The 57,671-nt window shown below is 40.2% G+C and carries 59 protein-coding genes, 3 pseudogenes and 2 riboswitches (1 of these 64 only partly in view); of the genes and pseudogenes, 52 read left to right on the top strand and 10 right to left on the bottom strand.

Annotated elements, in window-relative coordinates; all coding sequences use genetic code 11:
- The 28 genes from fabK to Ga0466249_RS11420 all read left to right on the top strand — a co-directional run.
- Window positions 1-154: the final stretch of an enoyl-[acyl-carrier-protein] reductase FabK gene (gene fabK / locus Ga0466249_RS11285; protein ID WP_215829567.1), read on the top strand. 788 nt of this gene lie to the left of the window's left edge; only the last 154 of its 942 coding nucleotides appear in the window; the start codon falls outside the window, past its left edge; it ends in the stop codon at window positions 152-154.
- Window positions 155-170: 16 nt separating this feature from the next.
- Window positions 171-1,115 (top strand): ACP S-malonyltransferase, encoded by a 945-nt coding sequence (gene fabD, locus Ga0466249_RS11290; protein WP_215829568.1) that lies wholly within the window; start codon window positions 171-173, stop codon window positions 1,113-1,115.
- Between the two features lies 1 nt (window position 1,116).
- The gene (gene fabG, locus Ga0466249_RS11295) at window positions 1,117-1,860 is read left to right on the top strand and encodes a 3-oxoacyl-[acyl-carrier-protein] reductase (protein WP_215829569.1); all 744 of its coding nucleotides are present in this window, start codon (window positions 1,117-1,119) and stop codon (window positions 1,858-1,860) included.
- A 36-nt stretch (window positions 1,861-1,896) separates the two neighbouring features.
- Window positions 1,897-2,133: an acyl carrier protein gene (locus tag Ga0466249_RS11300; protein ID WP_215829570.1), complete on the top strand. Its 237-nt coding sequence runs from the start codon at window positions 1,897-1,899 to the stop codon at window positions 2,131-2,133.
- Window positions 2,134-2,247: 114 nt separating this feature from the next.
- Window positions 2,248-3,195 (top strand): NAD(P)H-dependent flavin oxidoreductase, encoded by a 948-nt coding sequence (locus tag Ga0466249_RS11305; protein WP_215829571.1) that lies wholly within the window; start codon window positions 2,248-2,250, stop codon window positions 3,193-3,195.
- A gap of 22 nt (window positions 3,196-3,217) precedes the next feature.
- Window positions 3,218-4,459 (top strand): beta-ketoacyl-ACP synthase II, encoded by a 1,242-nt coding sequence (fabF, locus tag Ga0466249_RS11310; RefSeq protein ID WP_215829572.1) that lies wholly within the window; start codon window positions 3,218-3,220, stop codon window positions 4,457-4,459.
- A gap of 6 nt (window positions 4,460-4,465) precedes the next feature.
- Window positions 4,466-5,191, top strand: a complete 726-nt coding sequence (gene rnc, locus Ga0466249_RS11315) for a ribonuclease III (RefSeq protein WP_376769298.1) — start codon at window positions 4,466-4,468, stop codon at window positions 5,189-5,191.
- Between the two features lie 75 nt (window positions 5,192-5,266).
- Window positions 5,267-6,322, top strand: a complete 1,056-nt coding sequence (locus Ga0466249_RS11320) for an elongator complex protein 3 (protein ID WP_215829574.1) — start codon at window positions 5,267-5,269, stop codon at window positions 6,320-6,322.
- Window positions 6,323-6,414: 92 nt separating this feature from the next.
- The gene (locus Ga0466249_RS11325) at window positions 6,415-6,675 is read left to right on the top strand and encodes a stage V sporulation protein S (protein ID WP_215829575.1); all 261 of its coding nucleotides are present in this window, start codon (window positions 6,415-6,417) and stop codon (window positions 6,673-6,675) included.
- A gap of 71 nt (window positions 6,676-6,746) precedes the next feature.
- Window positions 6,747-10,340, top strand: a complete 3,594-nt coding sequence (smc, locus tag Ga0466249_RS11330) for a chromosome segregation protein SMC (RefSeq protein ID WP_246588666.1) — start codon at window positions 6,747-6,749, stop codon at window positions 10,338-10,340.
- Window positions 10,341-10,353: 13 nt separating this feature from the next.
- Window positions 10,354-11,271 (top strand): signal recognition particle-docking protein FtsY, encoded by a 918-nt coding sequence (gene ftsY, locus Ga0466249_RS11335; protein WP_215829577.1) that lies wholly within the window; start codon window positions 10,354-10,356, stop codon window positions 11,269-11,271.
- 87 nt (window positions 11,272-11,358) lie between these two features.
- Window positions 11,359-11,697 carry a YlxM family DNA-binding protein gene (gene ylxM / locus Ga0466249_RS11340; protein WP_215829578.1) on the top strand — a complete coding sequence of 113 codons (339 nt, stop codon included), beginning with the start codon at window positions 11,359-11,361 and terminating at the stop codon, window positions 11,695-11,697.
- Between the two features lie 18 nt (window positions 11,698-11,715).
- Window positions 11,716-13,062: a signal recognition particle protein gene (gene ffh / locus Ga0466249_RS11345; RefSeq protein ID WP_215829579.1), complete on the top strand. Its 1,347-nt coding sequence runs from the start codon at window positions 11,716-11,718 to the stop codon at window positions 13,060-13,062.
- Window positions 13,063-13,115: 53 nt separating this feature from the next.
- Complete coding sequence (rpsP, locus tag Ga0466249_RS11350) at window positions 13,116-13,397, top strand: 30S ribosomal protein S16 (protein WP_215829580.1); 282 nt, start codon at window positions 13,116-13,118, stop codon at window positions 13,395-13,397.
- A 4-nt stretch (window positions 13,398-13,401) separates the two neighbouring features.
- Window positions 13,402-13,632 carry a KH domain-containing protein gene (locus tag Ga0466249_RS11355; protein WP_215829581.1) on the top strand — a complete coding sequence of 77 codons (231 nt, stop codon included), beginning with the start codon at window positions 13,402-13,404 and terminating at the stop codon, window positions 13,630-13,632.
- Between the two features lie 13 nt (window positions 13,633-13,645).
- On the top strand, window positions 13,646-14,062 hold the full coding sequence (locus tag Ga0466249_RS11360; protein WP_215829582.1) for a YlqD family protein: 417 nt from the start codon (window positions 13,646-13,648) through the stop codon (window positions 14,060-14,062).
- Window position 14,063: 1 nt separating this feature from the next.
- Window positions 14,064-14,582 (top strand): ribosome maturation factor RimM, encoded by a 519-nt coding sequence (gene rimM / locus Ga0466249_RS11365; RefSeq protein ID WP_215829583.1) that lies wholly within the window; start codon window positions 14,064-14,066, stop codon window positions 14,580-14,582.
- Window positions 14,572-15,321: a tRNA (guanosine(37)-N1)-methyltransferase TrmD gene (trmD, locus tag Ga0466249_RS11370; RefSeq protein WP_215829722.1), complete on the top strand. Its 750-nt coding sequence runs from the start codon at window positions 14,572-14,574 to the stop codon at window positions 15,319-15,321. Before rimM ends, trmD begins: the two co-directional genes overlap by 11 nt.
- Entirely contained in the window at window positions 15,318-15,902 is a 585-nt protein-coding gene (locus tag Ga0466249_RS11375) for an RNA methyltransferase (protein WP_215829584.1), read from the top strand. The genes trmD and Ga0466249_RS11375 overlap by 4 nt, the downstream gene beginning before the upstream one ends.
- A gap of 96 nt (window positions 15,903-15,998) precedes the next feature.
- On the top strand, window positions 15,999-16,340 hold the full coding sequence (rplS, locus tag Ga0466249_RS11380; protein ID WP_215829585.1) for a 50S ribosomal protein L19: 342 nt from the start codon (window positions 15,999-16,001) through the stop codon (window positions 16,338-16,340).
- A gap of 71 nt (window positions 16,341-16,411) precedes the next feature.
- Window positions 16,412-16,939 carry a signal peptidase I gene (lepB, locus tag Ga0466249_RS11385; RefSeq protein ID WP_215829586.1) on the top strand — a complete coding sequence of 176 codons (528 nt, stop codon included), beginning with the start codon at window positions 16,412-16,414 and terminating at the stop codon, window positions 16,937-16,939.
- A 17-nt stretch (window positions 16,940-16,956) separates the two neighbouring features.
- Window positions 16,957-17,808 (top strand): ribosome biogenesis GTPase YlqF, encoded by an 852-nt coding sequence (gene ylqF, locus Ga0466249_RS11390; protein WP_215829587.1) that lies wholly within the window; start codon window positions 16,957-16,959, stop codon window positions 17,806-17,808.
- A 157-nt stretch (window positions 17,809-17,965) separates the two neighbouring features.
- Entirely contained in the window at window positions 17,966-18,541 is a 576-nt protein-coding gene (gene rnhB / locus Ga0466249_RS11395; protein ID WP_215829588.1) for a ribonuclease HII, read from the top strand.
- 110 nt (window positions 18,542-18,651) lie between these two features.
- Complete coding sequence (locus Ga0466249_RS11400; RefSeq protein ID WP_215829589.1) at window positions 18,652-19,833, top strand: pyridoxal phosphate-dependent aminotransferase; 1,182 nt, start codon at window positions 18,652-18,654, stop codon at window positions 19,831-19,833.
- A gap of 265 nt (window positions 19,834-20,098) precedes the next feature.
- On the top strand, window positions 20,099-21,883 hold the full coding sequence (locus Ga0466249_RS11405) for a hypothetical protein (protein ID WP_215829590.1): 1,785 nt from the start codon (window positions 20,099-20,101) through the stop codon (window positions 21,881-21,883).
- 21 nt (window positions 21,884-21,904) lie between these two features.
- Window positions 21,905-22,213 carry an EscU/YscU/HrcU family type III secretion system export apparatus switch protein gene (locus Ga0466249_RS11410; RefSeq protein ID WP_215829591.1) on the top strand — a complete coding sequence of 103 codons (309 nt, stop codon included), beginning with the start codon at window positions 21,905-21,907 and terminating at the stop codon, window positions 22,211-22,213.
- Between the two features lie 15 nt (window positions 22,214-22,228).
- A complete protein-coding gene (locus tag Ga0466249_RS11415; protein ID WP_215829592.1) occupies window positions 22,229-22,591 on the top strand; it encodes a YraN family protein in 363 nt (120 codons plus the stop codon).
- Window positions 22,592-24,121, top strand: a complete 1,530-nt coding sequence (locus Ga0466249_RS11420; RefSeq protein ID WP_215829593.1) for a YifB family Mg chelatase-like AAA ATPase — start codon at window positions 22,592-22,594, stop codon at window positions 24,119-24,121. It abuts the gene before it with no gap.
- Between the two features lie 542 nt (window positions 24,122-24,663).
- Here the strand turns inward: Ga0466249_RS11420 and Ga0466249_RS11425 are convergent.
- On the bottom strand, window positions 24,664-25,272 hold the full coding sequence (locus tag Ga0466249_RS11425; protein WP_215829594.1) for a ferritin family protein: 609 nt from the start codon (window positions 25,270-25,272) through the stop codon (window positions 24,664-24,666).
- A gap of 345 nt (window positions 25,273-25,617) precedes the next feature.
- Here Ga0466249_RS11425 and Ga0466249_RS11430 point away from each other — a divergent pair, with 345 nt between their 5' ends.
- Entirely contained in the window at window positions 25,618-26,508 is an 891-nt protein-coding gene (locus Ga0466249_RS11430; RefSeq protein ID WP_246588646.1) for a cation diffusion facilitator family transporter, read from the top strand.
- Between the two features lie 114 nt (window positions 26,509-26,622).
- Window positions 26,623-27,207 carry a YqaA family protein gene (locus tag Ga0466249_RS11435; protein ID WP_215829595.1) on the top strand — a complete coding sequence of 195 codons (585 nt, stop codon included), beginning with the start codon at window positions 26,623-26,625 and terminating at the stop codon, window positions 27,205-27,207.
- 97 nt (window positions 27,208-27,304) lie between these two features.
- Here Ga0466249_RS11435 and Ga0466249_RS11440 read toward each other — a convergent pair whose 3' ends face one another.
- On the bottom strand, window positions 27,305-28,663 hold the full coding sequence (locus Ga0466249_RS11440; protein WP_215829596.1) for a nickel-dependent hydrogenase large subunit: 1,359 nt from the start codon (window positions 28,661-28,663) through the stop codon (window positions 27,305-27,307).
- A complete protein-coding gene (locus tag Ga0466249_RS11445) occupies window positions 28,638-29,621 on the bottom strand; it encodes a hydrogenase small subunit (protein ID WP_215829597.1) in 984 nt (327 codons plus the stop codon). The genes Ga0466249_RS11440 and Ga0466249_RS11445 overlap by 26 nt, the downstream gene beginning before the upstream one ends.
- 169 nt (window positions 29,622-29,790) lie before the next feature.
- Between Ga0466249_RS11445 and Ga0466249_RS11450 the strand changes: the two genes are divergently transcribed.
- The 8 genes and pseudogenes from Ga0466249_RS11450 (at window position 29,791) to Ga0466249_RS26595 (ending at window position 35,893) form a co-directional block, all read left to right on the top strand.
- On the top strand, window positions 29,791-30,132 hold the full coding sequence (locus Ga0466249_RS11450) for a hydrogenase maturation nickel metallochaperone HypA/HybF (RefSeq protein WP_215829598.1): 342 nt from the start codon (window positions 29,791-29,793) through the stop codon (window positions 30,130-30,132).
- A 19-nt stretch (window positions 30,133-30,151) separates the two neighbouring features.
- Window positions 30,152-30,811, top strand: coding sequence for a hydrogenase nickel incorporation protein HypB (hypB, locus tag Ga0466249_RS11455; RefSeq protein WP_215829599.1), 660 nt, complete (start codon window positions 30,152-30,154; stop codon window positions 30,809-30,811).
- Window positions 30,808-33,108 carry a carbamoyltransferase HypF gene (gene hypF / locus Ga0466249_RS11460; RefSeq protein WP_215829600.1) on the top strand — a complete coding sequence of 767 codons (2,301 nt, stop codon included), beginning with the start codon at window positions 30,808-30,810 and terminating at the stop codon, window positions 33,106-33,108. Before hypB ends, hypF begins: the two co-directional genes overlap by 4 nt.
- Window positions 33,065-33,295: a HypC/HybG/HupF family hydrogenase formation chaperone gene (locus Ga0466249_RS11465; protein ID WP_215829601.1), complete on the top strand. Its 231-nt coding sequence runs from the start codon at window positions 33,065-33,067 to the stop codon at window positions 33,293-33,295. Before hypF ends, Ga0466249_RS11465 begins: the two co-directional genes overlap by 44 nt.
- Window positions 33,285-34,367, top strand: a complete 1,083-nt coding sequence (hypD, locus tag Ga0466249_RS11470; protein ID WP_215829602.1) for a hydrogenase formation protein HypD — start codon at window positions 33,285-33,287, stop codon at window positions 34,365-34,367. The genes Ga0466249_RS11465 and hypD overlap by 11 nt, the downstream gene beginning before the upstream one ends.
- Window positions 34,368-34,370: 3 nt before the next feature.
- Window positions 34,371-35,387, top strand: coding sequence for a hydrogenase expression/formation protein HypE (gene hypE, locus Ga0466249_RS11475; protein ID WP_215829603.1), 1,017 nt, complete (start codon window positions 34,371-34,373; stop codon window positions 35,385-35,387).
- A 23-nt stretch (window positions 35,388-35,410) separates the two neighbouring features.
- Window positions 35,411-35,672: pseudogene (locus tag Ga0466249_RS26590) on the top strand (ribonuclease J); the annotation flags it as partial.
- Window positions 35,673-35,731: 59 nt separating this feature from the next.
- On the top strand, window positions 35,732-35,893 hold the full coding sequence (locus tag Ga0466249_RS26595) for a hypothetical protein (protein ID WP_312889762.1): 162 nt from the start codon (window positions 35,732-35,734) through the stop codon (window positions 35,891-35,893).
- 1,130 nt (window positions 35,894-37,023) lie between these two features.
- Here the strand turns inward: Ga0466249_RS26595 and Ga0466249_RS11485 are convergent.
- Window positions 37,024-37,254, bottom strand: a complete 231-nt coding sequence (locus Ga0466249_RS11485) for a DUF2642 domain-containing protein (RefSeq protein ID WP_215829604.1) — start codon at window positions 37,252-37,254, stop codon at window positions 37,024-37,026.
- A 556-nt stretch (window positions 37,255-37,810) separates the two neighbouring features.
- Between Ga0466249_RS11485 and Ga0466249_RS11490 the strand changes: the two genes are divergently transcribed.
- Window positions 37,811-38,452 carry an ATP-binding protein gene (locus Ga0466249_RS11490; RefSeq protein WP_312889759.1) on the top strand — a complete coding sequence of 214 codons (642 nt, stop codon included), beginning with the start codon at window positions 37,811-37,813 and terminating at the stop codon, window positions 38,450-38,452.
- Window positions 38,394-38,666, top strand: coding sequence for a magnesium chelatase subunit ChlI family protein (locus tag Ga0466249_RS26600; protein ID WP_312889760.1), 273 nt, complete (start codon window positions 38,394-38,396; stop codon window positions 38,664-38,666). Before Ga0466249_RS11490 ends, Ga0466249_RS26600 begins: the two co-directional genes overlap by 59 nt.
- Before the next feature lie 492 nt (window positions 38,667-39,158).
- Here Ga0466249_RS26600 and Ga0466249_RS11495 read toward each other — a convergent pair whose 3' ends face one another.
- A complete protein-coding gene (locus tag Ga0466249_RS11495) occupies window positions 39,159-39,416 on the bottom strand; it encodes a PhzF family phenazine biosynthesis isomerase (RefSeq protein WP_215829605.1) in 258 nt (85 codons plus the stop codon).
- Window positions 39,417-39,607: 191 nt separating this feature from the next.
- Here Ga0466249_RS11495 and Ga0466249_RS27780 point away from each other — a divergent pair.
- From Ga0466249_RS27780 to Ga0466249_RS11530, 7 genes and pseudogenes are all read left to right on the top strand, one after another.
- Window positions 39,608-39,766: pseudogene (locus Ga0466249_RS27780) on the top strand (IS3 family transposase); the annotation flags it as partial.
- Window positions 39,767-39,968: 202 nt separating this feature from the next.
- The gene (locus tag Ga0466249_RS11505; RefSeq protein WP_215829606.1) at window positions 39,969-41,519 is read left to right on the top strand and encodes a BglG family transcription antiterminator; all 1,551 of its coding nucleotides are present in this window, start codon (window positions 39,969-39,971) and stop codon (window positions 41,517-41,519) included.
- On the top strand, window positions 41,509-41,967 hold the full coding sequence (locus Ga0466249_RS11510) for a PTS sugar transporter subunit IIA (RefSeq protein ID WP_215829607.1): 459 nt from the start codon (window positions 41,509-41,511) through the stop codon (window positions 41,965-41,967). Before Ga0466249_RS11505 ends, Ga0466249_RS11510 begins: the two co-directional genes overlap by 11 nt.
- Window positions 41,968-42,048: 81 nt before the next feature.
- The gene (locus Ga0466249_RS11515) at window positions 42,049-42,918 is read left to right on the top strand and encodes a ketose-bisphosphate aldolase (protein ID WP_215829608.1); all 870 of its coding nucleotides are present in this window, start codon (window positions 42,049-42,051) and stop codon (window positions 42,916-42,918) included.
- Between the two features lie 42 nt (window positions 42,919-42,960).
- Window positions 42,961-43,272 carry a PTS fructose transporter subunit IIB gene (locus Ga0466249_RS11520; protein WP_215829609.1) on the top strand — a complete coding sequence of 104 codons (312 nt, stop codon included), beginning with the start codon at window positions 42,961-42,963 and terminating at the stop codon, window positions 43,270-43,272.
- 20 nt (window positions 43,273-43,292) lie between these two features.
- Complete coding sequence (locus Ga0466249_RS11525) at window positions 43,293-44,378, top strand: PTS fructose transporter subunit IIC (RefSeq protein WP_215829610.1); 1,086 nt, start codon at window positions 43,293-43,295, stop codon at window positions 44,376-44,378.
- A 334-nt stretch (window positions 44,379-44,712) separates the two neighbouring features.
- A complete protein-coding gene (locus tag Ga0466249_RS11530) occupies window positions 44,713-45,402 on the top strand; it encodes a D-lyxose/D-mannose family sugar isomerase (protein WP_215829611.1) in 690 nt (229 codons plus the stop codon).
- Between the two features lie 87 nt (window positions 45,403-45,489).
- Here Ga0466249_RS11530 and Ga0466249_RS26605 read toward each other — a convergent pair.
- The 4 genes and pseudogenes from Ga0466249_RS26605 to Ga0466249_RS11545 all read right to left on the bottom strand — a co-directional run.
- A pseudogene (locus Ga0466249_RS26605) lies at window positions 45,490-45,831 on the bottom strand (hypothetical protein); the annotation flags it as partial.
- 252 nt (window positions 45,832-46,083) lie between these two features.
- A complete protein-coding gene (locus Ga0466249_RS11535; RefSeq protein WP_215829612.1) occupies window positions 46,084-46,908 on the bottom strand; it encodes a hypothetical protein in 825 nt (274 codons plus the stop codon).
- A 580-nt stretch (window positions 46,909-47,488) separates the two neighbouring features.
- Entirely contained in the window at window positions 47,489-47,962 is a 474-nt protein-coding gene (locus Ga0466249_RS11540; protein ID WP_215829613.1) for an HAD family hydrolase, read from the bottom strand.
- 104 nt (window positions 47,963-48,066) lie between these two features.
- Entirely contained in the window at window positions 48,067-48,420 is a 354-nt protein-coding gene (locus tag Ga0466249_RS11545; RefSeq protein WP_215829614.1) for a universal stress protein, read from the bottom strand.
- Between the two features lie 39 nt (window positions 48,421-48,459).
- Window positions 48,460-48,521: riboswitch (Fluoride riboswitch) on the bottom strand.
- A gap of 62 nt (window positions 48,522-48,583) precedes the next feature.
- A riboswitch (Fluoride riboswitch) is annotated at window positions 48,584-48,646 on the bottom strand.
- 205 nt (window positions 48,647-48,851) lie between these two features.
- On the opposite strand from Ga0466249_RS11545, the gene Ga0466249_RS11550 reads away from it, so the two are divergent.
- Both Ga0466249_RS11550 and Ga0466249_RS11555 read left to right on the top strand, forming a co-directional pair.
- A complete protein-coding gene (locus Ga0466249_RS11550; RefSeq protein ID WP_215829615.1) occupies window positions 48,852-49,217 on the top strand; it encodes an OmpH/Skp family outer membrane protein in 366 nt (121 codons plus the stop codon).
- Window positions 49,218-49,773: 556 nt separating this feature from the next.
- Window positions 49,774-51,558 carry an ArnT family glycosyltransferase gene (locus Ga0466249_RS11555; protein WP_215829616.1) on the top strand — a complete coding sequence of 595 codons (1,785 nt, stop codon included), beginning with the start codon at window positions 49,774-49,776 and terminating at the stop codon, window positions 51,556-51,558.
- Between the two features lie 227 nt (window positions 51,559-51,785).
- Here the strand turns inward: Ga0466249_RS11555 and Ga0466249_RS11560 are convergent, their stop codons facing one another.
- Window positions 51,786-53,765, bottom strand: coding sequence for a methyl-accepting chemotaxis protein (locus Ga0466249_RS11560; RefSeq protein ID WP_246588647.1), 1,980 nt, complete (start codon window positions 53,763-53,765; stop codon window positions 51,786-51,788).
- A 922-nt stretch (window positions 53,766-54,687) separates the two neighbouring features.
- Between Ga0466249_RS11560 and Ga0466249_RS11565 the strand changes: the two genes are divergently transcribed.
- From Ga0466249_RS11565 to Ga0466249_RS11575, 3 genes are all read left to right on the top strand, one after another.
- Window positions 54,688-55,326, top strand: coding sequence for an MBL fold metallo-hydrolase (locus tag Ga0466249_RS11565; RefSeq protein ID WP_215829617.1), 639 nt, complete (start codon window positions 54,688-54,690; stop codon window positions 55,324-55,326).
- A gap of 289 nt (window positions 55,327-55,615) precedes the next feature.
- Complete coding sequence (locus Ga0466249_RS11570; RefSeq protein ID WP_215829618.1) at window positions 55,616-57,073, top strand: sensor histidine kinase; 1,458 nt, start codon at window positions 55,616-55,618, stop codon at window positions 57,071-57,073.
- Window positions 57,070-57,636: an ANTAR domain-containing response regulator gene (locus Ga0466249_RS11575; RefSeq protein WP_215829619.1), complete on the top strand. Its 567-nt coding sequence runs from the start codon at window positions 57,070-57,072 to the stop codon at window positions 57,634-57,636. Before Ga0466249_RS11570 ends, Ga0466249_RS11575 begins: the two co-directional genes overlap by 4 nt.
- Window positions 57,637-57,671 lie beyond the last annotated feature (35 nt).

Consider the following 57,671-nt stretch of genomic DNA (forward strand, 5'->3'; position numbering starts at 1 on the left):
AGCGGCGGCTCGTGAAGGCGATGTAACTTATGGTTCCGTCATGATTGGGCAAATTGCCGGCATGGTTAATGAAATTAAGCCTGTTGCCCAAATTATTCAAGATATTGTAGGCGGCATTCCTCAAGTGATGTCGCGATTAAATACAATGTTTTAAATAGGGAGAGGATATAATGGGTAAAATTGCTTTCGTTTTTCCAGGACAAGGTTCTCAGACTGTGGGAATGGGAAAAGAATTTTATGACAATTTTTCAGCCGCAAAACAGATTTTTGAGCAAGCCGACGATGCACTGGGATTTTCAATTACCAACCTGTGTTTCAATGGACCGGAAGAAGAATTACGGAAAACCTATAATACCCAACCAGCTATTTTAACGATGAGTCTGGCTTGTTTTGCGGTGCTCAAAGAAAAGGGCATTGAGCCGGTCATTACAGCAGGACATAGCTTAGGTGAATATTGTGCATTAGTGGCTGCAGGAGCCTTAACGTTCGCTGATGCCGTGCGTCTTGTTCGTAAACGCGGACAGTATATGCAAGAAGCTGTTCCCTTGGGTCAAGGCGGTATGGCAGCTATTATAGGCTTGAACCGTGAGGGTGTGGAGGAAGTTTGTAAGACAATTGAACTAACGGGTGACGTTGTGCAGCCTGTAAATTATAATTGTCCTGGACAAATTGTTATTGCAGGTTCTAGTAGGGGTGTGGAAAAAGCGGCTGAAGCACTCAAGGCTGCTGGTGCGAAACGGGCTATTATCTTGCCTGTTAGTGCACCTTTTCATAGCACGTTAATGAAACCAGCTGCCGAAAAATTAGCAAAAGAGCTGGACAATGTGAAAATTTCTGATACAATCATACCTGTTGTAGCCAATGTGACTGGCAAAATTTTGAGCTCAAGCGAGGAAATTAAATCTTCCTTAGTCAAACAGGCCGCTAGCCCAGTTCTCTGGGAAGACTGCATCGCGACGATAGAGGAATATGGTGTAACAGAAATGATCGAAGTAGGTCCAGGAAAAGTTCTTACAGGATTAACGAAGAAAATTGCTAAAGAGGTTCATACGCTTAATGTGGAAGATTTGGCATCACTCGAAAAAAGCCTTGATTATTTCAAGGAGGTTCGCTAAAATGCATTTAGGCGGTAAAGTGGCAATTGTTACTGGAGCTTCACGGGGTATTGGCCGGGCTGTAGCATTAAAACTGGCTCAGGCAGGCGCAAAAGTCGTAATTAATTATGCAGGAAATGTAAAAGCCGCCGAAGAAGTGCTTGAGAGCATTCAGCATTTAAATGGTGAAGCCATACTTATTCAAGGCGATGTTTCGAAAGCAAGCGATATGGGCGAGCTCATCAAACAAACGCTGGAACAGTTTGGTCGTATTGATATTCTTGTGAATAATGCTGGCATCACGCGTGATAATTTGTTAATGCGTATGAAGGAAGACGATTGGGATGCTGTTCTAAATACGAACCTTAAAGGCGTATACTATTGCACGAAAGCTGTTGCAAAAATCATGATGAAACAGCGTTATGGCAAAATTGTCAATATGACATCTGTTGTAGGTGTCACAGGCAATGCCGGTCAATCCAATTATGCAGCTGCCAAAGCGGGTGTTATCGGATTTACTAAGTCTATGGCCAAGGAATTAGCTTCCCGAAATATTACTGTCAATGCTGTGGCACCTGGGTTTATTGCTACAGACATGACAAAAGATTTGCCTGATGCAGTAAAGGAAACTATGGCAGGCGAAATACCACTTGCAAGACTCGGTCAACCAGATGATATTGGAAATGCCGTGCTGTTTCTTGCTTCAGATTTTTCAAGTTATATTACTGGTCAGACACTTCATGTAGATGGCGGTATGGTAATGTAATTTATATAGTGTTATTTTTGGAAGGAGGTGACGTACATGACAACTTTTGACAAGGTAAAAGAAATCGTAGTTGAACAACTCGGCGTTGAAGAAGCAGACGTAGCAATTGACTCTACTTTCATTGACGACTTGGGTGCTGACTCGCTTGATATTGTTGAATTGATTATGGCTTTTGAAGAGGAATTCAATATTGAAATTCCAGATGAAATCGCTGAAAAAATCAAGACTGTAAAAGATGCTGTTGACTACATAGAGAAAGAAAAACAAGCTTAATTTGTTGAAAAGTTTTTTAAGAAAAGTCCCGTGGAAAAAGATTTTCGCGGGACTTTCTTAAAAAATGCTTGATTTTTTAATGAGAATGTTTCACGGAAACGGAGGAGTTGTTAGTTGAGACTTCCAGAACTTAGAATTGGTCAACTTGTAGCAAAGGTCCCGATTATGCAGGGAGGGATGGCTATTCGTCTTTCTACTGCTCGATTAGCCGCAGCTGTCGCTGAAGAAGGCGGTATTGGCTTGATTGCAGCTTCTGGTATGACTTTTGATGAATTGAGACATGAAATACGTCTCGCACGATCATTAACAAAAGGGATTATCGGTATAAATATCATGGTGGCTGCTCGGCAGTTTGCAGGTATTGTACACACAGCAATAGATGAAGGCATTGATCTGGTTGTTGCAGGTGCCGGCTTTTCACGTGATGTTTTTGGTATGGGGAGAGAATCAGGTACGCCAATCGTACCTATGGTTTCATCGGTAAAAGCAGCGAAAATTTCTGAAAAACTGGGTGCTTCAGCCGTTGTTGTTGAAGGTAGGGAAGCGGGCGGTCATTTAGGAACCAATCAATCTGTTCGTACGATTCTTCCGGATATTGTAAAAGCCGTAAAGATTCCTGCTCTCGGTGCCGGTGGAGTTATTTCGGGACAGGATATTTGTGAAATATTGAAATTAGGCGGAGCCGGTGTACAAATGGGAAGCCGCTTTGCAGCCAGTGAAGAATCAAATGCGGCACCAGCATTAAAAGAGTTTTACTTAAAAGCTAAAGCGGAAGATGTGGTTGTGATTAAAAGCCCTGTGGGTCTTCCCGGTCAGGCGATTCGCAATCCTTTTGTTGAGAAAATACTTGAAGGTACCCAGCCTGCGCCAGATTTTTGCGGAGCCTGCCTGAAACACTGCTCGCAAAGTTTCTGTATTATTAGTGCTTTGATTCGAGCTCAGCAAGGTGATGTAGAGACCGGTCTGGTGTTTACCGGCCAGGACATTCATAAGATAGATGAAATTCTTTCGGTCAAAGAAATATTTACTCGATTAATCAACGAAGCTGAAAAAATTCAGTAAAAGTTTACGTGAGGTGATTAGTTTGAAGAAGAGAGTTGTCGTAACAGGGTTAGGTGTTATTTCTCCGGTTGGTATTGGAAAGGATGCGTTTTGGCAATCTTTGATTGCTGGAAAATCGGGCATTACGCGGATTACCCGATTTGACCCTACTGATTTTGCTACACAAATTGCTGGGGAAGTAAAAGATTTTGATGCGACTCACTATATTGAGAAAAAAGAAGCCAAACGGATGGATCGTTGTACGCAGTTTGCTATTGCTGCAACGAAAATGGCTTTGGAAGATTCGAAACTAGATCTGGATAAAGAAGATCGGGAGCGGATTGGTACTATAATTGGGACAGGCATTGGTGGTATTGAAACGCTTCATGATCAATATAAAACATTGTTTGACAGAGGTCCGAATCGTATTAGTCCATTTTTTGTGCCGATGATGATTGCTAACATGCCTTCAGGGCAAACGTCCATTACCTTTGGTCTCCAGGGACCCTGTGAATGTGTTGTGACGGCTTGTGCAACAGGGACAAATTCCATTGGAGATGCTTATCGTATTATTGAACGCGGTGATGCTGATGTGATGGTTGCTGGTGGTAGCGAAGCGGCTGTTTCTCCAGCAGCTGTAGCTGGTTTCTGTTCGATGAAAGCTTTGTCCACACGCAATGATGAACCAGAAACCGCATCAAGGCCTTTTACGCTTGGACGGGATGGTTTTGTTATGGGTGAAGGCAGTGGCGTAGTGATATTAGAATCACTGGAACATGCTCAGGCACGTAATGCCCACATTTATGCCGAGATAGCTGGTTATGGCTCTAATGCGGATGCTTTTCATATTACCTCGCCAGCTCCTGAAGGGGCCCAGGCAAAAAAATGCATGGAACTCGCCATTAGAGACGCCGGTCTTGATGTAACAGCAGTAGATTATATTAATGCGCATGGTACATCGACATCGCTCAACGATAAAAATGAAACAGTCGCCATAAAGGCGCTCTTTGGTGATCATGCCAAGAAGCTTGCTGTTAGCTCAACGAAATCTATGACAGGCCATCTGCTTGGAGCAGCAGGTGGAATTGAATTTATTGCTTCTGTTTTAGCTATTCAAGAAAGTATTCTTCCGCCAACGATCAATTACGATGAACCAGATCCTGAATTGGATCTGGACTATGTACCAAATAAGGCCCGTAAGCAAGAAGTGAACGTGGCAATCTCCAATTCCTTTGGGTTTGGTGGACACAATGCTACGGTTTTGGCCAAAAAATTTAAAGCTTAATTGATGATGAAACGGATGTTGGATGATCATAGGCGGGCCGAGCTTACAAGGCTTGTTCGCTTTCTTGGAGTTGAAATGAAGGAGTTACTGCTGCTTCATCAGGCTCTGACACATACTTCTTATGCCAATGAAGCTCGGCACAGTGGATCTATTCACAATGAACGGTTAGAGTTTTTGGGTGATGCTGTTTTAGATCTGATTATTAGTGAGAACCTATTTAAACGCTTTCCGCAATTGACGGAGGGAGAGCTAACAAAGGCCAGAGCGAATCTTGTCTGTGAACATACGCTTGCGAAGAAAGCCGCAGAAGCTGATCTTGGTCGTTATTTACTGCTTGGTAAAGGCGAAGCCCTGTCAGGCGGCAGAGAACGTGTATCCATTTTGGCTGATACATTAGAATCGGTTATTGCAGCGGTTTATTTGGATCAAGGGTTTGCAGTCACAACGGACATGGTGTTGCGTTTACTTTCGAAAGAACTGGCCCTTGTCCAAACAGGTGAGTATGTAAAGGATTTTAAAACGTGGTTGCAGGAAGTTGCACAACGAACACCAGATAATAAAATTAGTTATGAAGTTGTTAGTCAGACAGGACCAGATCATGATAAGGTGTTTAAAATTAGTGTTCATTTGAATGATCAGGAGCTTGGCATTGGTATTGGCAAAAGTAAAAAAGAGGCCGAACAGCAGGCAGCTAAACTTGCATTAATGACGCTGAACGTAATTTGTGAATAAACTGGATAGCTACGTACACGAAAGGCGGCCATGGGGTCGTCTTTCTTAATGCACACGAAAGGTTGGGAGTGTTGTTTGAAAAAAAATACTATTATTCCTATCTTTATCCCTCATTATGGTTGTCCTCATCAATGCATATTTTGCAATCAGCATGAGATTACCGGTCAAGAACAGGTGGTAACCCCCGAGTATGTTCGAAGCGTGATAGATGAGTGGTTATCACGTTTCGATTTCGTATCACGGCATATTGAGGTAGCTTTCTATGGCGGCAGTTTTACGGCTTTGTCTTTAACAGAGCAAGCACGTTTATTAGAACCAGCAAAACAGGCGCTTGCCGCCGGAAAAATTGCAACGATTCGTGTTTCAACACGACCCGATTGTATTACACCAGCTATTTTAGCGTTGCTTCAATCAAACGGCGTAGCCACTGTGGAACTAGGTGTACAGTCCCTTGATAATGATGTGTTAAAATTGGCTGGGCGCGGACATACGGCTGAGCAGGTTCGCTTGGCTGTCAGGCAGCTTAAAGAACAAGGCTTTCAGGTAGGAATTCAGCTCATGCCTGGCTTACCTTGTGAAACCTTATTGTCTCTTGTACAAACGGCTATTGGCACGATTGATTTGGCGCCTGATTTTGTTCGAATTTATCCTGTCATTGTATTAGAAGATACGCCGCTTGCTGATCTCTATCGGAGTCAACACTATCAGCCGCTTACATTGGAGCAAGCGGTGGAGCAAACGGCTTTGCTGCGAACTCTTTTCGAGAATCATCATATTACTGTCATTCGTACGGGGTTGCAAGCGACGACGGAGCTTGATAAAACCTCTGTCGTGCTTGCAGGTCCTTATCATCCGGCCTTTGGTGAACTTGTTGAGGCTTATTTGTATCGGCAAGGTGTGGATGCGTGGCTGGAGCAAGTCAATCCCTGTGGAACCGTCACAATTCATTGTGCAGCAAGACAATTGTCAAAAGTGCGGGGACAAAAAAATGGCAATATTTGCTTATGGGCTAAGAATTATCCAGATGCCTGTGTTACGGTGATGTCTGATTTAGTCAAGCAAGATGAGTTGCTTGTAGAGTATAAAAGTACGAAATATGTCATAAAAAAAATAAATAAATTTTCCAGTTAAAAATATGCAAAAGAAGGAATTTTTAGGAAAAGTGCTGAATAACTTTAGTGTAGAAGCCTTTGCAAAGCCCTGAATTCAAAGGAGGTTAAGTAATGGATATACTGAAAGTATCGGCACAATCAAATCCCAAATCTGTTGCAGGCGCACTCGCTGCTGTTTTACGTGAAAAAGGTACAGCTGAAGTTCAAGCAGTAGGTGCAGGGGCGGTTAACCAAGCAATCAAGGCCATTGCTATTGCTCGCGGTTTTGTCGCACCGAATGGAATCGATTTAGTGGCGATTCCCGCTTTTGCCGAAATTATGATTGATGGTGAGGAACGCACAGCGATTCGTTTTATTGTTGAACCGCGGTAAAACAATCTCTGGAAACCTGTTTGCGTGAGCAAGCAGGTTTTTCTTTTATTATAGGGAATAAATAATTGAACATGAAAATTTATACTAGAAAGGTGTTAGTGATTCTTTTGCAGTTACACAAATTAGAGGCTTATGGTTTTAAGTCTTTTGCTGAGAAAACGGTCCTTGAACTTGGGGCAGGTGTGACTGCTATTGTCGGACCGAATGGTAGTGGTAAAAGCAATGTGGCTGATGCTATCCGCTGGGCTTTGGGTGAACAAAGCATGAAGAGCCTCCGTGGGGCAAAAAGCGAAGACATTATTTTTTCCGGTAGTTCGGCAAGACGGGCTCTGGGGCTGGCGGAAGTTTCGCTGTATTTTGATAACAGTGATGGACTTCTACCTGTTGATTTTGCTGAAGTAGTTATTACACGACGCATTTTTCGGTCGGGTGACAGCGAGTTTTTTATTAATAAAAGTCCTTGCCGTTTGAAAGATATTCATGAACTTTTTGCTGATACAGGTGTGGGGCGTGATTCCATGATGGTTATCGGCCAAAATAAAATTGACGAAATTTTAAATGCAAAGCCGGAAGAACGTCGCCTGATTTTTGAAGAAGCAGCAGGTATTATGAAATACAAACAACGTAAGCGGGACTCTGTACGCAAAATTGAGGAGACAGATAGTAATGTGACGCGTCTTGAAGATATTACTAGTGAAATTGAAGGCCAATTGGGTCCGCTCAAAGACAGTGCTGTCAAGACAAAGCAGTACAATGAGCTTCATGATGAATGGCTCGCTTGTCAGGTCAGTCAACTCTTACAGCGACTCACCAAAGCAGAACAAATCCTTGTCGGGGCGCGCAGCGATTACCAGCAATTTGCGGAGCAGGAGGTTATATTTAGTTCCAAATTGGCTGTTGCTGATACAGAGCGGGACAAGCAAACGAGTGAGTTGGCTAAGGCGGATGAAGCTTGTCGTAATGTATCTTTGCAGCTTAAGCAGATTGAAGAAGAGCTTACAAAACACGAGGCGACAGTCGGTATTCTTGATGAACGTCAGAGCCAAAACCGTCGGGAACTAGAAAGGTTAGTTGCTGATCGGACGTCTCTAGTTGATAAGACGGCTGAAAATCGGGATAAAAGTAAGCGATCCTATGCAGAATATGAGATCAAGCTGCAGGAGCAACAATCTTTACAGGACAAACTGGTTTTGCTTGAAGGGCAGCAAAAGAATGCTGAGGACGCTCAAGCTCAGTTGACGAAGCAAATTGAAACAGGGAAAGAACAAATTTTTGATTGTATGCAAGAACTTGTTTCACAGCGTAATCGATGTCGTGAGCTTGAAAAAGAGCTGCATGGTCTGGACGGACAGAAAGAAAGTCAGTCAGTTGAGGTGGCAAAAGAACAGCAACAGCTGGAAAAATTAGAAATTTTCTATCAAGAGAAAACAGCAGACCTTGCTCAGTTAAAAGCTCAGCAGCTTGCTGAAAAGGAACAGCACGTTTTATTATTAACGAGTAAAAAAGAATTGGAACAAGAATTAGGACGCTTAAAACAGCAGGAGACACAGCTTCAACTTCGTTTAAATGACAGGTTGACACGCAAGAAGTTACTTGTTCATATGCAGCAGGATTATGATGGTTTTGGCAAGGGGATTAAGAGCATTTTAAAAAGTGATGCGCCTTGGCGCTCTCAGGTTTTTGGGGCGGTAGCGGAGCTTATTCAAGTTCCGCCTCACCTTGTTACAGCCATTGAAATTGCCCTGGGTGGTGCGGCTCAGCACTTAATTACGGATCATGCCCAGACGGCTCAGGCGGCTATTCACTATTTAAAGAAAAATCATTTTGGGCGAGTCACTTTTTTGCCGCTCGATACGGTACAGTCCTATTCCAGGCGCGATGCGGAACGATCGTCAGCACAGGAGCAAGGGGTGCTTGGTTTTGCCAGTGAGCTTGTTACTTATGATAAGGCTTATGCTTTAGCTATGGCGCATGTATTGGGGCGAACCCTCATTGTTGATACACTTGATCATGCCTTGGTTATTGCCAAAAAGTATCGTTATTCTTTGCGTATGGTGACTTTGGAGGGGGAACTGGTGAGTCCCGGCGGTTCTTTAACAGGCGGGAGTTCACAGCGACGGGAAAATAGCTTCATCGGACGCCAAAGTGAAATTAATCGACTGGATAGCGAAATTGAATCACAACGCCAAGTTGTTTTGGATCAGCAGCAGCAGAGTCAGGCTGCTTGTGAGCAGCTTAAGCAGTTTGACGAGAAACTGGTTCTTTGCCAAGCAGTTCTTCAGGAAAACGAAGTCAGTCAGGCACAACGACTTGTACAAAATCAACAGACTTTACAAGACATTCAGCGCATTCGTCAGTCTGTCAAAAATTTAATGACAGAAAAACAGCTTCGTGAAGAGCAAGTGAAACAGTTAGGTGCTGATCTCGTTCTTGTGCAGCAAACAGTTAGCCGCCTGGAACAAGAGGATGATGAGCGCAAGCAGACTGTTACGGCTTGGCAGGAAAAAAATAAAATTCAGCAAGCAAGTTTGGCATCCATTACGGAACAAGTGACAGGACTAAGAATAGCAATGTCTGCCTTGACACAACAGCTTCAATCTGTGGGACAGAATCGTAGGCTATATGAAGCGAACTTACGTGAAACAGAAAATCAACTCGATTTATTAATGAAGCAGCAGGATAAGGCGCAAGTCTGTCTTGATGAAACAGCCACTGAATTACTTAGAATTTCAGAACTGAAAAAACGTCTTGCAGCAGAAAAGCAGGAACAAGAATTAAAACTGCGGCAATTTGAGCAGCAAAAATTAGTTGCTTTAAGTGCTGTTGCGGCGTGTGATAAGGATGCCAAGGCCATCCACAAGCAATTACAAGAAGTACAAGGACGTAGTCACGAACGAGAACTGCTTATAACGAAATATGATGCCGAAGTTGCTGCCTGCAATACACAGCTAGAATCGCAGTTCCAACTGACGCGTGAGACAGCACAGTCCTATTATCAGGAGCGTCCGATTGACGAACTTCTTGCAGTAGGTAAACGTCTAGAGCGTCAAATAGCCGAACTCGGGCCTATTAATGCCGGGGCCATTGAAGAATTTACGCGCCTCAAAGAACGGTATGATTTTTTGATGCAGCAAGTTGACGATTTAATTGAAGCCAAGAAGTACTTAGTGTCCATTGTTCAGGAAATGGATCAGACTATGAGTAAGCAATTTAAACAAGCGTTTGATAAAATTAATGATTATTTTCATCAAATATTTACCAAGCTATTTGGGGGTGGACAAGCTAAGCTTGTTTTAACTTCACCTCATGAACTGCTTGATACAGGCATTGATATTATTGTTCAGCCGCCAGGCAAAAAACAGCAGTATTTATCACTGTTTTCGGGTGGGGAGCGATCATTAACAGTCATTGCATTACTATTTAGTTTCTTAAGTTATCGACCCGCGCCATTTTGCATGGTTGATGAAATTGATGCGGCTCTCGATGAAGCGAATGTCACGAGGTTTAGTGAATTTTTAAAAGAATATGCGGAAAATACGCAATTTATTGTTGTTACGCATCGAAAGGGAACGATGGAAATTGCCGATGTCCTTCATGGTATTACCATGGAAGAATCAGGTGTTTCCAAACTTCTATCCGTTAAATTTGCTAAGCAAGTAGGCTAAAGGGGAGTTACAGATGGGCTTTTTTGATAAATTGAAAACAGGTCTAGACAAGACACGCAAGAATTTTACAAATAAAATTGATCAACTGATTACAGGTTATGCACAAATTGATGAAGAATTTCTGGAAGAGTTAGAAGCTGTGCTCATTTCGGCTGATGTAGGTATAAAAACAACGATGATTCTGATGGATAAGGTCCGTCAAGGCATTAAAAACAAGGAAATTAATAGCCCCGATGATTTAAAACCTTTTTTGCGGCAGGAACTTACCCAGTTTCTTATTGAGGGGGTGGAACCACTTCAATTGGCTGAAAATCCACCTACAGTTATTCTTGTTGTGGGTGTCAATGGTGTAGGGAAAACAACGACAATCGGTAAATTGGCGCACTATTACAAAGAGCAGGGAAAAAAGGTGCTGCTTGCAGCTGCTGATACCTTTCGGGCGGCAGCTGTAGAGCAACTGGAAATCTGGAGCGATCGCAGCCACGTCGATATTGTCAAACATGAAGAAGGAGCTGATCCTGCGGCTGTAGTGTATGATGCCGTTCAAGCTGCCAAGGCACGTAAAACAGATATTGTGATTATCGATACAGCTGGCCGACTTCATACGAAATCCAATCTTATGGAAGAACTAAAAAAGATGTGTCGTGTCGTCAATCGTGAAATTCCGGGAGCGCCTCATGAAACATTGTTAGTTCTTGATGCGACAACTGGTCAAAATGCGATTAACCAGGCCAAAATATTTGGTGAAGCAGCAGGAGTGACAGGTGTCGTTTTAACAAAGCTTGATGGAACAGCAAAAGGCGGCGTTGTCATTGCTATCAAAACAGAGCTCCAAATTCCAGTGAAATGGATTGGCGTGGGCGAGGGTGTTAGTGACCTCAGGCCCTTTAATCCCGAAGAATTTGCGTCAGCATTATTTCCTGACAAGTAAAAAACTTGACAGCTGCTTGGATTGTGATATAATAGCCAAGGTAAAGGTATTCTACTTGTCAGCATTTCTGACAGAAGGTGATGTTTTTTGTTAGACAAGGTGCTGAAAATTAGCGCGCTTTACGATTTTTATGGTGCTCTATTGACTGAAAAACAGCAAACTTCTTTGGAACTGCATTATTTCCAAGATCTTTCGTTGTCGGAAATTGCTGAGCAACTCGAAGTTTCACGTCAGGCTGTTTATGATTTGTTAAAACGAGCTGAACAAATTTTAGATGAGCACGAAGAAAAATTACAGCTTGTTGCACGACATCACGAAGAGAGACAGTTGCTTAGAGAAGTCTTTCAGCTTTTAGATCAGTCGCAGCTGGCTGATGTTGAAGTGGTCCAAGTAGCAAAAAATAAATTAAAACGTCTAATTGAGTAAAATGTAAGGAGACGTCTCATGATATTTGAAGGATTAGCAGATAAACTTCAGGCAACTTTTCAAAAATTACGCGGTCACGGTAAGTTATCTGAGGCTGATGTCAATGAAGCGATGCGTGAAGTACGCATGGCACTTCTTGAGGCCGATGTGAATTTTAAAGTAGTAAAAGATTTTGTTGCCAAAGTCAAGGAACGTTCCGTCGGTCAAGAAGTGATGGAAAGCTTAACACCGGCACAATTTGTTATAAAAATTGTTCATGATGAACTGACTCAGCTAATGGGTGGAACACAAAGTCGGATTGCCATTTCTTCCCGTCCGCCGACAGTTATTATGCTTGTTGGTTTACAAGGTGCAGGTAAAACAACAACAGCAGGTAAATTGGCCTTGACATTGAAAAAGCAAGGTAAGCGGCCACTGCTTGTTGCAGGTGACGTTTATCGTCCGGCAGCAATTAAACAGCTTGAGGTTGTTGGTAAACAAGTGGATACGCCTGTTTTCACACTTGGTGATAAGGTAAGCCCTGTTGAGATTGCCAAACAAGCCATTGATCATGCACTTGCTTATTTAAATGATGTAGTCATTGTGGATACGGCAGGGCGGCTGCACATTAACGAAGAATTAATGAATGAACTGAAGCAAATTAAGCAACAGGTGAAGCCTCATGAAATTTTGCTTGTTGTGGATGCCATGACAGGGCAGGATGCGGTCAATGTAGCACAGAATTTTGATCAAGACCTAGGTCTTGACGGGGTCATTTTAACGAAGCTTGATGGCGATGCGCGTGGTGGTGCAGCCCTTTCAATTAAAGCCGTTACAGGCAAACCTATTAAATTTACTGGTATGGGCGAAAAATTGGATGCTTTGGAACCTTTTTATCCTGAACGCATGTCGTCGCGTATTCTGGGCATGGGTGATGTGCTGAGTTTGATTGAAAAGGCGCAAGAAAACATTGATATAGATAAAGCCAAGGCGCTGGAAAAAAAGTTGCGTAAAGAAGACTTTACGCTAGATGATTTTCTTGAACAGATGCAGCAAGTTAGGAAACTTGGCTCGATGGAACAAATTTTAGGTATGATTCCTGGGATGGGAAGCCTAAAAAACAAGCTCAAAGGTGCCGAGTTTGATGAGAAAGAACTGAAGCATATTGAAGCCATTATTTATTCAATGACACCAAAGGAACGGAAAACACCCGCCGTTATTAATGGCAGTCGTCGTAAACGCATTGCTACAGGCAGTGGAACCCGTGTACAAGAAGTCAATCGATTGCTAAAGCAATTCGCCGATGCGAAAAAGATGATGAAGGGTTTTGCAAAAATGAAATCAGGCAATAAGAAGATGCCTTTTAAAATGCCATTCCTGCAATAGCAGTGGAATAGAATAAAGTTTTTGTGATATTTTATAAAGGAGGTGATTTTGTTATGGCAGTTAAAATTCGTTTAAAACGTCTGGGTGCAAAGAAAAGCCCTTTTTATCGTGTAGTTGTTGCTGATTCTCATTTTCCACGTGATGGCCGTCAAATTGAAACAATTGGTCAGTACGATTCCACCATGCAACCTGCTATCATTAAAATTGATGAAGAAAAAGCGATTGAATGGTTAAGCAAAGGTGCTCAACCGACTGATACAGTAAAATCTTTGTTCAGCAAATTGGGTATTATGAAGAAGTGGGATGAACTGAAGCGTTCTAAGAAAGAGGCGTAAGTCAATGACTGATTTAATAGAAGTTATCGCCAAAGCCTTAGTAAGAAATCCCGACAAAGTCAGTGTGACCGAATCGGTCGATAATGAAATCCTTATTTATAAGCTCCATGTGGCAGCGGAAGATATGGGAAAAATTATCGGAAAACAGGGACGGATTGCGAAAGCACTTCGTACTGTCGTGAAAGCGGCTGCCTCGCGGGAAAATAAAAAAGTGATGGTTGAAATCATTGAGTGAGGTGGCGTTTGTCATGGATCAAGCACAACAAGTGACGCTGAAGTGCCCAGTAACCATAAAAGCCAAAGTAACAGAAAACTTAAAAAAGCAATTGACAAGTGATATCGAGGAAGCCATTAAACGGGCGGATACGGAATTGCAGCAAATTGATTTCCAGGGGAAACGGGCGCTTGCTGAGCAAGCCAAGCAGGATGCACAGGGATTAGTTGGCCTGCGTCAGCAAATCAATGCAGAAATGCAAAAACGCATCGATTTCAAAGCACAAATGGAAGCGAAGTTAAAAGAAACAACCGAGCTCGAAATTGGTGTAGAAATCGTTCAAGGAACATTGGAACAATTTGTAACACTTGGAATGGGCGATGATTTAAATCAAGCCATGTCAACTGAGATATTGCTTGAAGACGGCAAAATTATTGCCTTGCGAAGTTAAGATGATGAAAAATTTGATAGCTGTAGGAAAAGTTATTGCCCCGCACGGTGTGCGGGGTGAACTTCGTATCATGCCTCTAACGGATTTCCCTGACCGATTTGAGCAGTTAAGTTCCCTGTTACTTGAGGATGAGAAGTCACTCACGATTGCTCAAGTAAGATATCATAAGCAGTATGTTTTGTTAAAATTTAAAGGCCTTGATTCGCGTAATGATATTGAGTGGCTCAGCGGAAAAATTCTTTATATTCCACGCGATCAAGTTATGCCTTTGTCTGAAGGCCAGTATTATCAGTTCGATTTACTTGGTCTTGAGGTTTTTACTGAAGACGAACAGTATTTAGGTAAACTGACAGATATTCTGGAGACAGGCAGTAATGATGTTTATGTCATTGAACAGGAACAGTCAGGTAGTAAGCCGTTACTTATTCCCGCCTTGAAAAAAGTTGTGAAGAAGATTGATCTTGAGAATAAAAAAATGATCGTAGTCTTGCAGGAAGAATGGGATGACCATGCGCATTGATATTGTTTCACTCTTTCCAGAGATGTTTGATGGGCCTTTGGGCCATAGTATAATCAAGCGTGCTCGTGATGCGGCATTATTAGACATTGTCATTACGAATCCTCGCATCTTTACAGAAGATAAACATCATATTGTCGATGATATGCCTTTTGGCGGCGGTGCCGGCATGGTCATGAAGCCTGACCCGATCTTTCGGGCTGTCCAAAGTCTGTGCGGGGAGACACTCCCTTCTAAGCGGCGGATAATTCTTATGTGTCCAAGTGGTCAGCCCTTTACTCAGGAGAAAGCCAAGGAACTTGCCACATTCGATCAATTGATCTTCGTTTGTGGTCACTACGAAGGTGTGGACGAGCGGGTTCGCAAATACCTTGTTGATGAATGTATTTCTATTGGCGATTATGTACTCACTGGCGGTGAGCTTCCGGCCATGGTTATTACGGATACTGTATCGCGGATGATTCCCGGCGTTCTTGGCGCACCCGAGGGGGCAGAAGAGGATTCTTTTTATCATGGTCTCTTGGAATATCCACAATATACGCGTCCCCGTGAATTTGAAGGAATGACAGTGCCTGACATCCTTCTTTCTGGTGATCATGCGAAAATTGCGCGTTGGCGTCGGAAAGAATCCCTTCGCCTGACGCTACAAAAACGGCCTGATTTATTAAAATCTGCTGAACTTTTGGACACGGATCGACGCTTGCTGCGAGAAATAGAACAGGAAGGCGGCGACGAAGAGTGAGTAAGACCTATATTGGACTGGTGCATTATCCCATTTATAACCGCAATAACGAAGTCGTAACAACCGCCATTGCTAATTTTGATATTCATGATTTAGCCCGTACATCACGGACCTATAATATTAAAAATTATTTTATTATCCATCCGCTGGAAAGTCAGATTCGCTTGGCTCAAGATGTCATGGATTACTGGAAAACGGGTGTTGGCAGTAAGTATAATTTGGATCGTAAAGAAGCTTTTACAACGGTTGAAACAGTGCCTGACATAGAGGCGGCTGTGGATCAGATTACTGCCAAGGAACAGGCTCGTCCCATTGTTGTTACAACAGATGCTAGGATTTATCCCAATACGATTTCTTATGGTCATTTGCGCGAAAAAATTGCTCAGAATGATCATCCTTGCTTATTGTTGTTTGGGACAGGTTTTGGTTTAGAAAAGACCATGATGAATCAATTTGATTATATTTTGGAACCCATTTATGGTGGTGGTGAATATAATCATCTTCCGGTACGGGCGGCTGTTGCTATCATACTGGATCGATTACTTGGAGAAGCTTGGTGGCAGGCGGGAAATACAGATTGATTTTTTTTTGTAAATAGGATATAATAAGTTTTGTGTAAAATGGATGGTCCTCTGCTTGACGAAGGCACGAACATCTAATTAAGGAGGAAATTACAAATGAATATTATTCAAGCTTTAGAACAAGAACAACTTCGCCAAGACATTCCGGTTTTTCGTCCGGGAGATACGGTTCGTGTCCATGTAAAAGTAGTCGAGGGTACACGGGAACGTATTCAGTTATTTGAAGGTGTTGTGATTAATCGTAAAAGTGGTGGCGTTCGTGAAACATTCACAGTAAGACGTATTTCTTACGGCGTGGGTGTAGAACGTACTTTCCCAGTGCATTCCCCTCGGATTGATAAAATTGAAGTGGTTCGTAAAGGTATTGTTCGTCGGGCAAAATTGTATTATTTACGTAGTTTAACTGGTAAAGCAGCTCGCATTAAAGAAAAACGCTAATCTAAAAGGGACTGATATCAGTCCCTTTTGTTTCATTATTTTCATTGGCAAATTGCGTGAGGAGGTTTTTTATGAGTACTCGTTTAGGGGAAGAAATCAAAGATTGGGTTATATCTATTTTAGTCGCTATTGTTATTGCTTTTTTTATCCGCTATTTTATTGTGGAACTTTATATTGTTGAAGGTCCTTCCATGCAGCCGACCCTTGAAAATAGCGAGCGACTTGTTGTAAATAAGTTTATTTATCGTTTTAAACAGCCTGAAAAGGGTGATGTCCTTGTTTTTAAATATCCTCAAGATCAAAGTCGCGATTTTATTAAGCGGGTCATTGCTACAGCTGGCGATTCCATTGAAATAAAAGAGAACCATGTTTATGTTAATGGGAAACTCATTAATGAGCCTTATATTCTGGATGAGCCCATGAAGGGGTCTTATCCTCTCGCCGTTGTTCCTGAAGGGCATGTTTTTGTTATGGGGGATCATCGCAATAATTCAGAAGACAGTCGGTTCCGCGATGTTGGATTTGTTCCGCTGGAGCTAATCAAAGGCAAGGCTGTGCTGGTATTCTGGCCAGTCAGTCAGTTTAAAGCCCTGCCATAACACGGAGGAAAAACTGAATGCATATTCATTGGTTTCCTGGTCATATGACCAAGGCGAAACGTATGATTGAATCACAACTGCGGTTGGTCGATGTGGTGATTGAGCTTTTAGATGCGCGCATTCCCCTCAGTAGTTCCAATCCGCTCATTCCTACCATTACGAAAGATAAACCGCGTGTTATTGCTTTAAATAAAAGCGATATGGCGGATCGTTCTTTTACAGACGATTGGATTCACTATTATAAAGATAAGGGAATCCACGTCGTTGCCATTGATTCCATGACAGGTAAAGGTACAAAACAGCTTGTCAGCCAAGTAGAAATCTCTGTAGCTGATAAGATAGCACGACTCAAAGCCAAGGGGATTCAAAACCGTAGTGTCCGGGCCATGATATTGGGTATTCCCAATGTAGGAAAGTCTTCGCTTATTAATCGTCTGCTTGGCAGTGCTACGGTCAAAACCGGCGATAAGGCCGGTGTGACGCGAGGTCAGCAGTGGATTAAAATTGGTAAGAATCTGGAACTTCTTGATACGCCTGGTGTACTTTGGCCCAAGCAAAATGATCAGGAAGTAGCGTTTAAATTGGCTGTAACAGGTGCCATGAATGACGAAGTCTTTGATATGGAAGAAGTCGCTTTGAAACTTCTAGAAACTTTGAGCTTTGATTATCCCGTCAACTTGATTGAACGGTATAAACTGTCTGAACCTTTGCCTAGCGTGTCACAGGAATTACTTGAACTGATTGGGCGTAAGCGCGGTTGTATTCGTAGTGGCGGTGTCATTGATACAGAAAAGGTGATTCGTATGATTATCACTGAATTTCGGACAGGGAAGCTTGGCTCCATCTCATTGGATCGCGTACCTTGTTAAGTCAAGTGAATGACAAAAAAAGACTGGAAGGAGCTTTCCAGTCTTTTTATAATACATAGAAAGTAAGTTGAAAGGCACAGGAACCATATTGTGGGTGATATATGATTTCAGTGTCTGTTGGGTGTATTTGTTGAGATAAAAAGAGGAGGAACATCCCTTGATTATTTGTGGTTGTGATGAGGTGGGACGTGGTGCTGGTGCTGCTGAAATCTATGTTTGTGCAGTTATTTTAGATCCCAATCGATCCATTTCCGGTCTGGCTGATTCGAAAAAACTATCAGCTGCGAAACGGGAATTTCTTGCTGCTGAGATTAAAGAAAAAGCCCTGAGTTTTTGTATTGCTACAGCGAGTTTAGCTGAAATCGAAAAATTGAATGTTCTTTATGCTACAATGCTTGCCATGAAAAGAGCTGTAGAAGGATTGTCCATTCAACCGGACAAGGCCATGATTGACGGAAATCGTGCTCCTAGTCTTGCTATACCAACGGAAACAATCATTAAGGGCGATTCACTTATTCCTGCCATTAGTGCAGCTTCTATTGTAGCGAAAGTGGCACGTGACCAGAAGCTAGTCGATTATGCTGCGCTTTATCCTCAGTATGGTTTTGAGAATCACAAGGGTTACTTTACGAAAGAACACCTTGCTGCCCTAGCAAAGTACGGTCCCTGCCCTATTCATCGTATAACCTATGGACCGGTAAAAGCTTTGTTTGATCAAATGAACGAAGCGTAGTGAGAAATCAGTACAAGATTATCAAATCTAGTAAAATTTTATTGTACCTTGTAAAATGAAAGGGGTATTAGCGAAAAGAGCGAATCAATCATGATGAGGGGAGAGAGTTTATGAATCAAGTAAAAAATTATGCATCAATAAAGGCTAGTCATTTTACTGAGTCTGTTATTCGTGAGATGTCACGCGTAGCTGCTGCTCATGGAGCGATAAATCTTGCGCAAGGATTCCCTGATTTTCCAGCCCCGGATGCCATTAAAGAGGCCGCTTCACAAGCCATTTTTCAGGATCACAACCAATATGCCATTACATGGGGTACAAAAGATTTACGGGAATCCATTGCCTGGCGACTTAATCAGGACTACGCGGTTGATATTGAGCCGGAACAGCAGATTACGGTATGTTGCGGGTCGACAGAAGGGATGGTTGCGACGCTTCTCGCAACAGTCAATCCAGGCGATGAAGTCATTGTTTTTGAGCCCTTTTATGAAAACTATGGGGCTGATGTCATTCTTTGTGGTGCCACTCCCAAATATGTGACATTACACACGCCTGATTTTCATCTCGATTTAGACGAACTTACGGCGGCTTTCTCTGATCGTACACGGGCCATTATTATTAATACACCTCATAATCCGACAGGAAAAGTTTTTTCTCGTAAAGAGCTGCAAGTTATTGCTGACTTATGTATAAAATATGATGTACTCGCCATTACAGATGAAATTTATGAATATATCATTTATGATGGAGCTCAGCATATTCCTTTATGGAAAATTCCCGGTATGGCTGATCGGACCATTATGATCAACAGTATTTCCAAGACGTACAGTGTAACAGGCTGGCGCATTGGTTATGTCGTTGCTTCAGCCCAGATTTCGCAGTCCATTCGCAAGGTACATGATTTTTTGACTGTCGGTGCTGCGGCACCGCTGCAAGTGGCTGCGGCAGCTGCTATGCGGTTTAAACCGGAGTATTATAAGAATTTAGCATCTTTTTATGCTAAACGTCGGGATCTGTTATTGAATGCGCTGACTTCAGCAGGTTTTACCTGTGTGAAACCTGCTGGTGCCTATTATATTATGACAGATATTCGGCCCTTTGGTTGGGACGATGATGTGGAATTTGCAGAGTATCTGACCAAGAAAATCGGTGTAGCGCCTGTGCCTGGTTCGAGTTTTTATCGTTCTACAAGTGCTGATGCGCATCTCTTTATTCGGTTCTGTTTCTGTAAAAAAATTGAAACGCTTCAAGCAGCAGTAGAACGTTTAAAAAAATTGAACTCTCTAAAAAAGTAGATTTCTTATAAACGGGAAGAAGCTGAGCATTCATTTTGAAGCTCAGCTTTTTGCTATCATGGCTGGTGGTCTCAGAGCAAAGACTAGGATGAATATCCTATATTCTTTGCTTTTCCTATAAAATTGAACAAAATAAGTGATATTAGTTCACGTTCCGGTAGGAAATTAGTTTTGTCATGCAGAAATAAAATATAAATATATACTTTTTGTTTATAGTCTATTTGAAAGATTTTTGGGCAATTATCATAAAAAAGAGGGATGATGAATGGACGCAGCCAATATACCATCCAATCTAGGAAATGTAACTCCGGGTGCAGCAGGAGCGGGTGCTACAACCAATACTACATCCATTATCTCTCCTGAAATTCCGCAAATTGAACAAACAGCAACTGTAGCGGTACCACAAGGACAGGTACAAGCGGACTTAGCACAAACAGACCAGGGTGCGGCAGGTCCTACTGTTCAATTGAAGATTGCCATTGAACAAACAATTGTTCAGCTTTTAAGTCAGCTTGAGACATTACTGGATCGGCCACAAACGCTGGCTGACTTTTTGCCGGAAACTGTTCGGCAGGATATGGAGCAAATTTTATCTGATAAACTTTTTGCTGCCACACCTGATGTTCTAGAGCAGGGACTGACAGCCATGGTGAAGACAAATAAGGATACGGCAGATGCTTTCTCGCAGTTAACCAAGGGGCTTAATTTAGCTATTTCTTTGCAACAAAATTTGCCGGAAAGTGTGCAGAAAATTTTGTTAACAGCTCAACCGCTGATGACGGAGCTTTTGCAGCAGACCCAGTCGGAACTTGAACAAGCTTCCGGTCAGACAACTGTTTTGAACTCGGTAACCTCTGGTGAGTCGTCGGGAGTTGTACAAGGACAACCTTCTTCAGTATTGTCAGCGGCAGAGACTGAGGTCAATACTTCGGTTAATGGCAATTTTGCGGCTAGTGGTGCCAAAAATGCTACGCCCCAAGTCGGTCAAACTACACAAAATATGCCTTTAGCTGCTTCAGTAGCATCACAGCAAGGTGTAGAGCAAACTGCTTTGGGGAATCAATCGTCTACGTCTGCAACCGGTAACCTGGTAGGACAAGAGGCAAAATCTATTGCTTCATTACCTGCGAATTCATCAGCTTCAGCTATGTTGTCGGAGGAGGGGATGTCGGGGGTTGCAAACGATCGGTCAATGAATAATGGTAACGGTGTTTCGACAAGCGAGCAGGCTTCTCCAACAGCGCAATCAGCTAGTTTGGATAAGACAGAGCAAGCAGTTATTCCAACATCACTTGGTGTTGTTTTGTCGATGATTAATCATCCGCAAGTACCGGATAATTTTGTTGGAGTAGATGAATTTTTTAATTGGATAGCGCAGCAATTTATGCAGAATCAGGATAATCCTAATCTGCAAGATTCTTTGAAGCAAAAGTTGGATCAGTGGAAGCAGCCGCTACAACAGCTTTCAGATCAGGATAGTCAGGCTTTTAATGAGATTAAGAATCAACTAGAACAACAGTTGCCTTCACAAGTCAAACAATTGGCAGAACAATTTCCAGGAATTAAAGATATGTATATTTATAAAAGATTAAGTGATGTGGCAAAATATACCACACAAAATCAGGCCGAGTTAAATTCAGCTAAGAATAGTATGAATAATTTGGCTGAGTCTTTTCAAAAATTGTTAGTTACTTCACAGTCTTTTCACAGTGAAACAGGCAACACGGGAAAAGTATTTACCATGTTTATGCCAATTGCTTTCGATGGGACAACTGTATTTCCAGCTCATATTCATATTTATCATCAAAAACAACCGGAAAAGCGTGGGGGACCCAATATTGAGGAAACATGGCTGCGAATTTTTCTTAAAACCGATTATAGTGGGACAGTAACGGTGTTTTTTCATGTGCGTCAACAGGCAGTGGAAGTGAAAGTAGGTTTTTCTGATAAACAAGCTGCAGGCGATTTTTATGAGTGGTTGCCAAGTATTCGTCAATCCATTGCAAGTAGCCCCTTTACATTACAAAATCTTCAGATTCTATCAGCGTGAGAAATCAGCCAAGGAGGATTTATGGAAGCAGAGCAAGAAGCAGCAAGTGAAATAAAAAAGGCTGTTGCCTTACGCTACAATACTGAAGAAAACGATGCTCCTGTTGTTATTGCCAAGGGGGCAGGAATTGTTGCAGAAAATATTGTGCAGGCAGCGACAAAAAATTCGGTACCTATCTATCAAAGTCAGGCTCTAACAAGTGTATTAATGGCTGTCGAACTTGATCGTGAAATTCCACCGGAACTATATAAAGTTGTGGCGGAAATTTTGGCTTTTGTCTACAGAATGGATCAAAAACGCAAGCCTCTTCCAACGCCTAAGACCTTTTGATTATCGGAGGCGAAAATGAATCATATTACATTTGGAATGTGGGGCGAGGCTCGGGCTCGCTCTTTTTTATTTCAGAAGGGTTATAAAATTTTAACGAGTCATTATCGTCTGAAAATCGGTGAAATTGATATTATAGCACAAGACGGTGATATCATTGTTTTTGTAGAAGTGAAGACAAGACGAAATGATGACTATGGAACACCAGCTGAAGCAGTAAATTTTCGTAAGCAACGTAAAATTAAAATGACAGCCTTGAGTTATTTACAACGTTTTTCTTTGCAAGAACAGCCTGTTCGCTTTGATGTCATTGAGGTTTATGGAACAGGTGGGAAGCAAAGTAACATCCATCATATCATCAATGCGTTTGGAGGAACTTAAGTGTATGCGCAAAGTTTTGGAGCGACAACAGTAGGACTTAACGGAATTATTGTGACGGTGGAAGTGGATATTGCTAATGGCATTCCCTGTTTAGAAATTGTTGGATTACCCGATGCTTCTGTTCGGGAATCAAAGGAAAGAGTCAGGGCGGCTATAAAAAACGCTGGTTTTGAATATCCGCAAAAAAGGATTACTATTAACTTAGCTCCCGCTGATTTGAAAAAGGACAGTTCCGGTCTTGATTTGCCCATTGCCATTGGCATTCTTTGTGCCAGCGGTCAACTGGCTCAATCAGCTGTTGAACAGAAACTCTTTGCAGCAGAATTGTCGTTAGAGGGACGCCTCCGTCCTGTTGCGGGAATTTTGCCGATGGTTATTGAAGGAAAAGATCAGGCCTTTCAGGAGGTTTTTGTGGCTCCGGAAAATTGTCAGGAAGCTGAATTAACAGGCAGTATCGCTATAGGTGCGGCTGATAACCTGGAGCAATTAGTGGGCTATTTAACTGGCAGGGATGAGCTGCCAGCTCGGGAGAAATCTGTAGAAACAGAGTCTTGTCATTCCTACGAAGTGGATTTTGCCGATATACAGGGACAACTTGTTGCAAAACGGGCTTTGGAGATTGCGGCGGCTGGCGGACACAATGTGATTATGGTGGGTCCGCCTGGGGCTGGGAAAACAATGCTGGCCAAGGCTCTGCCGTCCATTATGCCGAAGATGACAAATGAAGAGGCTTTGGAAGTAACCAAAATTTATAGTGTTAGTGGTATGATGGATCATGTGCGGGGACTTGTGCGGACACGGCCATTTCGTAGTCCTCATCACACGACCTCAGCGATTGGCATGATTGGTGGTGGGCGCATTCCCCGCCCCGGTGAAGTCAGTTTAAGTCATTATGGCGTATTGTTTTTGGATGAATTGCCGGAATTTCCCCGTACGGTATTGGAAGTCCTTCGTCAGCCCCTAGAAGATGGACAAGTGACCATTGCTCGCGTCAATGCCACTGTGACTTATCCTGCGCAAATATTATTGATCAGTTCTGCTAATCCCTGTCCGTGCGGATTTTTTGGCGATCCTAGTGGCAAGTGTTGCTGTTCAGCTGCTGATATTCGGCGTTATACAAAAAAAATATCCGGCCCGTTACTGGATCGGATTGATATTCATTTGCCTGTGGCGCGCCTTGATTATCAAGACTTAGTAGACAAAAAACAGTCAGAAAGTTCTGCCACTATTCGTCAGCGTGTAGAGCAAGTTCGTCAAGTAGAACGCCAGCGCTTGTCAAAATGGGGCGTTTTTTGCAATGGTGCGATGAGTCATAAACAGGTAGTAAAAACCTGTCAGCTTTCAGTCGAAGCGGAAAAGCTAGTGAAACAGGCTTTTCAAAAACTTAACTTAAGTGCCAGAGGATATGATCGGATTCTTAAAGTGTCTCGCACCATTGCTGATTTGGCACAAAGTGAATTGATTGAAGGCGTACATGTAGCGGAGGCCATTCATTATCGCAGTAAATTGTTTGATGGACCAACTTTTTAAAAAATCAGTTGGGAGTAATGGTTTTGGAAAACTTAAGATATGCTGGAATCAAGCAGGCGAATAGTCTGCTTATTTTTTTGCCTGATTTTGTTTTATCTCTTGCTCTGCTGTTTTGAATACTATAATACGTGATTGTCGCTCTGTGGCAATAAAATCCTTTATTTCAGGTAGTCAGAAGTGACTTTTCTGCCATGAGTTGGCGAAAAAGGCGAAGAAACTTTGTTTTGGTATGCGCATAGTATATTGCAAAAAATAAATCGCATAATGGTAAAAAATAGATGGGGTGATGCAATTGAGAAACTTTGACGATGTTTTCGTTTGGGGATTGGTGTTGGTACTAATCGGCGACATTTTTATTCTGTGGGCGGAACTAGTTAGACGCAGCGAAGAAGAAAAACGTAAGGATAGTTAACTTTTTTCGGAATTTAATGGGCTCTAACAATATGGAATAAACCCCCATGCGATAAGTAGTATAAACTTTCACTTTCGAATAGGGTTCGCTGTAACCAATTATAGCGGAAATGATGTAGAGCTTCTGTTAATTAATCAGCTTCTTCTGGTAAGGGTTCATGAGTTAGTTTAAACAATGCTGCAGTGAATTCTGCAACATGTTCTTTTTCTTCATTCATGAGATCACAAAAATGTTTCTTCACACGGGGATCGTCAGCTCGTTCCATATATTTTTGATATTTATTGATCGCATGGAGTTCACCTTGAATGGCTTTGGTAAGGCAACGTATTGCTGGTAGGTCTTTTCTGTTAGGAGGGACTACTTTCACATCTTGCTCTTCTTTGGTGGTTTTATAATTTTGCCATTTTGGTTTTCCGTTACCGTTTGGTGCTCTTTTCATGACAAGAAAATCCAATTCTTCTTCCTCAAGCATCTTTGCCTGTATTGGGTCTAATAAGGATATTAATCGCATCGTTTCTACATAATGCTGCATTTCATCTTCGGCCACGTCCCAAAAGACTTCATCCAAACAAGTTTCAAGCGCACATCCCAAATATTCGGCAATTGCTCCACGCTCGTCGGCGGCTGCATCTCTGAGCAGATACAAGTCAGGGTCATTTGGGCACTCATCTATATTAGGTGTGCATGAAGGCGAACAGCCATAAAAGCTTTTCGAAGGACCATATTGGGGTCTAGTCATAGGTATTCCTCCTGCATTTTTGGTTAATATATAATATTATATTTAAAATGTAATAGTGCATCATTTTATGTAAAAATATTGAATCAATCTATTGTGCAAGGAAACCGGTCTTCCAATGTGCGAGCAAGTCTTCTATTATGACAGGTAGATATAACCAATAACCCCATTAAACAAAACCTTATTGCATACTACTTAGCTCTTCTGATATACTATGTGATATGAAAAGAAAAACTATATAATATCAGGAGACTGATTTCTGGTGCGGCTGAATTTTTATGCAGCAGGAAGAACCTGGGGGATCATTTTGATTCTGCAGGTTTATTTCATATATAAGGAGAGAGTGGTTTGTCACAACAATTATCTTTGCCAAATGATATTGATTTCCAGAAAACGAAAGCAGCAAAAGTTTCTGTCCTATCCAATAGCTTATTAGTAGTTTCAAAACTAATAATCGGAATATTAACCGGCTCGGTAAGCATTGTTTCTGAGGCTACTCACTCCGCTGTTGACCTATTAGCTGCCTTGATTGCTTATTATGCAGTGAAGACATCAGGAAAGCCGCCTGATTCAAAGCATCCATATGGTCATGGTAAGGTTGAAAATATTTCAGGAGCTGTAGAGGCTGCTTTAATTGTTGTCGCTGCTCTTTGGATTATCTATGAGGCGGTACAAAAGCTTTATGTTGAGACTTTGCCTGAAAAATTAGAATATGGCATTGTCATTATGTTAGTATCTACTATAGTGAATATTTTTGTATCCAAACATTTATTCCGGATAGCTAAAATAACTCAATCTCATGCTTTAGAGGCAGATGCTTTGCATTTGCAGGCTGATGTTTGGACTAGTATGGGTGTTTTAGGAGGCTTGCTGGCAATAAAATTGACTGGATTATATTGGTTAGATCCGGTGATCGCCATTACGATGGCGTTCGTTATATTTAAGGCTGGCTATGGTATGACGAAAAAGAGCATAGCGGAACTGATGGATGCCACCATGACGGAGGAAGATAAAAATTCGATTGCAGTAATTTTGCAAGAGCATTCTATGGTCAGGGGATTTACAAATTTGCGAACGCGTCGTTCCGGGAGTGTATGTTTGATTGATGTCCATCTGGTATTAGATAAAGAGCTTTCGCTTGATAAGGTTCATTGTGTTTGTGATGAAATTGAGCAGCGAATTAAAGCTCGATTTGCGTCCTCTGAAGTTCTTATTCATGTAGAGCCCAGCGTTAATTAAAAAAGAAATAAGAGGTTAAGCGTTTAATCTGTTGGGAGGTGAATATAAGCATATAATTCCTCGTGTGGTAGATATTTTTGGTTTATTTTATAAACAATTTTTGGAGGAAGTTAGATGGACGAGATAATTGCTTTGTTCTTAGGATGGGGTTTAGTCGGCTTAGGTATAGCGGCATTTACGGAGTCTTTTTGTTCGCCAATTTTACCAGATATTATCTTAATACCGTTGGCGATGGCCCAACCGGAACATGCGATTTATTACGGATGCGTGGCGACAATTGTTTCTGTTCTTGGTGGTTTTATTGGTTACGGAATTGGGCATAAAATTGGCTTGCCTGCTGCAAAAAAGATGATACCAGCAAAATATGAAGAAAAAATGCGAATAGTTGTCGAAAACAATGCAAAGTGGGCTATCTTTTTAGCCTCGATGGCTCCAATTCCTTATAAGTTTGTTAGCATTACAGCGGGGGCACTAAAAATTAATTTTCCTGTGTTTTTGGGAGTATCGCTTCTCGGTAGAGGTAAACGTTTTTTGTTGGAAGGCATTCTAATTTATTATTATGGACCTAAGGCTGAACATATTTTTACGCAGCACTCTAATGAACTCCTGTTTATCTCCATTGGTATAGTCGGGGTAATTGCCGTGGTAGGATACTTCGTCAAACGATTTAAACGAAATACTTTGCCAGAGCAAGGATAGCAATAAACTAATATGTGAATAGAAAAAGCTAAGCCAACTTTAATCAATTTGTTGATTAAAGTTGGCTTTTTATCTATGTGTTCATAACTGGCTACATTTAATGAGTGGCACAAGCTATACAGGGATCAAAAGAGCGAATGATTCGACCCGGTATAATATACTGAAGATCAGGCGAGGGAAGATGTGTACCAACTAGCGCCATTTCTACGGGACCACGATTACCGTAATCGTCTTTAGGAGAAAAATTCCATCCTGTAGGTGTTATAATATCATACCTTGCTACTTGTTCATTCTCTATTAGTGCACTATGAAGTAAAGGACCACGCATGGCATCTGTTACTGCTATAGCCTGGTTTGAAACTATCTGCTTCTTCTGCCTGATGGGTGGGGGGCCAGGACGCAATTTTTTTAGCCAATTTTCCATTAGTTTTGTTATCAGAAGAGTTTCAATAGATCGAGCAACGATTCGATCCATAGTCGAGGTACCGCCATGATAATGACCACTTATTATCATGCGAGCAAGCGGGCCGCCTTCAAAGTGTTTATCTTGATATAACACCGCCTTTGTCCAGGTATACGCGCCAAGTTTATGGGGAGCTGGTTCTGCTTCATCAGCCCATTTGGCACGATGAAACCAGGAATGCGAGATGTCTTCTTGTATCAAGTCGACCCTGGGCTTTGTCAATTGATTATCTTCCAAGACCCCGCTTTTTAATAAGGGTGCGTCGTTTTTTTCTCCAAAACGGAATAATCCAAAAGACAGGAAGCGGCCTGTTGTTTTACCAATATGGAAATAATCGTCATAACGGTTTGCTAATAGTTCAGTGTCTGACATCATACATCGTTGTATAAAATCACGAATATTTTGCAAGAGGGCTAAAGCTTGCGTGATTTTATCAACGGTGGGAGCAACAGCTGCGCCTCCGTGAACAAAACTGTGCTGGTGTGGAGCTTTACCACCAAACAAAGCCAAAATTTGGTGGCTCTGTTCGGATGCTTTTACGGCTTTGCTATAATTTCCAGCTAAGCGCTGGTTTTCTTCTTCATTCAAGCGACAATCAATACAGTTTTGTCGCAGAAATGGAGGTCGTTCAGGCATAATAACGTAGTCAGGTAGTTCAAAGAAATAGAAATGTCTGATGTGGTTCTGGAGGAAATCAGCTGCAAGCATAATGTTTCGCAAGTACTGAGCATTTTCCTCAATTTCATTATCATAGATTTTATCGAGCAAGTAGCTGGCATTTGCTCCGTGTACGGTTGAGCATATGCCGCAAATGCGCTGAGTCAGATATACGGCGTCTGTTATGTGGTGATTGCGCATGATATATTCGTAACCCCTAAACATAGTACAACAGACATCTGCTTCACTGATATAGGTATTATCCACTGTGAGTTCTACGGAAAGCAGACCGCTCAAACGGGTTACTGGACTAAATAGTACTTTGTGTTGGCTCATGTTTTTCTCCCTTCTCTTTATCAGAGATATTAGGGGATTTGCTATTAGTTTTCGCAGGTAATGGCTTAAAAAAAGGTGTTGAACCATCGGGAAAGTCTGGATTGGTACAACCGATGCAAGGAGTACTTACCTTTACAGGCCAACTGACATGATTAATCCATTGACGATAAGGGCAATCCGACCCAGTTCGGGGCCCAACACACCCTTGGGAAAACATACATGAAACATCACCTAGATTTTTAGCTAGGTCCTTTTTGTCAAAATAAGAACGTCGTTGGCAATGTTGATGAACCGTAGTACCGTAAAAAAGTTTAGGTCTGCCCAGAGTATCAAGTTCTGGTTTTCCATACATGATCAGGTGGGCGAGAGTTCCGACGAACCAATCTGGATTAACAGGACAACCGCTTACATTAATGACTTCACGTTTAAGTACGCTGTTTACACCTACTGATTCTGTCGTATTGGGAGCGGCTGATGAAGCACCTCCAAAACTGGCGCAAGTTCCAATTGCAATTACATACTTGGCCATTCCGCCAAGGTGCTTAACAGCCTCTAGTGCGGTAATATCTCCGTTATTAGTTCGCGCGATAACATTATATATTCCATTGTCTTTGGTTGGAATAGCGCCTTCCACAACAAGTACAAATTCTTCTTTGAATTTTTCAGCTGATAAAAACAGCAGTTCTAAGGCATCTGTCCCCTGTGCTGCCATAAAAGTATTACTGTACAAAAGATCAATCATATCGGTGAATACTTGGTGCAAATAGGGATATGTCGTGTTCATAAATGCGATGTTGTTATCACCGCTATCGCTGGTTTCCAGCCATATTACAGGAAGCTTTTTTTTATTCCGTTCGTTGATAAAAGTACGGATCGCAGGCAATATTTTTGCAGAAAGACCATAATTGCTTTCAAGTCGATATTGGTCGCACAATCGGAGAAAGTCAGCGTGTTCCATAGAGCCCCCCTGAATTTTTGCTTTTTATCATAATATGCCAATTAGCTGCATTCGAGTACGTTTCGAGTCCCTTAAAATTGTGATGCTTATCCTAAAAAGTTCAGGAGATTCGTTCTAACTATGTTTTTCCATAATACAATATAGTGAACTAACTAAAGGGGCGTTTGAATTGCACGAGCTGTATCTTATTCAAAGCATGATAGACCAAATTAGTTCAAATGCTGCCGAGCAAGGCGTTGAGCGTGTTAATCGAATACAGCTTGTAAATGGTCAACTGAGTGGTGCAAATACGGAAGCACTACGCTTTGCTTTCACATTGTTTAGCAATATACCCTTGTTTCAGTATGCGTTACTGGAAGTAGAAGAACCAGGGCTTATTGGCCGCTGCAATTCTTGTTATCGAACATTTAAAATTGAGGAATATCGGTTTATATGCTGTTACTGTTCTAACGGAGATATTGAAATAATAAATGGACAAGAATTGTATATTGATTACTATGAAGGCGATTAGACACAAAGGAGGCGTATCGATGGTTAAATTTGATTTAGTGGCAGGTTTGCTCGATGCAAACGAAGTTTTGGCCCAAAATAACAGAGGGCTTTTTGAAAAAAATAAGGTGTATGTTATTAATTTAATGGGTGTTCCAGGAAGTGGAAAAACCACTGTTTTAGAAAAAGTCATTGAGGAATTAAAAGAAAAGATAACCATTGGCGTCGTCGAAGGTGATTTGTATACGACAAAGGATGTTGAACGTATTGAAAGACTGGGTATCCCTGCGGTGCAGATCAATACAGAAGGCGCATGCCATCTTGATGCAGCTACAGTAAAAAAGGCTTGCTCAGATTTACCGTTAAAAGATATTGAACTATTAGTCATAGAAAACATTGGCAACCTAGTCTGTCCGGCTGAATTTGACCTTGGCGAAAATGCCAAAGTAATGGTGATAAGCGTTACAGAGGGAAATGATAAACCCTGGAAATATCCCTTAATGTTCAGACAAGCGAAGGCGATTATCGTAAATAAGTTGGATTTAATAAATTATACTGATTTTGATTTAGAAAAATTTAGAGAAGATATGGGCTGTATTAACCCCGGTACTCAGATTATTCCCGTGTCTGCGACGTCTGGATTAGGACTATGCGAGCTGGCTCATTGGTTATATAGTGAAGTAAAAGGACGAGATGAATGAACAGTGAGGCTTGGGAATTTAAGCTTTTTGGTCTTGTACAGGGAGTCGGTTTTCGGCCTTTTGTGCATCGTCTGTCGCAACAATATCATTTGAATGGCTGGGTGCTTAATTCTTCATCTGGCTTAATTGTTTTGGCTGAGGGAATAACGGAAAATTTAAAAATGTTTGCCGAGAATCTGATGACCCAGGCACCTCCAATGGCCGAAATCGAAAAATGTAAAATAAGTAAAAAAAAAGTTGTCGGATATAAAAGCTTCTCTATCCGGTCAAGCGAAAATGATAGAGATAGCGGCACTATATTGTCTCCAGACACAGGTATCTGCGAAAAGTGCTTAAAAGAATTTTATGATATAAAGAATCGCAGACATAATTATTTAATGATTAGTTGCGCTGAATGCGGACCGCGATTTTCGATGGCTCATATGATTCCCTATGATAGAGAAAATACGTCAATGAATACCTTTACTATGTGTCCTGAGTGTAGACATGAATATCACGATATATATAGCCGGAGATATCATACGGAAGCTATTGCCTGCTCAGCCTGTGGACCACATGTATGGCTAGCTGATGGTAATGGAAAAAAGTTTTGCGGATTGGCGAATGAATTGTTAAAGCGAGGAAAAATAATCGCAGTCAAAGGCATTGGTGGCTTTCATTTGGCCTGCAATGCCTTAAACGAAGCGGCAATAGCCAGTCTGCGCAATAGAAAAAAGCGGGATAGTAAACCCTTTGCCGTAATGTGCCGTGACTTAAAAGTAGTAAAGGAGTATTGCCAGGTCGGTGAGCATGAGGTGGAAATTTTAAAAAGCAAAGAAAAGCCGATTGTTTTGTTAGGCAGAAAATCAGAAAAATACTTATCTGCTAATATTTCACCTGGAATTAATACTTTGGGGGTAATGCTGCCTTACACTCCAGTTCACTACTCATTGTTTGATGATGAATTGGAAATAGTGGTGTTAACCAGTGCAAATCTGTCTGATGAACCACTAATAGATAATAATGAAGAAGCTTTAGAAAAACTAAATGGCATTGCTGACTTTTTTTTACTCCATGATAGGCCAATTATAAATAGCTGTGATGATTCGGTTGTAGCAGTTGTCAATTCAGCAACTATGGTTCACAGAAGAGCACGGGGGTACGTCCCCTTGCCTATAAGAATTGAAAAAAAATGCAGCAATGTATTTGCTTGCGGCGGCGATCTCAAAAACACATTTTGTATATTAAAAGGACAGCATGCTTTTATAAGTCAACATTTCGGGGACTTGTCTCATTATGGGAACTACAGGCGTTATTTAGAAGCCATTGAGCGTTTTAAACAAATGACTGGAAGCAACCCTAAAATAATTGCTCACGACTTGCATCCAGGATACATATCGACTCAATACGCCAAAAGTCTGGAAGGTATGTTTTCTATTACGGTACAGCATCATCACGCCCATTTTGCAAGCTGTATGGCGGAGAATAATCTTTCTGATGCTGTGCTTGGTGTGATTTGTGACGGTACGGGATATGGAACTGATGGATGTATATGGGGATTTGAATTTTTCTACGGAGACTACGGGGGGATTGAACGGCTTGCGCATTTAGACTATTTGCCGTTATCAGGCGGTGATGACGCTGTCTATGACCCATCACGTACAGTTTTTAGTTATTTGTATAGTATGTTTGGCAATTACGGAGCAACTGTAGCCCAAAAAGTTCTACCTCATATTATGAATACGGATTTGAAAGCAATGCAGACACAGCTGGACAACAAAATTGGTATTTGGAATACTTCGAGCTGTGGGAGATTATTTGACGCAATTTCTGCACTGTTAGGTGTATGTACTAAGGTGAATTATGAAGGTCAGGCAGCTATGCTTTTAGAAGCTATTAGTTGTTTGAATGACAGTCGAAAGTACCGGTTTGAACTTGATGGTAATTGCTATCCTTACCATTTGAATGTTAGGAATATGTTTGAAGAAATATTATTTGATATGCAAAAGGGGATTTCCAAAGAGATTATAGGTGGGAGATTTCACGCCACCATCATTGACATGGTTGTTTCTACTACCATGCGTTTAAGTCGTGAAAAGCAATGTCAACAAGTTGTATTAAGCGGTGGGGTGTTTCAGAATAGATTGTTGCTAAAAAACATAATGCATGTACTTGAAAACAATGATTTACGTGTATATATACAACGTAAAGTTCCTACAAATGATGGCGGATTGTCTCTGGGGCAAGCTGTAGTTGGCGAGGAGGTTTTCAAACGTGTGTCTAGCTGTAATAGGCAAAGTAGTGCAAGTGGGGGATGATAAGGCTTTGTCTGATGTAGAGGGGAATCTTGTAAATATAAATATTCAATTGACGCCGGATGTTTGTGAAGGCGGATATTTGCTAATTCATGCTGGATTCGCTATTGCAACCATGGAGGAGGAAGAGTTTTTCGAAACACAAGCATTACTAAACCAAATCTCAAGAGTGTTAGATAATGTTCAATAATATAGGAAGAGAAAGTCCTAATTATATACAATATTTGTTAAAGGCTATCTGGGCAATTAAAATTCCGATCCGAATCATGGAGGTTTGCGGTACTCATACTATGGCAATTGCGCGAAGCGGAATGAAGCAGGTACTTCCAGATTGGATAACCTTATTATCAGGACCAGGATGTCCAGTATGTGTTACAGATGAAACCGATATTGATTTGGCCTGTGCTTTAGCAGATTTGCCCAATGTAATTTTAGCATCATACGGGGATATGATGCGGGTGCCAGGCACTGATGGTAGTTTAATGTCTTCTCGTCTGAATGGAGCCGATATCCGAGTGATATATTCCAGCAATGATGCTTTACGATTGGCAGTAGAGAAACCTTCTTGTGAAATTGTGCTTTTAAGTGTAGGTTTTGAAACCACGGCTCCTACAACTGCAATTACAATCGAAACTGTAGTAAAGGAAGAAATTAAAAACTTTTCTGTATTGTCACTTCATAAGGCTGTACCACCCATACTGCGATTCTTATTATTAGATCCTGAGTTGTCAATAGATGCGTTTTTACTTCCTGGACATGTCTGTACTATCACAGGTGCCGATGCATTTAATTTTATCGCGAAAGACTATTCGCGGCCGTGCGTGGTAGCTGGATTTGAACCGGTTGACATTTTAGAGGCAATATTCATGGTTCTATTACAACAGCAATTGCAACAGCCAACAATTGAAATACAGTATCAGGCAGTACGGAAGAAGGGGAATGTAATAGCACGCAAATATGTAGAAAAGTACTTTCATTTAGTGGATTGTACATGGAGGGGAATAGGAATAGTACCTTTGAGTGGCTACGCAATGAGAGATGCCTTTGGCGGGTTAGATGCACGAAAAAAATATGATCTACCAGTGCCACTTGTAAAAAATACTCATTGTGTATGCGGAGATATACTAAAGGGTCGAAAAGAGCCGATTGAGTGCGCGCTTTTTGCAACTCGTTGTAATCCCGCTTCGCCTGTTGGACCGTGTATGATATCTGAGGAGGGAAGTTGTGCAGCTTCTTTTTTGCAGATCCAGAAAGGAAAATAGAAAATGCAGGATAAAACAGATAAAATTGAGTTATCTCATGGAAGCGGTGGTAGAAAAACGCAGGAGTTGATCAGAACAGTTTTTCAAAAAAACTATTCTAATATCATACTTGACCAGATGCTGGATGCTGCCTTATTTGAAATAAAAGGAACAAAACTGGCTTTTTCGACAGATTCATTTGTGATCAATCCGATTTTTTTCCCTGGTGGCGATATCGGTAAATTGGCCGTTTATGGAACGGTTAATGATTTAGCAGTCAGTGGTGCCAAACCGTATTATATGAGTGTGGGTATGATATTGGAAGAAGGCTTTTCGATAGATGATTTACGGAGAATAGCGGATTCGATGGCTTTAGCAGCGAATCATGCGAAAGTTCAGATTGTAACTGGCGATACGAAGGTAGTCGAAAAAGGTTCAGTTGATAAAATATTTATTAATACTTCTGCCATCGGAATTATTCCCAGTCATATTCATTTACATCCTGCAAATATTTGTCCAGGAGATGTGATTATTGTTAGCGGCCAATTTGGGGAGCATGGATTAGTTATAAAAACTAGAAGGCAGGAGTTTGCTTTTGATACTCCTATTGAAAGTGATTGTGCAAGTCTTTTACCGCTAACACAATCTTTGCTTGCATATGGAAATAAATTGCGTTGTATGCGGGATATAACCCGGGGTGGGGTAGCTACAACGCTTAATGAACTTGCAGAACAGAGTAGTTTGACCTTTAAAATTGAAGAAAATCTACTGCCTGTTTCCCCTGTTGTTAAAGGGGCTTGTAAAATGTTAGGCATGGATCCGCTTTATCTTGCAAATGAAGGCAAACTAGTGGCGATTGTAGCACCTGATTCTGCTGAAGATATACTACATAGATTACACTGTTTAGAAAAAGGAAAGAATGCTAGCATTATTGGCAGAGTGGAGCGAGAATTACCTGGAATGGTTATAATAAAAACTTCCTTGGGCGGTCAACGCATTTTGCCAATGCTTGAGGGAGATCCGTTACCAAGATTATGTTAAGGGGTGAAATGTGGCAAGAAGGTTCGTTTGTTGATGGCTTGGGGGTAGGGGATGTCGGTAACATCGTTCTTCGTGATCGCAGCAAATTATCCCAAGACGGTGTTTTCATTGTGGTCGTAACAATCGATAAGGAGAGCGGCTGTGTTGTAGCCGGACCGGATTTAGTGTCTCGTGGTTTTGTCTATGTGCGGGAGTCGGGTCAATTGATGGCTGAAGTCAAACAAAAGATTAAGCAGATTCTAGCGAATCTACGAGCCTAGTCAAATCACCGAGTGGGCCATGATTAATACGCGACAACAGATAATCCCTTTGCAGGCAGAGTCATATGCGGATCTTGCGGTCAGATTTTTGGACGGAAGGTATGGAACTCTAACGATGAAAGGCTCAGAAGGATTATCTGGCGGTGCAATGGTAAATATGTTATGAAAGGCAAAAATGGTTGTAACAGCAAGTATATCGACGATAGGGTTTTGTATCATGCATTTATAAATGTGTTTATGCACTGATTGAAAACAAGGGTTACTTTTTTGACAAATGCCAAGAACTGTGGGAAAACGGTAATCTGTTTCGACGCTATAAAGCAAAACAGTATACTAGAATCATAACTGAAGCTGAGCCAATAAATGAATTTGATATTGACCTATATTTTGCATTGGTAGAAAAAGTGATAGTTTATGATGACGGCAGAATAAAAGGTTAGTTGACCTACCTGCATTTTTCCGAGAGTTCTTGCCAGTATTAGCATACTTAAAAAGACCAGTGTCGTTTGCCAAGTATCTCGGAGAAATTAATTAACATCTAACGGGCTTTCAACCTTTCATTGATTATGCTGAAAAGGAGGATCAGCAACTAATAATGTTGGCTGATCCTTCAGACTTCTATTGGGTAAGCTGGTTGGACATATTTGAGCCTAGCTGCATGGTTTGACCGGAATTTTGATTTTGTTGTTGGATGACTGGTTTACTCTGCTGTATTAATTGCCCTTCTTTTGGGTTAAGCAGAGTAATTAACTCTTCTAACTATCCAACATGTTTCAGTTCCTCATCGGCTATTTAATATAGTGCTTGTTTAACGCGCTGGTCTTGGGTGGCCATTGCGTGTGCTTCGTAATCAATGATCGCTTCATATTCGCCCACGACATCGGCGCGGAGTGCCTGGACAAGTTCGTCTGAAGAAAGTTGTGCTGACGTTTGCAATAAACGGATTGCTTATCATAGCCCAAAATCCCTCCTCGTACATATGATGGGATGAATTGCAATATTATTCATTTTATATTCTGCAATTAGAAGCGAGATTGAGAAGTGAGCTACTTCCATCAGGGGAGGCGAAGAAACAGACCGATGTCATCCTGGTAAATCATACGGAACATCTTAAAATGTTTAATCTCATCATCTCTGATCGATTTTATGATCACATAATGTTCCTAATCAGGGACAATACTTAGTAAATACTGGTAGAACATTCGGTCGTGATTTTCGTCACCTAATGCTTTCAGTATTAAAGAGAACATTCCCATTTTGCTAGGTCACAGCATTTTGGGCTATATGAGTAGTGCAGAATACCTGCCTCCTAAAATTTATCAAATTTGACTCAAGAGTCGACTATATCGACTAAGCGAAATATAGGGATCTTTTATTTAACACCGCGGAATTGGCATAACACTAATAATCTGTTGGCAACGTATAAAAGTTACCCTATGTCCAATTTGCAATTCTATGTGGTCGTGTTCCACTTCCAATAACTTTCCATACAATGAATTGCGGGTTGTCTCAACTACTACTTCCATTCCCATAACTGATATTAATCTTTTCAGCCAAGAAGGTTCAACCGGGGTTATCATTTCAGGTAGCTCATATCTGTATTTCATTAAAGAAAAAGCCTCCCTTCTTATGCAATAATGTATACTACATAATATGCTAAAGATGCATTATTGGTTCAGTGTAGTAGGTAAAGGATTGCAGGTACAATAAAGACGAAGGGGGTGTCGCACTAAGAAATCGCAAGATGGTTTGTTTACTTTTTTTGCTGATGAGTTTAAGGATAAGCAGGCAATAATAATTGATAATAAACAACCACCCAAGAGTTTGTCTGGGGAATAAAGGACGTAGTACGGGCTTTTTTTAAAGTTAAGGCCGGTTAATTTTGAGGTAGATAAATGTATTCTGATAAAACAATAAGGTGCACACATGAAACAAGGGAGACAGACAACGCGTTTAATATATGTAGAGGAGTTTTTGATGGATAGGCCGACTGGCGGCTTTAGAATTGGGTAGGTCGTGATAACACTTGGAATTTTATGTTGGAAGATTAATTGTAAATTCTTTGTAGTTGATAACTTTGCATGTGGTTTAAGGAGAAGTCTTTGTACAGTGAACATTTTTCATCTTACTTACATATCTTGACCACCAGGGGCAGGTAAGACGATGCTGGCCAAGGCTCTGCCGTCTATCATGCCGAAAATGACAAATGAAGAGGCTTTGGAAGTAACTAAAATTTATAGTGTTAGTGGTATGATGGATCATGTACGGGGACTTGTGAGAACGCGGCCCTTTCGTAGTCCGCATCACACGACATCAGCAATTGGTATGATTGGCGGTGGGCGTATTCCCCGCCCCGGTGAAGTCAGTTTAAGTCATTATGGGGTATTATTTTTGGATGAATTGCCGGAATTTCCCCGTACGGTATTGGAAGTCCTTCGTCAGCCCCTAGAAGACGGACAAGTCACCATTGCCCGCGTGAATGCCACGGTGACCTATCCCGCGCAAATATTACTGATCAGTTCAGCCAATCCATGTCCGTGCGGATTTTTTGGTGACCCCAGCGGGACCTGCTGCTGCTCAGCCGCGGATATTCGACGTTATACAAAAAAAATATCCGGCCCGTTATTGGATCGGATTGATATTCATTTGCCTGTAGCGCGTCTTGATTATCAGGACTTGCTAGACAAAAAAAAAGTAGGCAGAAAATTCAGATACTATTCGTCAGCGTGTAGAGGAAGTCCGTCAAGTGGAACGGCAGCGTTTAGCGAAGTGGGGCGTTTTTTGCAATGGTGCGATGAGTCATAAACAGGTAGTAAAAACCTGTCAACTTTCTGTTGAAGCAGAGAAGCTAGTGAAACAGGCTTTTCAAAAACTTAACTTAAGTGCCAGAGTCTATGAGCGGATTCTTAAAGTGTCTCGCACGATTGCCGATTTGGCACAAAGTGAATTAATTGAAGGCGTTCATGTGGCCGAAGCCATTTATTATCGGAGTAATTTATTTGATGGACCCAATTTATAGTACAATTTGTGGAATTGAAATAATGCATATGATCAAGAAGAACTGTCGGATTAGCGATATAAATTATCGCTGGTGAGACAGTTTTTTTGTTCCTTTTGCAATTTCTCCAATTACATATAATGTAATTGGAGAAAAAAGGGCGCACAAAAACAGAGGAACATTTTCCGCCACTGAGACCCCATCTGCCACCTTGTATTTTGTTATGCAGCTTATTCACATTGTGCAGAACTGCTGTTTAAGATCAATCGGAGAGAAACGTATCACCTTTAACGGCGAAAAATGGTATCAATTCTTGTAAAATCAGGGGTTGATGCTTTTCTTCTGTTAGGTCATAAACTATCGGATTATAATCAGGTGTTCTGTGCATTTTACGGTAGGATCGCCTCCAACAATCAAATTCAAATGATTTACAGATATAGGGAGCGGCTATCTTAGATAATTATATTAACAGTTGCAGACTGATAGGAATTGCGCCATCCGCAAATCAAAGTCTTATTTTAGATTAATTTCAGTCTCAAAAACAATCACTGCTTGTCCACCCATTTTTACTTTAAATGGGCAACCATTGACAATATCTACTTGAACTTCTACGATACCACTGCGACCAATTACTGATCCTTGTTCTCCTTTAAATTTGAAAATTGAGCTATTATGTTGAACTAATTGGTGTTTAACAAGATAAGCACCCAGAGGACCATTTGCGTTACCTGTAACCGGATCTTCAGCAATGCCAATGGCCGGAGCAAACATTCTTCCATGAGTTAGTATTCCGGGAGTACTTGAATCACAGCGCCTGAAACGTTTTGTCTCGGTACATTCAAAATTCCATCCTCCTTCACTTTACAAAGATTTCAGGTTGTACTTAAACGGTATGGCCACTAGCAAAGTATGAGCCGTAAAGGTAACACTTATGACAATGCCGTTATGGAGCTTTTTACCGCACATTAAAGCGAGAGCTTGTTCAGGATGCAGATTACAACGATTTCGAACAAGCCCGCATGGAAATATTTAAATATATTGGAACCTATTATAATACTAAATGCATACACTCTGCATTAGGATGGCCAAGCTCAGAAGAATTTGAATCACAAAATCTTTAACTTTATGTCTATTTTTTGACCTGTCCATTTAAAAGTGTCTGCTAATTATGGACATTATTTAGTATTTTCAAACAATAATGCTATTGCTACAATAAAAATATGTTAAGAATAAAACGTATATAAAGTAAAGTGCGAAAAACATAAAATTTATATTTTACAAGATTAAACTACTATTAATTTCACAAATAAAGAGGTGATGATATTGGAAAGCTTAACAACACGAGAAACAAAAAGCCTTACTTTTTTAGCAAAATCCGATGGTTATGTTTCTGCTGACAGACTAGCTGATTTTTTGAATGTGTCTAAAAAAACAATTTATCGCGACATAGTATCAATAAAAAAGAAAATGGGTAACGATGTTATCAAACAAAGTAAAGGTAAAGGTTTTCGAATCGAGTTATCTTCTTTGAATATAATAAATCATAATAATATGGATGATTATCGGCAAAATCACTTTTTAGGAATGACTGCTGCTGAACGCAGAAAAAATTTATTAATATTACTGTTGCTGCAATCACCACAAGAAACATCAATAAAGAGTTTATCTGAATATTATTATGTTAGTAATGCTTCTATTGTAAATGATTTAAATAGTATTGAAAAACAACTGGGGTTATATAAATTAACTATGATTCGTTCTCATAAGGGAACTTATATAAATGGTAAAGAAAAAGACATACGTAAAATGTTAATGCATATTTTTGAGTATTTGCCAGGCTTTTTTCAAGGAAACCTTAATTTAGACAGAGAGGGCTATCATTATATATTTAAAGAAATTTCCAATGAAGATCTTGATTTTGTTGGGCACTTATTCAACGATACTGAAAATATGTTACATGCCAGTATTAAGGATCCATATTGTATAAATATCTTCACGCATTTGATTATTTTGATTAAGCGATTACGAAATAGTAGTTTTAAAGCTGATTACGAAATTTTACAAGAAAAAGATACTGAAATAAAAAACGAGCAAATATTCCAAGTTGCACAATATATTATTCAACAAATTAATACTTATATTAATTTGGAAGTACCTGAAATTGAAGTATTTTATATTTACCAATATTTAATCTCTTCTGGTTGTGGTATGGAAGTAAGCGAACAGTTCACTATGGGAATAACTCCTAAAGATTCCAAAGAAAAAGAAATAACTTTTCAATTAATCCACAATGTTTCTCGAAATCTAAATGTTGATTTTATTAATGATGTTGCCTTGCAGCAAAATTTGTTTTTGCATATGCGCTCTTTACTGAAAAGAGTACAATATGATATTTCTGTGTGTAATCCACTTTTGCAAGAAATAAAAAAAGAATTTTCGATTATGTTTGAAATTGTAAGGAGAAATCTTGCCGAACAGACAATCTTTTCTGATTTACGGAATATAAGCGACGATGAAATTAGTTATATTGTAATTTATTTTCAAGCTTCTTTAGAAAAGCAACCATCTGTAAGACGTGTATTAATTGTTTGCTCTTCGGGGGTAGGCACATCACACTTACTCAAAAATAGAGTAAAAAATGCTTTTCCTGAATGGGAGATCGTTGGTACTATTTCAGCAAATCATATTGCACAAGTTTTAGATAATGAAAAAATAGATTTAATATTAACAACTATTCAACTGAAAATACAAAAAGACATCCCTATTATTTTAGTTAGTGCTCTATTCAATAGGATTGATATTTTAAAAGTAAGAAATGTTTGGCAGACATATTGTGAACGCAATTTAATTAAGGAGGATGACAATGAAAATTGAGCAGATTTTAAATGAAAACTTAATTGATCTGGACATGAAAGCTACTACTAAGGATGAGGCTATTCGTGAACTTACAGATAGACTTTATAAGGAAGGAAAAGTGTGCAACGATGAATTATTCGTTAAGGATGTTTATCTCCGTGAGTCAGAAGGAAAGACAGGTATTGGCGGGCATATTGCAATTCCGCATGGCAAGTCAGATGCCGTATGCGTAACGTCTATAGCAGTTGGCAGAACAAAAAACGATTTGGTATGGGAATCTTTTGATGATTTACCGGTACATATTGTTATTTTGTTTGCAGTTAGAAATGTGGATAAAACAACAGTTCATGTTAAATTGTTATCTCAAGTAGCTACTGCTTTAGCGGATGATGAAATGTTAAAAAAATTACTCACTACCCAAAATAAAAAGGAGGTGATTCGCTTGTTATCTCAGCAAATACAATGATAGCAATTTATAAAAAGAAGATTATTGAAGAAAATTTTAGAAACTCGTTTATTACAATTCATTTAAAAAGAGGTTGTAATTATGTTAATCGAAATGAAAGAAATGTTGGAAGTAGCACAGGAACACAAATTTGCAGTACCTGCCTTTAATGCAGGTACTGGACAACTATTAACTGCTATGATGGAAAGCGCAGAAGAAAAACAGGCCCCTGTCATTATGGCAATTCATCCAGATGAATTGAGCTTTTTGCGTGATAGTTTTATTGCAAGTGTCCTTTACGAAGCGAACCACACCAAAATTCCTATGGTGTTGCACTTAGACCATGGTTCATCTTATGAACAGTGTATTCATGCAATTCAAATAGGATTTAACTCTGTTATGATTGATGGTTCACATTTGTCATTTGAAAAAAATATCGCTTTGACGAAAAAAGTAGTAGAAGCAGCACATCCAGTTGGAGTCTTTGTAGAAGGAGAGTTAGGTACGATTGGCAACACGGGTAATTCTATCGAAAATGGCACAACCGAAATTACCTATACAAATCCAGAGGATGCAAAAGAATTTGTTGAAAAAACTGGTGTAGATTCTTTAGCTATTGCAATTGGTACCGCCCATGGAATTTATCCAAAAGGATTTATTCCGAAATTAAAACTGGATCTTATTACTGAAATCAAAAACAAAGTAAATGTACCCTTGGTATTACATGGTGGATCTAGTAATCCAGATAAAGAAATTGCCGATTCTGTAAAACTAGGTATTTCCAAGATTAATATTTCTAGTGATATCAAATTCAGTTTCATGACAGCAGTACAAAAATATCTGGCCGAAAAGGGCTTGGAACGTGAACCAAATGTTATCTATCCGTCTTGTATTCGTGCCTGCCGTGATACTATTGAACAAAAAATGGCATTGTTTAACGACCTAGATAAAGTAAAATATTTTAAATTATAAAAATAAAAAGATGGCAGTAAGTCATACAAAAGGAGGTAGAAAATGAAAATTGTTGGTGTAGCAGCTTGTGTAGCAGGAATTGCTCATACATATATTGCAAGAGAAAAGCTGATGAAAGCTGCAGAAAAAGTCGGACATGAAATTCACATGGAAACACAGGGTACGATTGGAACTGAACATGAATTAACACCAGAACAGATTAAAGAGGCTGACATTGTAGTTCTCGCTGTTGATATAAACATCAAGGGAAAGGACCGGTTTACCGGGAAAAAAATGATAGAAGTTCCTACAGAAGTAGTTATACATTCTACAATGGGCTTACTTAATAAAATGCAAGGAATTGTAAAAAAATAGGAAAAAGGGAGGATGGATATATGCACGATTTACAGTTGAAAAAACATGCGATGACTGGCATATCCTACCTGATACCTTATGTATGTGCAGCTGGCATGTTGATGGTAATTGGAAATATATGTGGGGGTCATACAATAACGGACTATAGAGGGAGATTCTCTATTCCTGATGCATTGACAACGTTAGGTGGAGATGGATTAGGATTATTGCCAGTTTTCATTTCTACTTTTATTGCATATTCTATTGCTGATCGTCCAGGTATTGCACCAGGATTTCTGTTAGGTTTACTGTGTAAAGCAAATGGCTTTGGTTTCTTAGGCGGATTATTATCTGGTTATTTAGGTGGTTTTGTAGTAAATTGGCTAAAAAAAGTAATTAAAGTTCCTAGTTTTGCCGAGGGTATAGTTCCACAAATGATATTGCCACTCTTAACGACTATCATCGTCGGATTATTTATGGAATATATTGTTGGTGTTCCTATTATTGCATTAACAGATGGTATTAATACGCTGCTCATTAGTCTACAAGGTGGTAGTTCTATTATTATACTTGGTTTGATTCTGGGCACATTATCTGCCATTGACTATGGTGGACCTATCAACAAAGTCGTATTCGTCTTTGTACTTGGCTTTATGACAGAAGGGATTGGTGCACCTATTGCCACATTGATTTCGGCTTCTATGATTGCTCCTTTTGGTTTAACAATTGGCTACTTTTTAAGCAGAATACTCAAGCGAGATTTGTATTCTCAACAAGAAGTAGATGCTTTAAAATCGGCATTCTTAATGGGGTGTTGTCAGATTACAGAAGGATCATATCCAATTATTCTTAACGATTTAGTACGTATTACTATATGTACAGGGGTTGGTGCTGCAGTTGATGGTGCCTTAACGATGTATTGGGATTGTTCTTCTACAGTTCCGGCAGGTGGATTCTTTGCACTTCCAGGAATTAGTCATCCTGGTTTATGGTTATTAAGTTTATTGATTGGATCTTGCGTATTTGCTGTTCTTATTCAGTTATTAAAGAGGAAACCTTCAGAAGAAATAGAAATTGATGATACGGAAGAGGACTTAGATTTATCCAGCATTAAGATTTCTGGTTGAAAGCAAATATTTTAATTATAACGGAATTTTGCAATCTATATGCAGGTTCGTAAGAACCTGCATATAGATTGTGATGAATATTGAGCTTAAAGATATTGCCCTATATACGTATTTAATCTAATCGACGCAAGTGAAAATGGAGATATTTTAAAACATAAGCTGCATTTTAATGCCGATATGATTGCGGAAGTTGACGAAAAAACATTACCAATGATCTTATATAAAAAGTGCGATAAAGTATTTGATTTTAGCATATTTCATGTTATCGGCCAATATTTTATAAGTGGACATAAGCAACTTGCTTTAGTACATGGTGGTTATGGAGGAGATACAAATGAAACGGTCAGAAATAAATAATATTATTGAATATACGATCAAAAAAGCTAAAAAATTAAAATTTCCCCTGCCTCCATTCGCTTACTATACACCTGATGATTGGAGAAATTTAAAAGAAGACCAACGTGAACTCGTTGACAATATGTTGGGATGGGATGTTACTGATTTTGGAAAAAACGATTTTGAACATATCGGATTAACGATATTTACATTTCGCAATGGTAATTTTAACAAAAAAAACAAATATCCAAAACCATATTGTGAAAAACTATTATTTGTTCGTGAAGGACAGATTTTACCGTTTCACTTTCATTGGTATAAAATGGAATACGTTATTAACCGCGGTGGTGGCACGTTAAAAATAACCTTATATAATTCAAATGAAAATGAAGATTTCAATGATACCGATGTAGAAGTTCCTATTGATGGTAAAATTATAAAAATTAAAGCCGGTGAAGAGGTTTTTCTTGAACCAGGACAAAGTGTAACTTTGAGCTCTGGACAATATCATCAATGGCAAGGTGTTCCGGGAACTGGTGATATTGCATTATTTGAAGTTTCGACAACGAATGATGATAGGGTAGACAATCGGTTTTATGAAGTTAAATCACGTCTTCCGGAAGTAGAAGAGGATGAAGTCGCAAAATATTTGATGTTTAACGATTATGATAAATATGTAAGATTCTAAATTACAACAAGCAATGATTAAAAGTGCTAACAAATATTTACACATGGCAAATTATAGTTCACCTAGGCACTCTTTAACCTGCCTGATCCCGAGATTGCTTTTGGTTTGGCGAAAAAAGTTTCAATGGGCCATCTTTTGTTATAGTATTCCAAAGCTGTTTTTGTATCTAATCTCATGTCGGTACAGAGAAAAGTTCACAAACATTTCGGGTTTAAAAATGCATCTTTTGGCCAACAAAATAAGACTACAGCATGCTAGGGCAGCGTCAATGATCCTGCAGCAAGCATAGTCCCATAATAATTGATGGCCCCATATCGTTTTACATTCAAGATGAGAAAAGTGGAAATCTGTTGCTTCTATTGGATGTATGGCCTGTGACGAAGGCTTAGTCTTCTTAGAAATCGTATCGTCATGAATAATAAAGGTGGGAGTCACCTTGCACCAGCGACAAAATCGGCAATATGGCGATTTACTAGTTGAGAAAAGTAGAGTGGCAAATGTAATTTTGAAATGAAATTGTGGATTGTTGCATCATCTGATAAAATGGATGTACGAGACATGGACTCACTTCCTGTGTTTGGATTTGTGTGGTAACTTATTCTATACCACAGTTGTGAGTCTTTGTCTCTTTTTATTTTTCTTTGGAATTAATTGGGTTCGAATTTAATCATTTCTAGATAATTATTTATTTTGTTGCTTGTAGAGACAATTAACATGAACAGGGCACATAGGGCCACCAATTTCACAAGACTTGCGGCTTTCGATATTGCCACAAGTCGGTACATCTTTTAACGCGACGATAAGATCAAAAACACTCTCAATTTGTTTCCGTTCACCTTCAATCTGCAGCATGGTTGCTCCCTCAGCACCGTTGATACCTCCAGCGGCAATTACAGTTGTTTTTACGCCAGTCAAAATTTCAAGTGCATCCCTTTCAGTAACTACGTGGCCCACTAGAGGGATCATACCAACGGCCATCCCCATTGCTTTGTCCACGCGTTTGCGGCCTGTCTGCTTTGATATTTCAATTATGGAACCGGAAATAAGTTTCTCCATGCCTACAGCAATAACTAGCGGAATGCCTTCCGTCCACAGGGCGGTCAGTGATTTTCCGGCAACGCTGCCCCCCTCCACTCCGGCCAGAAGTCCAGCGACGCCATAACAGTCAAGTGCGTTGGCCCCAGTAATGAAGACATCATTGGGTCCCATTTTAACGATTTCTTCGGGCAAGGTATTGTCCGCATTATGCCATTCGCCCTGTTCTACAACGGCTATATGAGGTGCATCCGCCATCTTCCGCGGTCCGCGGGCACCGTCTGGCACAATTCGTCCGCCAAGTCGCATTGGTGGGACACCCAGCATTTCGGCTAGAGCTGATACTGTAGTACCAGATTTTAAAACCACTTGTCCATGCCCCAATGCGTGTTTTACTTCAGGAAGCTGAAGGATGGCCTGCGCAATTAGCTGCTTTGCCTGTGGAACAGTCACGATGATTTGTCCGATCAAGTCAATCCCCTCCATTAAAGATCTGTATATATATCAAGCAATAAATTATTTCGTTGTTAATATAAAAGTTCCTTGTTGTCAGTCAGAAGCTTTAACGGATATCACGCAAATATACTAAACAGCTGAGATTGAAGGGCTGATATAAAAATTAGTTAGGACTCATTGAGCCCTAGTTTGGAAAGAGAAATGTTGTGGATTTCCGATCGAGAATGGGTGGATTGACTTTAGAAGGCTTGGAAGTAGTTATAGTCTTTAATGATTGTTTTTCCTTAGACCATTCACTTGTACTATCTCGATGCATACTCATAACATCATCTCCCGATGTTATCTTTTATAAAACTATGGATTAAATTCAAAAAGCCAGGACCTAATTGGCCCTGGTTGGAGAGAGAAAAATTTACGTTTATATTATGCCTTGAAAATTGGCTTTTATGCATGGAAAAGCCAGAGCAATTGTCTCCGTAGAGAAAGTATCATTGTTCATTTCACTGGATATATCTGTGAACAGACTGACTAAACCTAGGATAATGATATCACTATGCATCTTTTACCATCTGCTTCTTTGCTGCCTCTTGCTTTTTTATGACCGTAACGTCGCACTGAGGCGCATAGGATTTAAGAACAGTTTAATAGCGTCTTCTGGTGATGGCACTACAATATTAGCTGCTGCCATGATGCCGCCGCTGACTCCCTCTGCTCCTAACACGCAGATTTTCAATCCGGCAATAAAGAACATAGGCTGATCATTGACACCATTACCGACAACCGCCGTTGTATCCGCTCCCCATTTCTGGACATAGCGGGCCTTTTCTTTTCCGTCCTTATCTTCCGGTAAAACAATTAGTTCCACATCCGGTACGTTCTTTAGTTCTTCCTGAGCCGTGCCAAAGGTATCAGCTGTAATCACTACGACAAAAACCTTCGATGCCAGTTCGGCCAGCAGCCGCCGCACTTCTTCTGAAACACGTCCATTCTCAGCCAATACGCCGTTATAATCAAACACAACATGGCGAAATTCATATTGCCTGCCATTTGGTAATTGAATAGAAATCATTTTCTCCACTCCCTTTGTCTTTGCTAGCTCAATTGAAAAATTAAATCAATCCGGCAGCAAGCAATATACCCCACTCCCTTGTGCTAATTGGGCGATAACCAGCGCTATTTCATAATCGTCACCGGCACTTTGGAATAGGTGACCACTTTTTGTGCAACACTGCCAATAACAAGGTTTTTAAAACCGCCCATACCGTGCGTTCCCATTACAATTAAATCAGCCTTGCGGTCAGCAGCATAACGAACCAGACTTTCCGCCGGATGGCCATGCAGCATTTCCGTTTGCACAGTAAGACCTTGCTCTTCACCATAAGCTGCCGCTTTTTCTAAAAGCGGACGGCAATGCTTTTCACCGTCCGCGTAAAACTCATCCACTTCATCAATACTGGAACTAAATTCCGGCGGCTTAACCAGCGCCAAAAATACCCACTGCGCTGCAATTGCAAAATTCTGCTCCATAATAGACGACCTCCTTTTTTCATTTGTTTAAAATGTATGAATCAAGTAGGAGTTATCACCGTCTGAGCGGAGTTATGGCGAACTCCATCGCCTTATTGTCTGGTAATAATGAAAAGCCTTATATATTTTTTTTCGGCGGTAAAATAAATAGACTCCTACCACCGAAGTGGTAGGAGTCATTACCGTTTATACGGGTTTCAAGGCGAACTCCATCGCCGTCATTTTAAAATAATTATAACTTAACTATTTCGTATCGTCAACGATATAACATTTATATTAAATATCTCTTATCATCTTGAAAATTCATTAGCTCAAAATATTTACAACTGTGGTGTAGAAAAAGCCACATTCGAATGCGGTCAGTGAGCCATAACAATGTGACGGATTTTTCTTGATGTTTTATTAGGGTATTTAGTAGTTGACTTGGCGCCATGTATGTTGATAAAGCTTCTAATGAATTGGGTGTTGTGGATTATCAACTTTTATTATCACAGGCTCCTGAAACGGCAACAGCACAGCAAACCCTAGATGCTGCAGTTACACAGGCCAAAAGTGATTTTGATACACAAAGTGCTAATATGAGTGATCAAGATAAGCAAGCACTTTATCAAAAAATGCAACAAGATCTTGACGAAAAGAAGCAAGAACTTATGGGACCTATTAATGACAAAATTATGGCCGCAATTAAATCGGTAGCTGATGCCAAAGGGTTAAAATCTGTTTTGTTTAAAGATAATGTTGTTTATGGCGGATTAGATATAACTAATGATGTAGGAAAAATTATTACTGGAAAGTAATAATTAATTTAAGTGTCAGAGGTTATAACCGGATTTGACACAAAGTGCCGGACTTTCGAACCGTCTCGGCGCACCATTTAAGAATATAGTAGTGGCAAGACTTAGAGATTCTGAGCCTTGCCACTACTATATTCTTTTTTTATTGTTTGTATGATATTTCATTGATTTTGTAGATTCATGTAAGAATAAAGAAAATAAATAAAAAGTATAATGCCTCCTAAATCGTATCTCGCCTTTGGATATCTCCGAGCGACCACTTTATAAATAATACTCCGTAAATATTTAAGCGTCAGTTGTGTCATGGTTTTGTCACAATTTTATAGTAGAGTATGCATAATGATGAGGTATTTGCAGTCAGTGCCTAGATCGTAGTGTTTGGTTGCTATTGGGAATAGTAGATATTGGCGAAGATACCTACCTTTAACTTAAATTATGGAGGTAAACTTTGAGGCAAATAGGAATTATACTAATTGTAATACTATCATTTCTCTTGCACTTTCTTTGGTTAGGGCAGGAAGGGTTGGCTAATCTTTATTATGCTGCTGGAGTCAAAAGTATGATGATGAACTGGCATAACTTTTTCTTTGTCTCTTTTGACCCAAGTGGATTTATTACTATTGATAAACCGCCTCTTGGATTTTGGTTACAGACGCTAAGTGCGAAGATTTTTGGGTTCCAAGGATGGAGTATAATTCTTCCACAAGCATTAGGTGGTGTAACATCTGTATATCTCATCTATGTTATTGTAAAACGATACCATGGCGAATGGGCAGGGTTAATATCGGCACTTGTACTTGCACTTACTCCAATTTTTGTTGCTGCAAGCCGTAATAATACAATTGATGTACTGCTTGTTACGACACTAATGTTTTCGGTGCTAGTATTTTTGCCGGCGACTGAAGAGTTGAGTTTAAAAAGGCTTTTGCTCGCTTTCTTTTTAATTGGTGTTGGATTTAACATAAAAAGCCTTGAAGCGTTTATGATTTTGCCAGCCTTCTATATTACATATTTTCTTACCCAACATGGACAGTACAAAAGAAAAGCTGTTCATCTTCTTGCCGCTACCATGGTATTGATAGTTAGTTCCTTACCTTGGTTTATTGCAGTGGACAACGTTTCACCGGATGAACGTCCTTATGTTGGCAGTAGCGAAACTAACTCAGAGTTTCAGCTTGCAACTGGGTACAATGGCCTTGGTCATTTTTTAGGACAGGGAAATAGGAGGCCAGGAAGAACGGGGCGGGTGAGTAATTCAGGAAGGTATGCAGCTCCAAATATACAAACTGGCAATATGAGACAAACGGGCGGGGAAACTGGGTTGTCTGGCCCATTTAGACTTTTTAATCATCAAATGGGTGGCCAAATTAGTTGGTTACTATCATTTGCGCTGATTGGGTTAGTTGTTGCGATTTATCAACTTCGCAGGAATGCATTACCTGAAAAAACTAGGATGAAGATGCTATTTTGGGGTTGCTGGCTTATTCCTCAAGTAATATTTTTCAGTATAGCACAAGGGGCACATAGATATTATTTGGTGATGATGGCTCCTGCGATAGCTGCTTTAGTTGGAATTAGTTATAGTATTCTTGCGGATTGGTGGTCAACAGGTGTCGGGAAAAGCCGATATCTATTGCCGGTTGCTATCGTTTTGACTATTGGAGTTCAAGTTTTTATTATTGCAGGATATAATGAATGGCGTTCTTGGATGTTGCCAACGGTTATAGGGGGAGGGGTTTTAGCAACTTTGCTGCTAGGTTGGAAAGCAACCATGCGCAAAGTACAAAGAAACAGGGCGAATACCTTTGCTATGATTGTTGGTATCATCAGTATAATGATTGCCCCTTTTGCTTGGTCGCTTACTCCAGTCTTATACGGTTCAGGCAATGCGGCTTTTCCCTTTGCGGGGCCTGACCTAAATCCTCAGTCGAGACAATCCAACGTGCAATGGGGTATGAATTTTACAGGTGTCAATACTGGCAAACTAGAGAATTTCCTTTTGTTGCATAGAAACGGAGAAAAGTATATTATAGCGGTCCCTAATGCCCATACTGCTTCACCAATAATCCTTAATACTGGGCAACCAGTAATGACATATGGCGGATTTGGTGGTTCAGAAAAAATATTAAATGAGGCAGAGTTGGAAGAACTAATAGCTAGCGGACAATTACGCTACATAATGATAGGTGCTGGGAATAGCCAGCAGCCTGAGATTGATGCATGGGTAAGTTCTCATGGCATACTAATACCAGACTCAGAATGGCAAACCTCGGAGCAGGAAAATATAACTGGATTGGGAGATTCAAGGCAAAGGCGCATGAAGCTTTATGAGTGCCATTCTTAATAATATTGAAGTTTTTTATCAAGAAGTTTGTAATCATATGGGACAAATTGATTAGGAATTCGGGCTTACGATTATATTATTAGGAGTCTTTGTTCTCTTTATTTTTACTTATTAGCATTGGTTGGGGCTAGTATAAAAAAGTTCCTGCAAAGCAATTTCGCTTTGCAGGAATCTTGAAATACAAGGGATATGTTGCCTGTAAGTCGATTTGACAGGGGAGTCGATAATTAAATTTGAAACTTGCTGACAGCTTCGCGGAGATCCATTGCTAAGCGAGCAAGTGATTGACTGGATGTCGCAATTTCTTCCATGGATGCAGATTGTTCTTCGGTTGCAGCTGATACTGTCTGTGCTTCTCCAGCTGTTTTTTTATTTAGTTCATTGATTTGTTTTACCGAACCCACAATTTGTTGACTGCCTATAGCCATCTGTTCGATGGCAGCGGATATTTCTTTTACTTGGTCAGATACACGTATTATTACAGTCGATATTTCTTCGAAGGTTTGTCCAGAAGCATTGACTACTTTCGCTCCTAGCCGAACTTCCTGTGTGCCATTGTTCATGGCTACTACTGCTTTATCTGTATCTCCCTGAATTTCATTAATTAGTTCAGCAATCTTCTTGGTTGCCTCCTCTGACTGCTCGGCCAGTTTACGTACTTCTTCTGCTACAACAGTAAAGCCGCGTCCCTGTTCACCCGCTCGTGCTGCTTCGATAGCGGCGTTTAAGGCTAACAAATTTGTCTGACCGGCAATACCTGAGATCGTGTCTACAATTTGACCGATTTCCTTAGAACTTTCACCTAATTTAGTTACCATCTTAGCAGTGGTAGTAACGGTTTCTTCAATATTGGCCATTTGGTTTACCGCTTTATCTATTGACTCGTTACCTTCGTTTGCTTTGTTAGCTGCATGGGATGATTGTTTCGCCACTTCATTGGCGTTGATGGCAATCTGTTGGATGCTAGCTGACATTTGCTCCACAATCACTGCTGTTTCATTGGCTGCGGCAAGTTGTTGTTCTGCTCCTTTGGCCACATCGGTAATGGAGCCAGCAACTTGGTTAGCCGCTTGGGCCGATTGATCGGCACTAGCAGTTAGTTCCTCTGAAGATGCTGCCAAATTTTCCGCGTTATGATTAACGTGTAATATCAATTCTTTCAAATTATGTACCATCGTATTAAAGCTAAGCGAAAGCAATGCAATTTCATCTTGGCCATTAACTTTTACCTGTACAGTAAGGTCACCATTGGCAACTAATTTAACTTGATTAGTCAGGTTTTCCATTGGTTTAGTTATACGTTTTGACATCATAAAAGTGATTCCTATTACAAACAGTATGGATAGAGCGGCAACAATACTAAGCGACCATTTCAATTTGATAAGGGGTTGGTAGACAACTTCTTCCGGTACATTTATTGCCAAAACCCATCCTGTTGCTGGGATCTTTTGATAAACAGTGAGCATGTCTTTACCATTATAATGATAACTTTCAAATCCTTGATCTTTTGTTAACATATCTTTAAAAATGGCGGATAAGTTTTTTAACTTTTCTACTTCAAAAACATTTTTTGATACTAAATCGGGATCAGGATTCGCCAACATAGAACCTTTGGTATCTATTATAAAAGCATAGCCTGCACCAAATAAATTGATGCTCTGTACATTATCAATAAGGGTTTGGATCAAGATATCTTCGGCAATAATTCCGCGAGTTTGTCCTGAAGCATTCTTCAATGGCATAGCGACGGATATTGCCATTTGTTTGGTTGTCATATCTAAATATGGATCTGAAAAAGTAAGTTTTTGTTGTTCCATTGCTTGCTTGTACCAACCACGAATCCGTGGATCATAATCTGTAGGTGGTGTCCAGCCGCTTCCATCGATCATCTTCCCATCCGTAGAACCAAAATACATATCAGACACTTCTTTATCAACATTCTTATAGCCTGCGACCATAGGCGCGGTGATATCATTAGTACTCAAATTATTTTGTATCGTGCTATTGGTAATTTCCAGCATTTTGGCCTTGCTATTAAGCCATCCGTCAAATTTGTTTACATAGGAGCCAACATTTGCTTTCATTTCTTCTTGAATTCTTGTGGTCATTTGATCTTTTGTAAACAAATATCCCACAGTTGATGAAACTAACAGAATAACGGCGGATAATATCGAGAAAATTAATGTTAGTTTACTTTTTAAAGTCATTATTCTTTTCTCCTTTCAAAATTGTAATGGTCGGCGGTTGGGACGGTATAAAATTTGCTGTTGTTCCACAAAATTCGACATATGGGACCATTGTCCTTCAGTAATATATCTTAAATTTATTAACATGAACTGTATCTTCGCGTAATCTAGCAAAGAAATACCCGTGTTATCGTCTCAAAGGGATGTATGGAATGGTATTGCGATCTTATTTGAGACATGAATAGGATGGATTTATCAATATTCTGATGAAGATGAGAAGGATTAATCAACCTGTATGAAATGGGGTAACTGTCTAAATTAATTCTAATATTCAGAGGCTATCATAGAATTAATTAATTGCTTAGCAACAAAGGGGGATCAAAATGTTCTTAGTGTATGGGTTTATTGGTATAGGTGTATTCACTTTTTGGTCACTGATTAACATGTATCTTAAGATGCCACGAAATTATCTTTGAATAGGGTGGCCTTTTTTCCCATTATTGCAAAAGATGTTGAATTTCATATTTCAAATCGTTACAATAAACATGTAAAATATCTTCCTCTATTCTATATATGGATTTATTTAATAGTGAATATCTTTAATGTGGCCTCAAGTGTTTTTTAACTGTGAGGTCTTTTTTTGTTGCTACTTATTCTAAGGCAGTGCATCCTTAAAGACTCACAGGAGGTTAATCGAGGAATTGTTTTAAAGGCATAAGTGGGATGTCACTAACCCCGTCCCCTCGGCATTATATATGCAAGCTACCGCTTTCTTCAAATTATGTCCCGTCTCAACGCCGTTGACACGTCTATATGTCGACTTAAGCGAACGCCGCCGGATCTTTCGCTTTGTGAAAATTTTGCACCAAAATCGGTATAATAGTATAATGTTACCAGTGAGTAGTCTAATAGATTGTAAAATACGGATATGAAAGGAGAAAAAATGAAAATTAAGTGGTTAGGACATTCTTGTTTTTTACTCACAGCCGATAATGGTGTGAGAGTATTGACAGACCCCTTTGACAGTTCAGTAGGGTATGAGGTACCTGATGTAGCAGCGGATATTGTTTCCACAAGCCATAAGCATTCTGATCATAACTATACTCAAGCGGTGCAGGGAGAATTTTTCCACATAGATAAGACGGGAAAATTTTTTCATAAAGGAATTGAAATTATCGGTGTTGCCACTTTCCATGACGAGGAAGGCGGTGCTCAGCGTGGGAAAAATACTATTTATAAATTTATTGTGGATGGGTTGCATATTTGTCATTGCGGGGATTTGGGTCACATATTGACCCCGGAACAGAGGCAAGAGATAGGCCCTGTTGACATTTTGCTGATTCCGGTAGGGGGATTTTATACCATTGGACCTGATCAGGCGGTAGAAGTAGCTAAAATGCTGCAACCATCGGTTATTATACCCATGCACTTTAAAACCGAGCCTATTCAATATCCTATCGCAGGTGTTGAAAGTTTCTTGCAAAAAATCGGGGGCGGGAAGCGAGTGGGAAAACAGGAAGTCGAGTATGATAAGGCATCCATGGCTTCAGTGTCTAATGTTGTGGTCTTAGACTATGCGTAAAGCTTAAAACGTAAAGTAATGCTAACGCCTTTAGAGCAGAAAGCTCTGAGGGCTTTTTTTATGTCGGGAAACTGACTATTTGAAAATGAGAAAGAGGCTTTGTTATGCGAAGAAATCAGCGTGGCCGAAAGAGTGATAATGTAGTATGATCGAGTTCCTTATAGACAGTTTTTTGCAGATATAGTACACTAAAACTAAATATATAGTTTGATAGGCAATGAAGCCTCTATAAATTGCAGAAAAATGCTGCAGTTGTAGGGGCTTTTTCTATGCGTTGGAGATGATCAATATGGAAGATTATGAAAGTATACGTAAGCTGTGTTTGGAATATACGGCATTGTTGGAAGACGACATTTGCCAATTAGAAGCGTTAGGCAAGCAATTATTAACGATAGCGACCCTGAATGATACGGATATTTTTATTGATGCGCCGTTAAAGGAAGGCTGCGCCAGCATTGTTTTAGGCTGGGCTCATGCGGACAATCTTTCATCACTTTATAAAAAAAGTGTTGTAGGCGAAATCGCTTATGTAGAATGTGAACCAGCTGTTTATCGAGCTGCTTTATTTGGTGAAAAGAGCTCTAATGTGCGCGGGGTGAGTCAGGAAGGGGTGCCGATTGCCCAGACCGTTGTCCCGATTAAAAATTCAAAGGGGAAAATCATTGGTGTTTTAATTATGGAAAAGGATATTTCCGCAAGAATCGAGCAGGAGAAACAAGTAGAGTTTTTGACACAGACAGCAGATCATTTAAGTCAGACTTTGATGTCATTGGCAAGAACCGGCTGTGGCTGGGATGAATGGGGCGTTGGTGGCATTTTCGTTTTGAATCCAGAGGGAAATATAACATATGCAAATCGACAGGCAAGTGTGATCGCGGAAAATTTGTGGCAGGGAAGGGTTATGCAGAAAAATTTACAGGAATTTTTAGGCTACACTTCTTTATCATCTTTGGTGGAAGATTTGTGGGGCACAAAAAATATGCAATATGGAACAGCGAGTTATATTTTTCGAGCCTATTCACTTATTTCTCATGGAATTCTAAGCGGCTGTGTCGTGTCGGTACAAGATGTAACGGAGCTTCGTGAAAAAGAACGCCGTATTGATATGCAGTCTGTCATTATCGAGGAAATCAATCATCGAGTAAAAAATACCTTACAAAATGTAATTTCTTTATTATATATGCAACTGCGGCGAACAGAAGAAAAGGAAGTTAAAGAAGAGTTTCTGGCATGTATTAATCGTATTTTATCGATTGCTAAAGTCTATGAAGTGTTTACATATCAATCAAGGGATGTAGTGAATCTAAACGAACTAGCCTTGTATATCATGGAAAAAATTATAGAAAGTGGTACTTTGCCAGAACAGCAGGTGAAAAACCAGGTTGAAGGCTGTGATGTTTTTCTTCATGCGAAACAGGCGGTGCCAATTGCTTTGGTCTTAAATGAAGTATTATCGAATGCTGTAAAGCATGGATTGAAAAATTGTGTGCATCGTGGTGAAGTGAATATTAAAATCAGAGAAGATCGCGGTACTGTTAAAATTCGTGTTGAAAATAATGGGAAGCAAATAAAAGAAAGAGATGCAAAGAATCAACGAAAACGTTTAGGGCTTTATTTGGTAAAGCTTTTAATTTGCGAACAAATGAGCGGGCAGTTTGATTTAACACATGAAAATGGATTCGTTGTTGCGAACATTTCTTTTCCTTTATGTGGACTGGCTGCAAAAGAGGAGGGAAAAGCGATATGAAGACATTATCAATTTTATTGGCAGAAGATGAAATTTTGATTCGAGAGGATATGAAAGAGGCATTAGAGGAAGCGGGGCATATTGTTTGTGCTGAATGTGATAATGGGAAAAAAGCGATTGAACAAGCAAAACAAATGCAGCCGGAATTGGCAATCTTGGATATCATGATGCCAGAACTAGATGGTTTAGAGACAGCTCAAATGATGCATGAACTGAATATTCCAGTGGTTATGGTGACGGCGAACAGTCAGGCGAAACTAATTCAACGAGCAGAAAAGGTTCATGTTTATGGGTATATTATAAAGCCAGTTTCAGAGCAGAATCTTTTGGCTGCAGTGCAGATTGCATATGCACGCTGGCGTGAGATGGATTGCACGAGTAATGAATTGCAAAAAATGCAGGCGACTTTGTGTGCCCAAAAAACGATTAGTAAGGCGCGATCTTTGATTCAGGATCGATTGGGGCTTTCGGCGTCAGAGGCACATCGCCGTCTTTTACAGGAGGCAACGAAGCGGCAAATGCCGTTGGCAACGCTTGCTGAAAAAATCTTGCAGCAAATGTAGTCAAATGACTTGCAAAAGTAAATAGAATGATGTAG

The organism is Pelorhabdus rhamnosifermentans (genome assembly GCF_018835585.1).
Lineage (GTDB): Bacteria > Bacillota > Negativicutes > UMGS1260 > UMGS1260 > Pelorhabdus > Pelorhabdus rhamnosifermentans.

What these genes read in the sequence shown, in the direction of transcription:
- fabD (WP_215829568.1), top strand. Translation starts at nt 171, where the DNA reads ATGGGTAAAATTGCTTTCGTTTTTCCAGGACAAGGTTCTCAGACTGTG.
- fabG (WP_215829569.1), top strand. Translation starts at nt 1,117, where the DNA reads ATGCATTTAGGCGGTAAAGTGGCAATTGTTACTGGAGCTTCACGGGGT.
- Ga0466249_RS11300 (WP_215829570.1), top strand. Translation starts at nt 1,897, where the DNA reads ATGACAACTTTTGACAAGGTAAAAGAAATCGTAGTTGAACAACTCGGC.
- rnc (WP_376769298.1), top strand. Translation starts at nt 4,466, where the DNA reads ATGAAACGGATGTTGGATGATCATAGGCGGGCCGAGCTTACAAGGCTT.
- Ga0466249_RS11325 (WP_215829575.1), top strand. Translation starts at nt 6,415, where the DNA reads ATGGATATACTGAAAGTATCGGCACAATCAAATCCCAAATCTGTTGCA.
- smc (WP_246588666.1), top strand. Translation starts at nt 6,747, where the DNA reads ATGAAAATTTATACTAGAAAGGTGTTAGTGATTCTTTTGCAGTTACAC.
- ftsY (WP_215829577.1), top strand. Translation starts at nt 10,354, where the DNA reads ATGGGCTTTTTTGATAAATTGAAAACAGGTCTAGACAAGACACGCAAG.
- ffh (WP_215829579.1), top strand. Translation starts at nt 11,716, where the DNA reads ATGATATTTGAAGGATTAGCAGATAAACTTCAGGCAACTTTTCAAAAA.
- rpsP (WP_215829580.1), top strand. Translation starts at nt 13,116, where the DNA reads ATGGCAGTTAAAATTCGTTTAAAACGTCTGGGTGCAAAGAAAAGCCCT.
- Ga0466249_RS11355 (WP_215829581.1), top strand. Translation starts at nt 13,402, where the DNA reads ATGACTGATTTAATAGAAGTTATCGCCAAAGCCTTAGTAAGAAATCCC.
- Ga0466249_RS11360 (WP_215829582.1), top strand. Translation starts at nt 13,646, where the DNA reads ATGGATCAAGCACAACAAGTGACGCTGAAGTGCCCAGTAACCATAAAA.
- rimM (WP_215829583.1), top strand. Translation starts at nt 14,064, where the DNA reads ATGATGAAAAATTTGATAGCTGTAGGAAAAGTTATTGCCCCGCACGGT.
- trmD (WP_215829722.1), top strand. Translation starts at nt 14,572, where the DNA reads ATGCGCATTGATATTGTTTCACTCTTTCCAGAGATGTTTGATGGGCCT.
- rplS (WP_215829585.1), top strand. Translation starts at nt 15,999, where the DNA reads ATGAATATTATTCAAGCTTTAGAACAAGAACAACTTCGCCAAGACATT.
- lepB (WP_215829586.1), top strand. Translation starts at nt 16,412, where the DNA reads ATGAGTACTCGTTTAGGGGAAGAAATCAAAGATTGGGTTATATCTATT.
- ylqF (WP_215829587.1), top strand. Translation starts at nt 16,957, where the DNA reads ATGCATATTCATTGGTTTCCTGGTCATATGACCAAGGCGAAACGTATG.
- Ga0466249_RS11400 (WP_215829589.1), top strand. Translation starts at nt 18,652, where the DNA reads ATGAATCAAGTAAAAAATTATGCATCAATAAAGGCTAGTCATTTTACT.
- Ga0466249_RS11405 (WP_215829590.1), top strand. Translation starts at nt 20,099, where the DNA reads ATGGACGCAGCCAATATACCATCCAATCTAGGAAATGTAACTCCGGGT.
- Ga0466249_RS11410 (WP_215829591.1), top strand. Translation starts at nt 21,905, where the DNA reads ATGGAAGCAGAGCAAGAAGCAGCAAGTGAAATAAAAAAGGCTGTTGCC.
- Ga0466249_RS11415 (WP_215829592.1), top strand. Translation starts at nt 22,229, where the DNA reads ATGAATCATATTACATTTGGAATGTGGGGCGAGGCTCGGGCTCGCTCT.
- Ga0466249_RS11425 (WP_215829594.1), bottom strand. Translation starts at nt 25,272, where the DNA reads ATGACTAGACCCCAATATGGTCCTTCGAAAAGCTTTTATGGCTGTTCG.
- Ga0466249_RS11435 (WP_215829595.1), top strand. Translation starts at nt 26,623, where the DNA reads ATGGACGAGATAATTGCTTTGTTCTTAGGATGGGGTTTAGTCGGCTTA.
- Ga0466249_RS11440 (WP_215829596.1), bottom strand. Translation starts at nt 28,663, where the DNA reads ATGAGCCAACACAAAGTACTATTTAGTCCAGTAACCCGTTTGAGCGGT.
- Ga0466249_RS11445 (WP_215829597.1), bottom strand. Translation starts at nt 29,621, where the DNA reads ATGGAACACGCTGACTTTCTCCGATTGTGCGACCAATATCGACTTGAA.
- hypB (WP_215829599.1), top strand. Translation starts at nt 30,152, where the DNA reads ATGGTTAAATTTGATTTAGTGGCAGGTTTGCTCGATGCAAACGAAGTT.
- hypF (WP_215829600.1), top strand. Translation starts at nt 30,808, where the DNA reads ATGAACAGTGAGGCTTGGGAATTTAAGCTTTTTGGTCTTGTACAGGGA.
- hypD (WP_215829602.1), top strand. Translation starts at nt 33,285, where the DNA reads ATGTTCAATAATATAGGAAGAGAAAGTCCTAATTATATACAATATTTG.
- hypE (WP_215829603.1), top strand. Translation starts at nt 34,371, where the DNA reads ATGCAGGATAAAACAGATAAAATTGAGTTATCTCATGGAAGCGGTGGT.
- Ga0466249_RS11485 (WP_215829604.1), bottom strand. Translation starts at nt 37,254, where the DNA reads ATGAAATACAGATATGAGCTACCTGAAATGATAACCCCGGTTGAACCT.
- Ga0466249_RS11490 (WP_312889759.1), top strand. Translation starts at nt 37,811, where the DNA reads ATGCTGGCCAAGGCTCTGCCGTCTATCATGCCGAAAATGACAAATGAA.
- Ga0466249_RS11495 (WP_215829605.1), bottom strand. Translation starts at nt 39,416, where the DNA reads ATGTTTGCTCCGGCCATTGGCATTGCTGAAGATCCGGTTACAGGTAAC.
- Ga0466249_RS11510 (WP_215829607.1), top strand. Translation starts at nt 41,509, where the DNA reads ATGAAAATTGAGCAGATTTTAAATGAAAACTTAATTGATCTGGACATG.
- Ga0466249_RS11515 (WP_215829608.1), top strand. Translation starts at nt 42,049, where the DNA reads ATGTTAATCGAAATGAAAGAAATGTTGGAAGTAGCACAGGAACACAAA.
- Ga0466249_RS11520 (WP_215829609.1), top strand. Translation starts at nt 42,961, where the DNA reads ATGAAAATTGTTGGTGTAGCAGCTTGTGTAGCAGGAATTGCTCATACA.
- Ga0466249_RS11525 (WP_215829610.1), top strand. Translation starts at nt 43,293, where the DNA reads ATGCACGATTTACAGTTGAAAAAACATGCGATGACTGGCATATCCTAC.
- Ga0466249_RS11530 (WP_215829611.1), top strand. Translation starts at nt 44,713, where the DNA reads ATGAAACGGTCAGAAATAAATAATATTATTGAATATACGATCAAAAAA.
- Ga0466249_RS11540 (WP_215829613.1), bottom strand. Translation starts at nt 47,962, where the DNA reads ATGATTTCTATTCAATTACCAAATGGCAGGCAATATGAATTTCGCCAT.
- Ga0466249_RS11545 (WP_215829614.1), bottom strand. Translation starts at nt 48,420, where the DNA reads ATGGAGCAGAATTTTGCAATTGCAGCGCAGTGGGTATTTTTGGCGCTG.
- Ga0466249_RS11550 (WP_215829615.1), top strand. Translation starts at nt 48,852, where the DNA reads ATGTATGTTGATAAAGCTTCTAATGAATTGGGTGTTGTGGATTATCAA.
- Ga0466249_RS11555 (WP_215829616.1), top strand. Translation starts at nt 49,774, where the DNA reads ATGATGATGAACTGGCATAACTTTTTCTTTGTCTCTTTTGACCCAAGT.
- Ga0466249_RS11560 (WP_246588647.1), bottom strand. Translation starts at nt 53,765, where the DNA reads ATGACTTTAAAAAGTAAACTAACATTAATTTTCTCGATATTATCCGCC.
- Ga0466249_RS11565 (WP_215829617.1), top strand. Translation starts at nt 54,688, where the DNA reads ATGAAAATTAAGTGGTTAGGACATTCTTGTTTTTTACTCACAGCCGAT.
- Ga0466249_RS11570 (WP_215829618.1), top strand. Translation starts at nt 55,616, where the DNA reads ATGGAAGATTATGAAAGTATACGTAAGCTGTGTTTGGAATATACGGCA.
- Ga0466249_RS11575 (WP_215829619.1), top strand. Translation starts at nt 57,070, where the DNA reads ATGAAGACATTATCAATTTTATTGGCAGAAGATGAAATTTTGATTCGA.